The 57300-nt window shown below is 59.4% G+C and carries 49 protein-coding genes (2 of these 49 cut by a window edge); 31 read left to right on the top strand and 18 right to left on the bottom strand.

Going from position 1 to position 57300, the window contains the following annotated elements:
* The 7 genes from AC1Q6Y_RS16670 to AC1Q6Y_RS16640 all read right to left on the bottom strand — a co-directional run.
* Positions 1-23: the beginning of a UxaA family hydrolase gene (locus AC1Q6Y_RS16670; protein WP_020798281.1), read on the bottom strand. 1510 nt of this gene lie to the left of the window's left edge; 23 of the gene's 1533 nt are visible here — the first part of the coding sequence; its start codon is at positions 21-23; the stop codon falls past the left edge of the window.
* Between the two features lie 151 nt (positions 24-174).
* Complete coding sequence (locus tag AC1Q6Y_RS16665; protein WP_057715152.1) at positions 175-1260, bottom strand: mannonate dehydratase; 1086 nt, start codon at positions 1258-1260, stop codon at positions 175-177.
* Between the two features lie 47 nt (positions 1261-1307).
* Positions 1308-2711 (bottom strand): MFS transporter, encoded by a 1404-nt coding sequence (locus tag AC1Q6Y_RS16660; RefSeq protein ID WP_079246760.1) that lies wholly within the window; start codon positions 2709-2711, stop codon positions 1308-1310.
* Between the two features lie 74 nt (positions 2712-2785).
* Positions 2786-3097: a Dabb family protein gene (locus AC1Q6Y_RS16655; RefSeq protein ID WP_057715151.1), complete on the bottom strand. Its 312-nt coding sequence runs from the start codon at positions 3095-3097 to the stop codon at positions 2786-2788.
* On the bottom strand, positions 3094-4515 hold the full coding sequence (locus tag AC1Q6Y_RS16650; RefSeq protein ID WP_057715150.1) for an aldehyde dehydrogenase (NADP(+)): 1422 nt from the start codon (positions 4513-4515) through the stop codon (positions 3094-3096). The genes AC1Q6Y_RS16655 and AC1Q6Y_RS16650 overlap by 4 nt, the downstream gene beginning before the upstream one ends.
* Entirely contained in the window at positions 4512-4970 is a 459-nt protein-coding gene (locus AC1Q6Y_RS16645; protein ID WP_020798276.1) for a nuclear transport factor 2 family protein, read from the bottom strand. Before AC1Q6Y_RS16645 ends, AC1Q6Y_RS16650 begins: the two co-directional genes overlap by 4 nt.
* On the bottom strand, positions 4967-5779 hold the full coding sequence (locus AC1Q6Y_RS16640) for an RraA family protein (RefSeq protein WP_020798275.1): 813 nt from the start codon (positions 5777-5779) through the stop codon (positions 4967-4969). The genes AC1Q6Y_RS16645 and AC1Q6Y_RS16640 overlap by 4 nt, the downstream gene beginning before the upstream one ends.
* 183 nt (positions 5780-5962) lie before the next feature.
* On the opposite strand from AC1Q6Y_RS16640, the gene AC1Q6Y_RS16635 reads away from it, so the two are divergent.
* A complete protein-coding gene (locus AC1Q6Y_RS16635) occupies positions 5963-7570 on the top strand; it encodes an IclR family transcriptional regulator domain-containing protein (RefSeq protein ID WP_057715149.1) in 1608 nt (535 codons plus the stop codon).
* Positions 7571-7727: 157 nt separating this feature from the next.
* The gene (locus tag AC1Q6Y_RS16630; protein WP_057715148.1) at positions 7728-9380 is read left to right on the top strand and encodes a methyl-accepting chemotaxis protein; all 1653 of its coding nucleotides are present in this window, start codon (positions 7728-7730) and stop codon (positions 9378-9380) included.
* Here AC1Q6Y_RS16630 and AC1Q6Y_RS16625 read toward each other — a convergent pair.
* Genes AC1Q6Y_RS16625 through AC1Q6Y_RS16615 form a run of 3 tightly spaced genes read right to left on the bottom strand, consistent with a single transcriptional unit; the run spans position 9368 to position 12540 of the window.
* A complete protein-coding gene (locus AC1Q6Y_RS16625; protein ID WP_057715147.1) occupies positions 9368-10894 on the bottom strand; it encodes a DHA2 family efflux MFS transporter permease subunit in 1527 nt (508 codons plus the stop codon). The two genes, AC1Q6Y_RS16630 and AC1Q6Y_RS16625, sit on opposite strands and share 13 nt — an antisense overlap.
* Positions 10887-12068 carry an HlyD family secretion protein gene (locus AC1Q6Y_RS16620; RefSeq protein WP_057715146.1) on the bottom strand — a complete coding sequence of 394 codons (1182 nt, stop codon included), beginning with the start codon at positions 12066-12068 and terminating at the stop codon, positions 10887-10889. The genes AC1Q6Y_RS16625 and AC1Q6Y_RS16620 overlap by 8 nt, the downstream gene beginning before the upstream one ends.
* Complete coding sequence (locus AC1Q6Y_RS16615; protein ID WP_057715145.1) at positions 12061-12540, bottom strand: MarR family winged helix-turn-helix transcriptional regulator; 480 nt, start codon at positions 12538-12540, stop codon at positions 12061-12063. The genes AC1Q6Y_RS16620 and AC1Q6Y_RS16615 overlap by 8 nt, the downstream gene beginning before the upstream one ends.
* A gap of 321 nt (positions 12541-12861) precedes the next feature.
* Here AC1Q6Y_RS16615 and AC1Q6Y_RS16610 point away from each other — a divergent pair, with 321 nt between their 5' ends.
* From AC1Q6Y_RS16610 to AC1Q6Y_RS16600, 3 genes are read left to right on the top strand one after another with little or no spacing between them, the layout of a single operon-like run.
* The gene (locus AC1Q6Y_RS16610) at positions 12862-13803 is read left to right on the top strand and encodes a Rieske 2Fe-2S domain-containing protein (RefSeq protein ID WP_057715144.1); all 942 of its coding nucleotides are present in this window, start codon (positions 12862-12864) and stop codon (positions 13801-13803) included.
* Positions 13804-13820: 17 nt separating this feature from the next.
* On the top strand, positions 13821-14849 hold the full coding sequence (locus AC1Q6Y_RS16605) for an aromatic ring-hydroxylating oxygenase subunit alpha (protein WP_020798268.1): 1029 nt from the start codon (positions 13821-13823) through the stop codon (positions 14847-14849).
* A gap of 24 nt (positions 14850-14873) precedes the next feature.
* Entirely contained in the window at positions 14874-15653 is a 780-nt protein-coding gene (locus AC1Q6Y_RS16600; RefSeq protein WP_057715143.1) for an SDR family oxidoreductase, read from the top strand.
* On the opposite strand, the gene AC1Q6Y_RS16595 is transcribed toward AC1Q6Y_RS16600, so the two are convergent.
* On the bottom strand, positions 15650-16057 hold the full coding sequence (locus tag AC1Q6Y_RS16595) for a VOC family protein (protein WP_033043225.1): 408 nt from the start codon (positions 16055-16057) through the stop codon (positions 15650-15652). The genes AC1Q6Y_RS16600 and AC1Q6Y_RS16595 overlap by 4 nt on opposite strands.
* A 189-nt stretch (positions 16058-16246) precedes the next feature.
* Here AC1Q6Y_RS16595 and AC1Q6Y_RS16590 point away from each other — a divergent pair, with 189 nt between their 5' ends.
* The 5 genes from AC1Q6Y_RS16590 to AC1Q6Y_RS16570 are packed head-to-tail and all read left to right on the top strand — an operon-like array spanning position 16247 to position 22422.
* Positions 16247-18484 (top strand): CoA transferase, encoded by a 2238-nt coding sequence (locus tag AC1Q6Y_RS16590; RefSeq protein ID WP_057715142.1) that lies wholly within the window; start codon positions 16247-16249, stop codon positions 18482-18484.
* 50 nt (positions 18485-18534) lie between these two features.
* Complete coding sequence (locus AC1Q6Y_RS16585) at positions 18535-19272, top strand: SDR family NAD(P)-dependent oxidoreductase (RefSeq protein ID WP_057715141.1); 738 nt, start codon at positions 18535-18537, stop codon at positions 19270-19272.
* A 24-nt stretch (positions 19273-19296) separates the two neighbouring features.
* Positions 19297-20592: an acyl-CoA dehydrogenase family protein gene (locus AC1Q6Y_RS16580; RefSeq protein WP_057715140.1), complete on the top strand. Its 1296-nt coding sequence runs from the start codon at positions 19297-19299 to the stop codon at positions 20590-20592.
* Complete coding sequence (locus AC1Q6Y_RS16575; protein WP_057715139.1) at positions 20589-21641, top strand: phosphotransferase family protein; 1053 nt, start codon at positions 20589-20591, stop codon at positions 21639-21641. The genes AC1Q6Y_RS16580 and AC1Q6Y_RS16575 overlap by 4 nt, the downstream gene beginning before the upstream one ends.
* Before the next feature lie 25 nt (positions 21642-21666).
* Positions 21667-22422 carry an SDR family NAD(P)-dependent oxidoreductase gene (locus AC1Q6Y_RS16570; protein WP_057715138.1) on the top strand — a complete coding sequence of 252 codons (756 nt, stop codon included), beginning with the start codon at positions 21667-21669 and terminating at the stop codon, positions 22420-22422.
* Positions 22423-22461: 39 nt separating this feature from the next.
* Here AC1Q6Y_RS16570 and folE read toward each other — a convergent pair whose 3' ends face one another.
* Both folE and AC1Q6Y_RS16560 read right to left on the bottom strand, forming a co-directional pair.
* Positions 22462-23019, bottom strand: a complete 558-nt coding sequence (gene folE, locus AC1Q6Y_RS16565) for a GTP cyclohydrolase I FolE (protein ID WP_057715137.1) — start codon at positions 23017-23019, stop codon at positions 22462-22464.
* 61 nt (positions 23020-23080) lie between these two features.
* Positions 23081-26644: an indolepyruvate ferredoxin oxidoreductase family protein gene (locus AC1Q6Y_RS16560; protein ID WP_057715136.1), complete on the bottom strand. Its 3564-nt coding sequence runs from the start codon at positions 26642-26644 to the stop codon at positions 23081-23083.
* Positions 26645-26966: 322 nt separating this feature from the next.
* On the opposite strand from AC1Q6Y_RS16560, the gene AC1Q6Y_RS16555 reads away from it, so the two are divergent.
* From AC1Q6Y_RS16555 to AC1Q6Y_RS16520, 8 genes are all read left to right on the top strand, one after another.
* Positions 26967-28637 (top strand): DUF1302 domain-containing protein, encoded by a 1671-nt coding sequence (locus AC1Q6Y_RS16555; RefSeq protein ID WP_020798258.1) that lies wholly within the window; start codon positions 26967-26969, stop codon positions 28635-28637.
* A 66-nt stretch (positions 28638-28703) separates the two neighbouring features.
* A complete protein-coding gene (locus AC1Q6Y_RS16550) occupies positions 28704-30056 on the top strand; it encodes a DUF1329 domain-containing protein (RefSeq protein WP_057715135.1) in 1353 nt (450 codons plus the stop codon).
* Between the two features lie 66 nt (positions 30057-30122).
* Complete coding sequence (locus AC1Q6Y_RS16545) at positions 30123-30941, top strand: SDR family NAD(P)-dependent oxidoreductase (RefSeq protein WP_079246759.1); 819 nt, start codon at positions 30123-30125, stop codon at positions 30939-30941.
* A 33-nt stretch (positions 30942-30974) separates the two neighbouring features.
* Positions 30975-31424, top strand: coding sequence for a nuclear transport factor 2 family protein (locus tag AC1Q6Y_RS16540; protein ID WP_057715134.1), 450 nt, complete (start codon positions 30975-30977; stop codon positions 31422-31424).
* 37 nt (positions 31425-31461) lie between these two features.
* Complete coding sequence (locus AC1Q6Y_RS16535; protein WP_057715133.1) at positions 31462-32823, top strand: phosphotransferase family protein; 1362 nt, start codon at positions 31462-31464, stop codon at positions 32821-32823.
* Positions 32824-32882: 59 nt separating this feature from the next.
* Complete coding sequence (locus AC1Q6Y_RS16530) at positions 32883-33704, top strand: SDR family NAD(P)-dependent oxidoreductase (protein WP_057715132.1); 822 nt, start codon at positions 32883-32885, stop codon at positions 33702-33704.
* A gap of 11 nt (positions 33705-33715) precedes the next feature.
* Entirely contained in the window at positions 33716-34963 is a 1248-nt protein-coding gene (locus tag AC1Q6Y_RS16525) for an MFS transporter (protein ID WP_057715131.1), read from the top strand.
* A gap of 95 nt (positions 34964-35058) precedes the next feature.
* Positions 35059-35985: a quinone oxidoreductase family protein gene (locus tag AC1Q6Y_RS16520; protein WP_057715130.1), complete on the top strand. Its 927-nt coding sequence runs from the start codon at positions 35059-35061 to the stop codon at positions 35983-35985.
* 39 nt (positions 35986-36024) lie between these two features.
* On the opposite strand, the gene AC1Q6Y_RS16515 is transcribed toward AC1Q6Y_RS16520, so the two are convergent.
* Positions 36025-36930 (bottom strand): helix-turn-helix domain-containing protein, encoded by a 906-nt coding sequence (locus tag AC1Q6Y_RS16515; RefSeq protein WP_057715129.1) that lies wholly within the window; start codon positions 36928-36930, stop codon positions 36025-36027.
* A gap of 142 nt (positions 36931-37072) precedes the next feature.
* Between AC1Q6Y_RS16515 and AC1Q6Y_RS16510 the strand changes: the two genes are divergently transcribed.
* Positions 37073-37984, top strand: a complete 912-nt coding sequence (locus AC1Q6Y_RS16510) for a LysR family transcriptional regulator (RefSeq protein ID WP_057715128.1) — start codon at positions 37073-37075, stop codon at positions 37982-37984.
* A 167-nt stretch (positions 37985-38151) separates the two neighbouring features.
* On the opposite strand, the gene AC1Q6Y_RS16505 is transcribed toward AC1Q6Y_RS16510, so the two are convergent.
* Together AC1Q6Y_RS16505 and AC1Q6Y_RS16500 are read right to left on the bottom strand one after the other, a co-directional pair.
* Positions 38152-38601, bottom strand: a complete 450-nt coding sequence (locus AC1Q6Y_RS16505; RefSeq protein ID WP_020798247.1) for a hypothetical protein — start codon at positions 38599-38601, stop codon at positions 38152-38154.
* A 137-nt stretch (positions 38602-38738) separates the two neighbouring features.
* The gene (locus AC1Q6Y_RS16500) at positions 38739-39362 is read right to left on the bottom strand and encodes a TetR/AcrR family transcriptional regulator (protein ID WP_057715127.1); all 624 of its coding nucleotides are present in this window, start codon (positions 39360-39362) and stop codon (positions 38739-38741) included.
* A 241-nt stretch (positions 39363-39603) separates the two neighbouring features.
* Between AC1Q6Y_RS16500 and AC1Q6Y_RS16495 the strand changes: the two genes are divergently transcribed.
* The 9 genes from AC1Q6Y_RS16495 (at position 39604) to AC1Q6Y_RS16455 (ending at position 50793) form a co-directional block, all read left to right on the top strand.
* A complete protein-coding gene (locus AC1Q6Y_RS16495; protein WP_057715126.1) occupies positions 39604-40884 on the top strand; it encodes a cytochrome P450 in 1281 nt (426 codons plus the stop codon).
* Positions 40881-41090, top strand: a complete 210-nt coding sequence (locus AC1Q6Y_RS16490; RefSeq protein ID WP_057715125.1) for a ferredoxin — start codon at positions 40881-40883, stop codon at positions 41088-41090. The genes AC1Q6Y_RS16495 and AC1Q6Y_RS16490 overlap by 4 nt, the downstream gene beginning before the upstream one ends.
* Positions 41091-41150: 60 nt before the next feature.
* Positions 41151-42770, top strand: coding sequence for a GMC family oxidoreductase (locus AC1Q6Y_RS16485; protein WP_057715124.1), 1620 nt, complete (start codon positions 41151-41153; stop codon positions 42768-42770).
* Complete coding sequence (locus AC1Q6Y_RS16480) at positions 42767-44257, top strand: aldehyde dehydrogenase family protein (RefSeq protein WP_057715123.1); 1491 nt, start codon at positions 42767-42769, stop codon at positions 44255-44257. The genes AC1Q6Y_RS16485 and AC1Q6Y_RS16480 overlap by 4 nt, the downstream gene beginning before the upstream one ends.
* Before the next feature lie 64 nt (positions 44258-44321).
* Positions 44322-45989, top strand: coding sequence for a DUF1302 domain-containing protein (locus AC1Q6Y_RS16475; protein ID WP_057715122.1), 1668 nt, complete (start codon positions 44322-44324; stop codon positions 45987-45989).
* A gap of 27 nt (positions 45990-46016) precedes the next feature.
* The gene (locus AC1Q6Y_RS16470) at positions 46017-47378 is read left to right on the top strand and encodes a DUF1329 domain-containing protein (protein ID WP_057715121.1); all 1362 of its coding nucleotides are present in this window, start codon (positions 46017-46019) and stop codon (positions 47376-47378) included.
* Between the two features lie 393 nt (positions 47379-47771).
* Positions 47772-48809: an amidohydrolase family protein gene (locus tag AC1Q6Y_RS16465; RefSeq protein ID WP_057715120.1), complete on the top strand. Its 1038-nt coding sequence runs from the start codon at positions 47772-47774 to the stop codon at positions 48807-48809.
* Positions 48806-50005, top strand: a complete 1200-nt coding sequence (locus AC1Q6Y_RS16460) for a phosphotransferase (RefSeq protein ID WP_057715119.1) — start codon at positions 48806-48808, stop codon at positions 50003-50005. Before AC1Q6Y_RS16465 ends, AC1Q6Y_RS16460 begins: the two co-directional genes overlap by 4 nt.
* Positions 50006-50007: 2 nt before the next feature.
* A complete protein-coding gene (locus tag AC1Q6Y_RS16455; protein ID WP_057715118.1) occupies positions 50008-50793 on the top strand; it encodes a tyrosine-protein phosphatase in 786 nt (261 codons plus the stop codon).
* Here AC1Q6Y_RS16455 and AC1Q6Y_RS16450 read toward each other — a convergent pair.
* Positions 50790-51674 carry a DMT family transporter gene (locus tag AC1Q6Y_RS16450; RefSeq protein WP_057715117.1) on the bottom strand — a complete coding sequence of 295 codons (885 nt, stop codon included), beginning with the start codon at positions 51672-51674 and terminating at the stop codon, positions 50790-50792. The genes AC1Q6Y_RS16455 and AC1Q6Y_RS16450 overlap by 4 nt on opposite strands.
* Positions 51675-51764: 90 nt before the next feature.
* Positions 51765-52610, bottom strand: coding sequence for an SDR family oxidoreductase (locus AC1Q6Y_RS16445; RefSeq protein ID WP_057715116.1), 846 nt, complete (start codon positions 52608-52610; stop codon positions 51765-51767).
* A 421-nt stretch (positions 52611-53031) separates the two neighbouring features.
* Here AC1Q6Y_RS16445 and AC1Q6Y_RS16440 point away from each other — a divergent pair, with 421 nt between their 5' ends.
* The 3 genes from AC1Q6Y_RS16440 to AC1Q6Y_RS16430 all read left to right on the top strand — a co-directional run.
* Positions 53032-54693 (top strand): DUF1302 domain-containing protein, encoded by a 1662-nt coding sequence (locus AC1Q6Y_RS16440; protein WP_020798236.1) that lies wholly within the window; start codon positions 53032-53034, stop codon positions 54691-54693.
* A 30-nt stretch (positions 54694-54723) separates the two neighbouring features.
* On the top strand, positions 54724-56082 hold the full coding sequence (locus tag AC1Q6Y_RS16435; protein WP_057715115.1) for a DUF1329 domain-containing protein: 1359 nt from the start codon (positions 54724-54726) through the stop codon (positions 56080-56082).
* 95 nt (positions 56083-56177) lie between these two features.
* On the top strand, positions 56178-57300 hold the 5' portion of the coding sequence (locus AC1Q6Y_RS16430) for a WD40/YVTN/BNR-like repeat-containing protein (protein ID WP_057715114.1). The gene runs 8 nt beyond the window's last position; 1123 of the gene's 1131 nt are visible here — the first part of the coding sequence; it begins with the start codon at positions 56178-56180; its stop codon lies off the right edge, out of view.

The raw sequence follows: 57300 nt of genomic DNA, 5'->3' as shown, positions 1-57300 counted from the left end.
GGGCTGATTTCACGGGAGGTCATAATTAAGTCCTGCTTTTCTTATAAGGTCGATGCTGCTGACTTTGCCTGGCATGACCGAAGCGTCTAATTGCCGCGAGACAGTCCTCGCGTAAAGCACACATTCGACTGCGTACGCGGCAATAGATTGGCAGTGCTTCGGTGGAAGACTCGATCACGCTACTGCGGCGGGCCCTTGTTTTTGCAGCACTGCCTTGGTTTTTTCCTTGCCGATGCCTTCCCACAAACCCTGCAAGTACATGGTGCCCAGTGCACGATCGTACAAGCCGTATCCTGGTACGCCTGTCTCTCCCCAAATCATGCGGCCATGGTCTGGACGGGCGTAGCCGGTGAAGTTGGCGTCATGCAGGGCCTTCAGGATTTCCGCCATATCCAGCGAACCACATTGCGTCGGGTGGGCGCTTTCATAAAAGTCACCGTTGTCGAACACCTTGACGTTACGCAGGTGAACGTAATGCACACGCTGGCGAGCGGCGAATTCGTTGATGAACGACGGCACATCGTTGTTGAGGTCCGAGCCGATGGTGCCGCTGCATAACGTCAGGCCGTTCGCAGGCGAGTCAATGATGCTCAGTACGCGGCGATGATCCTCGATGTTTTTGATAATTCGAGGAAGGCCAAACACCGAACGAGGCGGATCGTCTGCGTGTAGGGCCAGTTTCAGGCCAAGCTGCTCGGCAACCGGCACCAACTTGCCCAGGAACCACTCAAGGTTTTTCCACATCTGTTCGGTGCTGACATCCTTGTATTCTTCAAGCAGTGCCTGGAGCTTCTCTGCAGGGTATTTTGTACCGATGCCGGGTAGGGGAATCACACCTTTAGATACGTCCAGTCGATCAACCAACGAGGCCTCGAAAGACAATGTATTGGAGCCATCGGGCAGTTGGTACTCCATCTGTGTACGAGTCCAGTCGAATACAGGCATGAAGTTGTAGCAGACGATCTTGATACCGCTGGCGGCAAGATTCTTCAGCGTTTCAATGTACTGCGGAATAAGCGCTTCACGATTGGGCTTTCCCAGTTTGATGTCTTCGTGCACGCGGAAGCTGTCGACGACGTCCATTTTCAAACCATAAGCCGCCGCTGCGTCTCGCAGACTGGTGATACGGTCCACCGGCCAGACTTCTCCAAGCGGGGTGTCGTAAAGTGATGAAACAATGCCGTACAACCCGGGAATCTGATTGATGTACTGCAAATTGATTGGATCTTTCGGACCGTGCCAACGAAAAATCATCTTCATTTTTGGTGCCTCGCATATCTTTAATTGGAGTCAGTTGGAAACCGAATTCAAGTTTTCGGATGAAGCTTGAAGCGTTGGATCTTGCCGACGATCAGCCAGTAACTGGCGACCGCTACCAATCCGTGAGCGCCGACGTAGAGCAGTGCGCCATCGAAGGAACCTGTGGTTTGAAGGATGTAGCCGATGACCACCGGGGTTACGATTCCAGCGGTGTTGCCGAAGGCATTAAATACGCCACCGGTAGTCCCGATAAGCTCTTTGGGCGCGGTGTCGGCGACCACTGTCCAGCCCATCGAGCCGAAACCCTTACCGAAGAACGCCAGGCTCATCAGCACAACGACCACGGCAGCGCTTTCGGCATAGTTACAGAGAATGATGCTGGCGCTGAGCAACAGGCCAATGGTGATCGGGGTTTTACGAGCAATGCTCAAAGAGCCCGTTTTCTTCAGGATCAGGTCGGAGATAAAACCGCTGGACACGCCGCCCACCAAGCCACACAACGCTGGAATTGCTGCGATAAACCCGGCCTGAAGGATGTCAAATCCACGTTCCTTGACCAGATAAATCGGAAACCAGGTCATGAAGAACCAGGTGATCGAAGTGATGCAGTATTGGGCCAGAAAAATCCCGACCAGCATGCGACTGCGAAACAACTGTCCGATCTCGCCGAGCTTCATGCCCTTGCCGGTATTTGCCGCTTTGGATTTCAAACTCTCCAGATCAACAAGGCCGTCGCCAGCGCGGATGTATTCCAGTTCCTCGCTGTTCATCTTCGGATGGTCAATGGGCAGGTAGTAGAATTTCCACCAGATGGCACCAATCACCAGGCCGATGGCGCCCATGATGATGAATACGTACTCCCAGCCGTAGGTGTAGCAGAGCCATCCCATGACTGGGGTGAAGACAGCCAGCGACAGGTATTGCGCGCTGTTGAAGATGGCGCCGGCAATACCGCGTTCGGAGGAGGGGAACCATGCGGCAATGATGCGGCCCGAGGCTGGTCCGACCGGAGACTCAGCAGCACCGAGCAAAAAGCGCAGGGCCAGTAGCAGTGGTACCACCATGCCAATGAAATGCACCATACCCATCATCACCGTGAAGCAAGACCAGATCACCACGGCCAGCATCATTGAAAGCTTCGAGCCGATACGGTCGGTCAGCCACCCGGAGGGGATCAGGAAGATTACGTACGCCCAGCTGAATGCCGAGAACAGGTATCCCATTTCCACAGAACTGATACCGAGCTCCTTGCTCATGTCGGTCCCTGCGACCGACAGTGCAGCACGATCCCCCGTACTCAGGGCGAGAACGATGGTGATCAACGCCAGAATCAGAAAGCGATAGCTGCTCTTTTTCGTGGTCGCCGCCGCGTCCTGGTGGCCCTTCGATTGGGCCGAGACCGCGGCAACTGGCGTGTTGCCTTCCAGCGCGTAGCGCTCGTTGTTGTTCATGTGTGCCTCGTCTAATTATTTTTGTAGAGTGCCCAGGCATTGGCGACCCTTGGGAGCCAATACCTGTACCGGGATCAAGCGGCCTGGGTGTCTGCCTCCGTGTAGTCCACAGCGACCCATTCGAAGTACTTTTTCAGTTCAGTGACCAGGGCAACGTGCGCCGGGTGAGGCAGGTAACGGTTGACCGCTTCAGCATCGTCGAACGTCGTCTCCAGCACGTAGTCCCAGCAGATCGGTCGGTCCAGTTCATTGGCCGACACCTTCCAGCTGCGGGCAAACTCAATGTCCTTGGCGAGGTCGCTCATCCACTGCACGAGATGGCTTTCCAGCTGTGGGTTTTTCTCCACCGCAGGCAGGCGCCGGAACATCACGATGTGTTTCATCATGGCTGGGCTCCTTGCTGGGCGAGTGCCCATGCAGGAGCATCCTGCAACGCCACCGGGCGCAGGTAGCGCTGCAGCGCGGCGTAGCCCACCGAAGTGCTTTGTGGTTGAGTCGACGCAGGCCAGGGGCCGCCATGTTGCTGTGCGTGCGTGACGGCAACGCCTGTTGGCACGCCCGAGAACAACACTCGACCGGCGATCTGGCGAGCGGCGCGAAGCAGCGCACGGGTGTCGTCGGTGGCGTCTTCGAAGCCCCAAAGCGTCGCCGTCAAGCTGCCTCCAATGGCGTGCAACACAGCGGTCGCCTGTTCGATGGACTCGACTGTCAGTACCACGGCGGCGGGGCCGAACATTTCTTCGCGAAGATTGGCGTCTTCAATAAAGGCCTTGGCGTCGACCTTGAACAGACGCGGAGCCGGGCCTTCGCTATCGGCCAGTGGCTCGAATACTTGGCTCGCTGCATCGGATGCCAGCAGATGGGCGACTCCTGCATCAAATCCGTTTCGCATACCGGGAGTCAGCATGCGATGGGTCTTGATCGGTTGCAGTGCCGCGCTCAATTGCGCGACAAAACGGTCACTGGCCGGATGGTCGAGTAAAACGATCACCCCCGGGCTGGTGCAGAATTGTCCGGTGCCTTGGGTGATCGAAGCAGCAAGGGTGTTCGCCAGGGCCTCGCTGTCACGCTCTAGAATACCGGGCAGGGCGATCAATGGATTGATGGAGCCCAACTCACCGAAAAACGGAACAGGGCGACGGCGTTCGTTAGCGGCTTTCCAAAGCGCGGTCCCGCCTTGATAGGAACCGGTAAATGCAACGGCGGCAATCTGCGGATGCGCTACCAGGTGCAGGCCCGCTGCGCGGGAGGCGCCATCGACCAGGCCAAGCAGCCCGCCAGGCAAGTTCATGCCGTCAAGTACGCCCTGAGCCACCTCATGTACTGCGCGCGACAGCCGTGGGTGCCCGGAATGAGTCTTGACTACCACAGGGCAACCGGCCGCCAATGCCGAAGCGGTGTCGCCGCCCAGGACCGAAAAAGCGAACGGGAAGTTGCTGGCTGAAAACATCGCCACCGGCCCCAGCGGTTCGTGGGTGCGTGTCAGGCGTGGGCGACCTACGGGCGGCGCGCCAGCCACGGCCTGATCGTCGATTGTCTGGTATGGCACACCGGCCTCTACCTCGTCGGCGAAACCACGCAGTTGAAAGGCCGTTCGCGCCACTTCACCGTTGAGTCGCCCGGCACCCAGGCCGGTTTCTTCGTCGGCCAGTGCCACAAGAGCGGCTTGGTGCTGTTCAAGACCGCTGGCCAGTCCACGTAGCAAGCCGCTGCGAACGGAGGGCGCGGAGGCCGCCCAGAACCCGGCGACGGCACCGGCAGCCTCGACAGCTGCATCGATCAATTGAAACTCGGTGGTGCTCATTGTTCACCTCCTGTGGCCGGTTCCAGGTGGTAACCACGACCCGCGTAATCGAAGTCGACGATTTCGTTGATGGCCACTTCCTTGTCGGCAGGTGAGGCGTAGTAAGCGCGGATCTCTTTGATCAGACCAGTATGCTCGTCAAAGATGTACCACTCGTCACCACGCAGCGCGGTACCCAGTTTACCCTTCCAGTGCGTCCACTCGATCACCGCTTCAGGGCTGTCATGGCTGACGAGAATCTTCTCGATGGTCCATTGCGAGCCGAGGTTCTCGACGCACCACACCCATTTGGACGCGATGGTCTCGGCAGTGCGCCAAGGAATTTCTGGCAATCCGGCTGGGAAGTAGTGCACGGCATCCGGAGTGAAGCACGACACCAATTCGGCGTGATCGCCCGCGTTGCAAGCAGCAAAGTAGCGACGGATCAGTGCGGCGTATTCGGCTTGTTTGCTCATTGTTCATCCCCCTTGTTGATGATGCTCGGGATGGCAGGACGACCTGAGGCTACCCATGCGTGGTAGTCAGAGATGGCGGTTGGACCTGGTGGATAGACGCCCCAGAGTGCTTCGCCGGCGGCGATGCGCATCGCCAGATAGCCTTCCAGGTCGTCCTGCACGGTGCAGTAATCGGCCAGCTCTTCTGCCAGATGCGCAGGAATCACCGTCAAACCGTCGCCGTCGCCGACGATGATGTCCCCTGGATACACCGCCACACCGGCACAGCCGATCGGTACCTGCAAGTCAGCCACGTGGTGATAGGAGATGCGCGTGGTTGCAGTGACTTCGCGGGCAAAGGCAGGCAGCGGCAAAGCGGCAATTTCACTGCCGTCGCGCAGGGCGCCGTCGGTAACGATAGCCCGGGCGCCACGGGCCAGCAGACGGGTCACCAGGATATTGCCCGCCGACGCCGCACGCGGGTCGTTCTGGCTGTCGATGACCAGCACGTCGCCCGGCTGGATCTGTTCCACACCCTGCCATTGCAGATTGTTGTGGTTGGGTTTGGTGGTCATGGTGCCGTAGGTGTCGATGTCCTCGCGGGCCGGTATGAAGCGCATGGTGAAAGCGCGGCCAGCGAACGGCTTGATGTCTTTGTTCATGGCGCGAAGGCCGACCAGGGCTGGCTGACGAAAACCCAATTTGAACAGTTGGGTGGTCAGCGAACCGCTGCTGCAACGGGCTAGGCGTGCCAGCACTTCATCGCTGACATGAACCTGGCGCTCGTCGGTTTCTTCCAGTGTGTCGGCGTATTGGTGGATCTGCGTCATTGTTGTTCTCCTGTGCTCTTACGCATGGCGTGTAGGTGCACCAAGTCATTGGTTATTCCCGTAATTTGGGACAAAGAATGTTTGTGATGACCTGATATCGTCAGATCCTAGAGGTTTGTTGACGTGTGCAATACCCGTCGTATGATCCAGTTCATTCGTTGTTCCATATGGTGGGAATAAGTCATGAAAGCAGGAGAGGGCACGGGTGCACTGGAGAAGGCGCTGGATGTGTTGGAGGCCGTTGGTTCCGCGCCTCGGGGCGTCAGTCAGGCCGAATTGGCAGGGCAGCTGGAGTTACCCAAAACCACGCTGTATCGAATCATCGCCAGCCTGGTGGAGCGCGGCATGATTCGCCGCGATCCGGTGCACAAGGTCTACCGGTTGGGGTTCCGTTATCTGGAACTGGTGCGCAATGCCTATCTGATGCCGGACCTGGTAGCGGCCGCGAGTTTCGAGTTGCGGGCCTTGCGCGATCTGACCGGCGAGACGTCCTATCTGGCGGTGCTCGATGGCAATCAAGTCAGATCTCTCGAGCGTTGCGACGGCGCGCACACCACGCGTTCGGCGGCGGCGCTTGGCCAGAGCAAGCCGGTGTATTGCACGGGTCAGGGCAAGGCAATTCTTGCGGCGATGGATGAAGCCGCTCGTGAGGCAATCATCAAGGGGCTGGTGCTGACACCGCTGACCGAACTGACCATCACCGATCGTCGACGCCTGCATACCGAGTTGCAGATCACCCGGGCCAGGGGCTATGCCATCGACGATGAGGAGATTGTGATGGGCGTGCGTTGCGTGGCTGCGGCGATCCGGGATAACGCGGGAAATGTGCGCGGCGCCTTGAGTGTGGCAGGGCCGGCTTATCGCTTGACCCTTGAGCGTCTGGAGCTGTTGGGCCCTGAGATAAGCGAAGCGGCAAGACGCGTGGGGGCTCAGTTGAGCGAGCCGCGCATTCAAATCGGCGACACCGACGTCAAACTGGTCGATAGTCCGTGGGCGTTCAATGGCGCTTTCCCGCGTTGGTCGAGCAAGCTTCGTTGCCTGTTTTGGGCGGATACCCTGGCGCCGGCCATTCGCATGCTGGATGGCGATGGCGAGCGTATTTTCGCCCGCCTCGAATCCCCGGTCGTGGCGATGGAGCTGCATAGCCAGGGATTGCTGGTCGCCCATACCCAGGGTTGGTCGCTGATTGACTTTGAAGGTTGCGAACATCCCTTGCCCGACTGGCCCGGCAAGAGCCTCTTGGGGCTTTGTAGTCGACCTGACGGCAGTGTCTGGGCGTGCCTGGCGAGCCACACCGGCTGCAAGGTGGGAGAGTTGAACCGGCATGGTGATCTGCGCTTGTCCTGGGAGTTTCAGGAAAACATCACGTCAATGTGCTGGGATGAGCGTGGGCAGGCGTTTTACGCAATCGGGCCGGAAACCGGGTCGGTCTACGTCGTGCAGGCAGGCAGTGTGAATGTTCGGCGCTTGGCCACGTTGCCCAAAGGGTCGGGGCGGCTGAGCGGACTGGCCCTTGATCGAGAGGGGGGTGTTTGGACCACATTGCGCGACGGTTGGAGCCTGGTTCGATTTGCCGAAGACGGCAGCATTGATCGAATGATTGGTTTGCCGATTCCAGGGCCGACGGACCTGGCTTTCGGTGGTGAAGACCGTGACACCTTGTACATCACCAGCGCACGTCACGACATTCCGATGGAAATGCTGAACAACGCTCCAGGATCAGGGCATTTGTTCAGTATCTACGTGGAGCACGGGGGAGCCTTGGCCAATATCACGGAGTGGACAGTTTGATGGTCCTGTATTGCTTTAGTTTATCCAACGTGAAGGTGCTGATAACCATTTGAGGTATCATCTAACATTCTGATAGTAGAATGAGATACCGTATAGAGAATATGATGGAGCTGATGTTGGCCTGTCATTTCCTATAAAAACAAAAACGGTAATCAGAATGTCATTTCTCAAAGGCTATTCAATCGGCGCCAAGCTCTTTGTGCTGCCCGCATTATTTGTTATCGCTTTATTGGTTGTTTCGGGCCTTGCCTATCATGGGCTGGCCAGGCAACAGGCGGTGATCGAGGAAATCGACCAGTTGCGTTTCCAGCAGTATCGCCAGGTACTGGAAACCGCGTCTGCGTCGCAGGCGGCAATGGTCGGGGCCTATGCCATAGGCGCACGCATCCTTGAATCCAATGGGCAGGCTTCTGCCGAGGAGCTGGAATCCTATCTGGAAGACATGCAGGCCAGTGTCGACGACATGCGAGCCGGGTTGGACAAGGTGGCTCGCGAGACGCGTCTGGGTGAGGAGGAGAAAGAACTCTACCGCGCCGTGCAAGAACAGGCCGCCGTGGTCGGCGAAGGCCTTGCCGATTTCAAGCGCGCGGCCTTGAGTGACCAAATACAGGCGGCATCGCTGCTGGGCAGGGTGCGCGCCGACAACAATGGTCTGCAAGGTCAATTCAATCGTTTGCTGGGACTGCAGGCGCAACTGACCTCTGGCGCCTTTGCCGAGGCCGGCACTATGCAACGCCAGGTGTCACGGATGTTGGTTGCGGTATTACTCGGCGCCAGCGTACTCGCCGTCATCGTCAGTCTTTTGTTGCGTGCCCAGATCCTCAGGCCCATCCGGGAAATCGAACAGGCATCGATCGAGTTGCGCGATGGCGACCTGACCCGACGCGTGCGGGTCATGGGCCGAGATGAGGTGGCCCACACGGCCCAGGCATTCAACGAACTCATTGATAGCTTTCAGCAGGCCATGCGCCAGGTTGCCGGTGTTGCGGCATCGGTCGGCGCGTCGGCGGAGGAACTGGTGGGTACTTCGGCGCGCGTGGCGCAAAGCTCCACGGCGCAGGCCGGTGCGGTGGGTGCGGTGTCGATGACCATCGAGCAGATGAGCGACGGCATTGCGGCAATCTCCAGTCATGCTGAAAGCCTGCGCAGCTGCGCCGAAGCAAGTTTGCGCGGTGCGCAAGACGGGCACCTGGCCTTGTCGCGACTGCTCGAGAAAATCGACAGCGTGCGCCATGCCTTCTCCGCCATCCGCGGCTCGGTGGGCGATTTTGTCGAAAGCACGACAGCGATCACCGCCAGCATCGGTCAGGTCAAGGACCTCTCCGCGCAGACCAGCATGCTGGCGCTCAATGCGGCCATCGAGGCGGCGCGTGCCGGAGAAAGCGGGCGCGGTTTCAGCGTGGTGGCCGACGAAGTGCGTAACTTGGCGCAACGCTCGGCGCTGGCTGCCAACTCGATCAACCAGTTGACGTTGAAGCTGGAGAACCAGTCCGGGATCGTCGACCAGGCATTGAGTGCGGGCACCGTGGCACTGGAGGACAGTGGCCGACTGCTGGGTGAGTTGGAAAGTACCCTGCAGCAGGCGACGGAACTGGTCGGAGACTCCACGCGCGGGGTGGACCGGATTGCCGATGCGGTGAGCGTGCAGAGCGAGGGTGGGCGGGGCATCGTGGCCAACGTCGAGCACATCGCGCGCATGGCCGGAGAGGGTGATGCGATCACCCATCAGGTATCCGGAGCCGTGGTGTCCTTGCGCGAACTGTCCGATGAGCTGAACGTAGCGGTGGGACGTTTTCGCTACGAGGCCTGATTGGCTTGAGACTTCGGTGTCCTGAATATCAGCAGCAGCGGTATGACGCCAATGGATAACCACATCAGCAGCTTGAAGTCATCCAGGTAAGCCACCCAGCTGGCTTGCACAGTGATCAAGCCATCCAGGGCTGCACGCCCGCTGGCGGTCAGTGGATTGAGCTGGTTGTTGACAGGCCAGGCATCGAACAGGCGGTTGAACGGCGTCACGTAGGCGCCGATTTCGGCATGATTGATCTGGGTGTTTTGCGCCAGCAGCACCGTAACGATCGAGATGCCAACGCTCGAACCGACATTGCGTGACAGGTTGTACAGACCCGTGGCTTCGCCCCGCAAATGCGGGGGCAGGGTGGTAAAGGCGATGGTGGTCAGCGGGACGAACAACAGGCCCAGGCTCGCGCCCTGGATAAAGCCAACGTAGACGATGGTGTGGATGGACACGGCCGGTGTCCAGCCGGTCATCATGTACATCGACCAGGCGGACAACACCAGGCCGCAAAACAGTATCCAGCGAATATCGACTTTGCCGATGATCTTCCCGGCAAGGAACATGCTCAGCATCGTCCCCAGGCCGCGCGGCCCCATGACCATGCCGGCGGTGAGAACCGGGTAGCCCATCAGGGTTTGCAGGTAGGGTGTCATCAGTGCCAGCGAGGCCAGGTAGGTGATGCCGATGATGAAGATAAACACCACCGCCACCGAGTAATTGCGATCCTTGAACAACTTCAGGCTGATAAAGGGCTTGTCGTGGGTGAAGGTGTGGACGATGAAAATGTACGAAGCGATGGCGGCCACCAGCGCTTCCAGGATGATTTCCCCAGAGTCGAACCAGCCCAGTTGTTCGCCGCGGTCGAGGAACAGTTGAATCGACATGATGGCCACGCTGAGGGAGCTAAAGCCCAGCCAGTCCAGGCGTGCGGTCCTGTCGGCCGGGGTTTCACGAATGAAGCGGGTCATGCCGATGAAGGCCAGCAACCCGATAGGCAGGTTGATGAAGAACACCCAGCGCCAACTGAGGTGTTCCGTCAGCCAGCCGCCGAGCATCGGCCCCAATACCGGGCCGACCATGACCGATACCCCGAACAGCGCCACTGCCGACCCTCGTTCTTTCTGCGGGTAAATATCCAGCAGGATGCCTTGCGATAATGGCACCAACGCCGCCCCGGCCACCCCTTGCAGCAGGCGAAACAGGATGATTTCTTCCAGGGAGCGGGCAATGCCACAGAGCACCGACGCCAATACAAAACCCAGGATCGACCACAGCAACACGCGTTTGCGACCGAAGCGCCGGGCCAGGAAAGCCGAGGGCGGCGTCATGATGGCGGTGGCGACGATGTACGAGGTCAGCACCCAGTTAATCTGATCGGCGCTGGCCGATACGCTGCCCTGCATATAGGGCAGGGCGACGTTGGCGATGGTGGTGTCCAGCGCCTGCATGACCACCGCCAGCACCACACACAAGGTGATCAGTACCCGCAACGGCGATGGCGGAAGTGGTCCGGATACTTCACTCATGATGGCGTGCGAACAGGTTTGCCAGCGGCTTCGGCAGGCCACGTGCCGTGCCGGTATCGATATCGACCACGGCGCTCATGCCATGGCGCAGCGCGGGTTTGCCGGCAGCATCGTCGATATGGATCCGCACCGGAATGCGCTGCACAACCTTCACCCAGTTGCCCGTGGTGTTCTGGGCCGGCAACAGGGAGAAGCTCGAACTGGATGCTGGGCTGATGCTTTCCACGGTGCCATGCCAGGTGACACCCGGATAAGTGTCTACCTCAATGGTTACGCCCTGGCCGATGTGAGCGTTGGTCAGCTCGGTCTCTTTCGGTGACGCAGCCACCCACAGCTGCTCGCTGGACACCAGGCTAAAGCCCGATTGGGGTGGTTGCAGATACGCACCCACTTGCAGCGAGTCAACGTTGGTGACGACGCCGTCGAATGGGGCGATGACCACGGAGTTTCGCAGGTTGCGTTCGGCTTCATTCAGTGCCGCCAGCGCTTGCAAGTAGGACGGATGCAACTCCAGAGGTCTGTCCAGACGCCCACCCAGTTGAGCCAGCGCCGCCGCGGCCTGGGCCTTGGCGACCGCCACCTGCTGACGGGTATTGTCGAGGTCCTGGTGGGCGTCGTCGTAGAGAGTCCTGGATACGGCGGCAACGCTGACCAGCTTTTCCAGCCGTTGCAGATTGGTCTGGTAAAAGGGCAATTTGGCTTCAGCCTGGGCGATCTCGGCCAGCGATTGGTTGTAGCTGGCCTTGAGGTAAAGGATCTGATTGCGCGCGTTTTCCAGTTGCGCCTTGGCACTGGCCACGGCGATTTCAAAGGGCTCGGGCTTGAGACGGAACAACACTTGGCCTTTGCTCACGCTTTGGTTGTCACTGACTTCAATAGCCGCGACGATTCCGGCGACATCGGTGGAAACCCCTACACGCTCGGCCTGGATATAAGCATTGTCGGTGCTTACGATCTGGCCACCCAACACATACCAGGCAGCACAGGCCACGACACTGATAGGTGCCAGCAAAAACAGGCCGATGCGCCAGCGTTGGCGTGCCGTGTCAGACGGTTCTTCAGCATGGCCATCAAGGGCCGAAGCCTCGGTCGCCTGCATCTGGGGTTTTTCAGCTGGCTCGAGCGGTCGGGCTTCAGCGTGCACGGCAGGGCGCTGCAATGTCGGCTCAGCCATGCTTCACCTCGCTTGCTGCACAGCCTGTGAGCTCATCCACGGGCTGGCCGCAGGCTGTCAGCAAGTGTTCACGCATACGTTCGAGGTACTGCAGCAATTGGTCGTGCTCCTGAATGGAGAAATCCGCCATGGTTTCTTGTCGGGTTTGTTCGCCGATGGTGCGCATGAACTGCAGTAGCGGATGGGCAGCCGGGGTGAGAAACAGCAAGGAGTATCGGCGGTCGGTGGGGTGGTTACGGCGTTCGATCAATCCGCGCTCCTGCATCTTGTCCAGCAAGCGCACCAGGGTGACCGACTCGATTTCCAACAGGTCTGCCAGGCCTTTCTGGTGGATGCCCTCATGAATCGACAGCTTGGCCAGGACTTGCCATTGCGAGCGCGTGAGACCGGCTGCGCGAGCCCATTGTTCAAAGCGCTTACGCATCAAGCGGGCAACGTCATGGAGGACAAAGCCGAGGGTGGATTGGGTCATCGTCAGCGCACCTTGGAGTCAATGAGCAAGCTAATGGTAATCAGGCTTATGGATTGCTCGCTAGCTATTTTTCATTAAAACATGATCAGATAAAGAAAAAATGTCCATTTGGAGGTCGCTTATCAAGCTGAAATGTGCTCTTTAAGCCGAAATGTTTCGGCTTGATGCCTGAATTTTGCCTTTTTATGCTGGGTTAAAAAAATATCGACAGAAAATAAAAAACTGTCGAATTATGTTTGCTCTATCCACCACTAAGCACTACCGTTAGCGCTGACTGCGTTCAACGCAATTGCCCAAGACCAATAACAAAGAGGCAGCCCGATGATGACCCCAGGCTGGTGGGCCATGGCGCTTTGCGAGGCCGTGAATGATCAAACGCCATTGGCCGTGGCCTTTGCCGGCGAGGAGTTGGTGCTGTTCCGAAACGCGGCCGGCCAAGCCTTTGCCTTGGAAGACCGTTGCCCACATCGGCGGGTGCCGCTGGCTCTGGGGCGAGTCGTCGAGTCCGGCCTGCAATGCGGTTATCACGGCTGGACCTTTGATGGCGCCAGTGGTGGCTGCACGCAGATCCCCAATCTGCATGCCGATGAGCGCGTACCTGCACGTTATGCCGCGCGTGCCTTTGCGGTGCGCGAGGAAAATGGTTTTGTCCATGTGTGGTTGGGTGAGGGGGCACCGCAAGGGGCATTGCCCAGCAGCGATTACCAACCCAGCGGACGCGAATTTACCGGTTCCACTATCGTCAACATGAGTCACGACCAGTACCTGGATGCGATGCTCGACGGTCCGGAATGCTTGCTCGGGTTTCCCCATGTGCGCCTTACCGATTTTTTCCTTGGCGATCTGCGCAGCGAGCAGGGGCGTGTGGTTCTGGAACGAGGTGCGGTATGGAGCACACAAATCCTGCCTTCGCAGTTTGTGGTGGATTACCCCTTGATTGTGCGCACCGCCGTCCCATTGAACGGCGGTACTGTTCGGGTGGATTTGCTGAGCGAAGATGAATTGCCGCTAGTGACGCTGATGATCGCGACCGGTGCCAATCGTCGTGGCACCACCAGCCTGTGTTGGCGTGGCTACGTGCATGAGCAGGTGCCGGCCAGGGCACCGTTGCGCTGGCGAGCAGCACGCCTGCGTAAACAAGCCCCATTCCAGGTGAAAAGCCTGATTGATGGCGCAGCCGTCGCGGCCTTGTTGCAAGCCTCATCCCGTGAACTGCGTGGGTTGCGCCAACCGCGCCTGATTCCCGTCAGCGCAGTCGTCTGAGCACAGGAGTTCCCACCATGCATGCCGTGCCTTCCTCCACCGATACGATCCCTGGCAAAGTGCGGGGTGACTGGACGCCGATCAACTACGACCTGCGTGACACCTGGTTCCCGGTGTCCCATAGCCGCGACCTGAGTGCGCGGCCCATTCGCCGGATCATTCATGCCCAGCCCTATTACCTGTGGCGGGACAACGGGCGCGCGGTGGCTGCCGAGTTTCATCCGCATTTCCCCCAGAAAGAGCTGATACTCACAGCGTTTACCGGGGGACGGGGCTTTTATCCGCTGGTTGAGCGTTACGGCTACATCTGGGTCTGGTACGGCAATCCGGACGCTGCCGACATGCAGTTGCTCCCGCATATTCCGTTTCTACCGCAGGACGGCAGTCTTCCCGGTTACACCCAGCGTACTGTGCGGTTTGATGCGACCTCGGCGCTGTCGGTGGAAAACCTGATTGACCTGACCCATGCCGATTTCCTGCATGCCAATACCATTGGCGACGGTATCAGTGAGTCGGACGTGGTGGAGGTGCAATGGACCTCCGAGACCGTGACCCGCACTCGTACCGTGGCGCAAAAGTCAGTGGCGCCCATCATGCGCTGGGTCGGCGGTGTGCGCGCCAAATACCAGGACTTTCGCGCCGTGCTGCACATTCACTTGCGCAGCAACGTGTGCATCTCCTATCCGCGCTTTCGCCCCGGGTATGACGTGCCCAACCTGCAACCGTTCCTGCCGGTGGGCAAGCATAGATCGCGGTGTGACGTCACCTTCAACACCACCGCTGCACCCGCGCCTTTTCGCTATGTGATGCCGCGCATCAACTACATCATCCAGCCCCAGGACAACTCGGTGGTGCGCCCGCAGAACCAACGTTATTTCGAGGTCGACGAACGTCGTGACTTGCACTCTCGCTTCGATACGCCGGGTACCCGTTATCGCTACCAGATGGAACAGTTGGTCGAACGTCAGCGTGCCGGCCAGTTCGCCTACGGCAGCGACGCTGAACCCGGGCGGGATATCACAGCCTTGCTCGGCATGAACGACTGACACCCACGCACGAGGAGTACTGCAATGGATCTGGGTATTGGTGGGCGTATTGCGGTGGTGTGTGCATCCTCTCGAGGGCTTGGCAAAGCCTGTGCGCTGGCATTGGCGCAGGAGGGCTGCGAGGTGCTGATCAATGGCCGCGATGCCGAGAGCCTGGCCCACACCGCGCAAGATATTTTACGCAGCACGGGTCGACTGCCACGCACCGTGGTGGCCAACCTGTCCACCGCAGCCGGTCGACAGGCGCTGCTGGCCGCGTGTCCGGTGGTGGATATACTGGTGACCAACAACGGAGGCCCGGAACCGGGCCGTCTGGAGGACTGGGACCATGCCGCCTGGTTGGCGGCCATTGAGGCCAATATGCTTTCAGGCATTCTGCTGATTCAGGCAGTGGTCGGCGGGATGCGCGAGCGGGGGTTTGGCCGCATCGTCAATATCACCTCGGCGATGGTCAAGTCGCCACGCTTGCCCCTGGGATTGTCCACGGCGGCGCGTGCAGGGCTCACGGCTTTCTGCAAAGCCCTGTCAGTCGAAGTCGCGCGCGACAACGTGACCATTAACAATCTGCTGCCCGAACGTATTGAAACCGAGCGCCTGCGCTTCATGACCGAGCAGTTGGCCAAGCATCGCCGACTCAGCGTCGAGCAGGCGCGGGTGGAAATGCTCAAGCCAATAGCCGCGCGCCGATTTGGCCAGCCGAGTGAATTTGCAGCGGCCTGTGCGTTTCTTTGTTCGGCTCAGGCCGGCTACATCACCGGGCAAAACCTACAGGTCGACGGCGGCAGTTACTCCGGGTTGATCTAGCCGGCCCGGCGTTCTTTCCAATCGGCTGGCGGCTCTTCGCTGGCGTCAAAGTCGAGTTCGACTTCAACCCCGTTGGGGTCCTGCATGAACAGCTGCCAGGTGCGTTGCGAGCCTGGCGCACGGATGATTTTGAAGCGCACGCCATGCTCGATTAGACGCGTGCACATCGTCTGCAAGCCACTGGCATGAAAGGCCATATGGTCGAGCACGCCACGTCGCGGTTCCGGCATTTGCGCTACGCCCACGACATGCAGCACTGGCTGGTTCCGGGTGTAAAGCCAGAACCCGGGAACCGGGAAGGGCGGGCGTGGCCCCTCAACCAAACCCAGCACCTCAACATAGAAATCCCGTGTCGCCTGCAGTTGGTCAGAGACAATAGTGAAGTGGTCCATGCGCAGGATCATGTCGAGGCCCTTGATTGTGTTATTGAACTGATTATTAACTATTGTTCATATCCGCGCTTATGATTCTATATTCGGAATACTAATCTATATATGAAATTAATTTTCGATGGCTTAGGGTGACGCCATGGATTCGTTCTGCAGCTTTGCTGCAGAACGCTTTGAGCAGAACAAGCCACTGAAAGGTGCTGTATGAGCCAGGCAATCCTTGAAGGCATTCGCGTCATCAGCCTGTGTTCCGGCATTGCCGGTTCAGCCGCGGGCCTGCAACTGTGTGAAGCAGGTGCCGAAGTGGTCATGGTTGAATCACCTGGCAACGCGGCTAGAGACCACCAGGTGCTGTTCGCGGTGCTCAATCGTGGCAAGCGCAGTGTCACCCTTGACCTGGAGAACCCTGCCGATCGCCAGCAGTTGCGGTTGCTACTGGCCAGCGCCGATGTGCTGCTGCACGATTTCACCCCGGCAGAGGCGCAGGCCCATGGTCTGGCAGACGCGCTGCTCGTCGCAGACTTCCCCCGATTGGTTGTCTCTGCGATCAGCGGCTGGCCGCAACGGCACGCGCTGGCGAATGCCATACCACGGGAAACACTGATCCTGGCGCGCCTGGGCCTGTTGGATGAGCAGCCCGCACATCGCCCCGGCCCGGTGTTTGTGCGCATGCCATTCGCCAACTGGCTGGCCTGCTGGCTGTGTGTGGTCGGGGTAATGGCGCGGTTGCTGGCGCGGGACCGTGACGGCTGTGGCGGCATCGCCCATACGAGTCTGGCACAGGCGGCCCTGGTGCCCATGACCATGCATTGGAACCGGGCGCAAACGCCAACCCCAGCCTTCGCCAAGGGCCTGGATAAATACATTCCGATTCCATTGCACCAGTGCGCCGATGGCCGCTGGCTGCATGTGCATTACTCGCCGGACAAATCGCCGTGGATGGCCGCAGCGCTCAGCGAACTGGGCGAAACCGAAGTGACTCGCCTGAATGCGTTATGGCCACCCAGCCATGTGGCGCCCAACTTCGGCGCCAACAAGGCGATTATCGCCACACGACCGGCGCAGGATTGGGTCGAGCATTTCTGGCAGCACGATGTGGCCGCGCAAATCGCCGGCGCCTTTGGCGATATCTACTTCGACGAGCAGGCGCGCCTCAATGGCTATGTGGTTGAAGTTGACGATGTACAACTGGGCAAGACCCTGCAACCGGGTCCGGCCTGGCAGGTGCAGCCACCTGCGCGAGTCGGCGGCAGTGCACCACTGGTTGGTGAAGGGAACGCAGTACTGCCGGGCGCTGATGCATTGCTCCCAGTGCAAGGGCACAAGTGGAGTCCCGCTCCATTGCCACCGCTGCATGGCTTGAAAGTCTTGGATCTGGGCGCCTACCTGGCCGGGCCGTTTGCCTGCATGCTGCTGGCGGACCTGGGCGCCGAGGTCATTAAAATCGAAGCCCCTAAGGGTGACGCCATGCGCCGTCTGGAGCGAATTTTCAGTGGTACCCAGCGGGGCAAATTGGGGGTCGCGCTGCAACTGGGTGATCCGCAAACCGAGCCCGTCGTCGAGACGCTGGCACGCTGGGCCGATGTGGTGCACCACAACATGCGGCTGCCGGCCGCACGCAAACTCAAGGTTGACTACGAGCGTCTCAAAGCACTTAACCCGCAGTTGGTCTATTGCCATGTCAGCGCCTACGGGCCGAACGGCCCGCGTGCGGATTGGCCAGGCTTTGACCAACTGATGCAGGCCTCCTGCGGCTGGGAGGTCGAGCAGGGCGGCGAAGGACAAGCGCCGATGTGGCTGCGTTTTGGCGTGGGTGATTTTTTTGCCGGTTTATCCTCGCTTTATGGCTTGCTACTGGGGTTGTACGAGCGCAACCGCAGCGGCGCCGGGCAAATGGTCAGTTCCTCATTGTTGGGCGCCACGTTGCTGTCGATGAGCGAAGCGGTGGTGCTGGAGGATGGCAGTCTCACGCCTGTCGCCCATATGGACGCGCAACAGACGGGGCTGAATGACGCACACCGTCTGTATCTGTGCAGCGATGCCTGGCTGGCGGTGGCAGCGCTGCAGCCTGATGAAATTCAGCGCTTCACCGCACTGGTGGGCAGTCGTCCCGAGGATTATTTCGCAGGCCTCACCCGGCAGGCGGCACTGGCAGCACTGACTGGCGTGCAGGTTCCTGCGCAGGCCGTGCTGGAGGCGCAGATGGATGCGTTTCTCGACAGCCCCGAACACGCTGCCGCGGGCCTGCATGCCCATTATCCCCATGCGGTGTACGGGGACCTGCAACAGATTGGCGCGTTCTGGGATTTCGGCAATTTGCCGTTGTCGCTGAATCGCCCGCCACCGGCCCTCGGCCAACATACCCGGCAAGTCATGGCAGAGCTCGGCTACACCCGCAGTGAAATTGAGCGCATGGCCTCGGCGGGTCTGGTGGCGCTGTAAAAGCGTGGCTATTGCTCGACAGCATTCATCGACAAGCACAAGGAACACCCATGTACGAGTTGGATTTCAGCGGTAAAACCGTGCTGGTGATCGGCGGTTCCAGTGGCATTGGCAATGGCATTGCACAGAACTTTCGCCAGCGCGGTGCCGAAGTGCATGTCTGGGGCACACGAGCCTCGGCAGCGGCCTATCGAGATTCACCCGACTCTAATCTCGAAGGCCTGCACTACGCCCAGGTCGACGTTGCGGACGCGGCGTTGATTGAAGTCGCCAGCGTGCCCTTCACCCGCCTGGATGTGCTGGTGCAAGCACAAGGCACGGTGCTCTACGACCGTCAGGAATTTCTGACCGAGGGTTTCAAGCGCGTACTCGACGTCAACCTCATCAGCCTGATGGTGTGCGCACAGAAGTTTCACCCGCTGTTGATGCAGGCCAAGGGCTCGATGATCACCGTCAGTTCCGCTGCCGCCTTCCACTCCACGCGTGGCAATCCGGCCTACAACGCTTCGAAAACCGGTGCTTTTGGACTCACTCGCACCCTGGCCGAAGCCTGGGCTCGTGACGGCATCCGGGTCAACGGCATTGCCCCCGGGCTGGTGGAAACCAAGCTGACACGGGTAACCACCAGCAACCCCAAGCGCCTCGAAGGCGCGTTGCGGGCCATTCCTCAAGGGCGCCTGGGCACGCCCCAGGACATGGCCAACGTGGCGCTGTTTCTTGCCTCGCCGCTGGCCAGCTATGTGCTCGGCCAAACCCTGTTGGTCGACGGCGGCATGCTGCTGGCCTGATCGTTATTTACTAGGAGACACACCATGGCCTGGGACTTTCAGACCGACCCCGAGATACAGGCGGAACTGGATTGGATCGAGCAGTTTGTACGTGAGGAAGTCGAGCCCCTCGATCATGTGCTGGGCAGCCCGTGGAATATCCACGATCCGTTGTTCAAGCAGCTGGTCAAGCCGCTGCAAGCGCAGGTGAAGGCACGCAAATTGTGGGCCTGTCACCTGGGACCGGAGCTGGGTGGGGCAGGGTATGGCCAGGTGCGCCTGGCGTTAATCAATGAAATTCTCGGTCGTTCGCTGTTTGGCCCGATTGTGTTTGGCTGCCAGGCCCCAGATTCCGGCAACGGGGAAATCCTCGCCCATTACGGCACCCCGGCGCAGAAGCAGCGCTACCTGCAACCGCTGCTCGATGGCGATATCGTGTCCTGCTTCGCCATGACCGAGCCGCAAGGTGGCGCGGATCCCGCCGTGTTCACCACCGAAGCGGTGCGCGATGGCGATGACTGGCTGCTGAGCGGCGAAAAATGGTTTGCCTCCAATGCCCGCTACGCAGCGTTCTATATCGTGATGGCGGTCACCGATAAAAGCGTATCGGTGTATGAAGGCATGTCTATGTTCATCGTCGCCGCTGACGCGCCCGGGGTTAGCATTATCCGTAACGTCGGTATCGCCGATGACCCAGCCGCCACCCATGCTTATCTGTCATTCGACAGGGTGCGAGTGCCCGCGGGCGACATGCTCGGTGCGCCCGGCCAGGCATTTGTCGTGGCTCAGGTTCGGCTCGGTGGTGGCCGCGTGCACCACGCCATGCGGGTGATTGGTCAGGCGCAAAAAGCCCTTGATGCACTCTGTGAGCGGTCCCTGTCGCGCAGTACCCAGGGCAGCCGTTTGGCGGATAAGCAAATGATCCAGGAAAAAATTGCCGATTCATGGATCGAGCTGGAGCAATTTCGCTTGCTGGTGATGCGCACGGCGTGGCGCATCGATCAGTACCAGGACTACAAGCGAGTGCGCCAGGACATCGCCGCAGTGAAGGCTGTTATGCCCAAGGTGTTGCATGACATCGCCGCCCGCGCCCTGCATGTGCATGGTTCGCTGGGCGTCAGTGAAGAAATGCCCTTTACCGGCTACATCGTGCGCTCCTTCCAGATGGGACTGGCCGATGGGCCAACCGAGGTGCACAAAGTCACGGTTGCCAAACAGCTGCTGCGCGACTATCAGCCCTGCGACGAATTGTTCCCCGATTACCATCGACCCACCGCCGAGGCCCGTGCCCGGGAAAAATACGCCGACGTATTGGCCAGCCTTGGCGAGCGCAATCCATGAACGACTGGCAGGATCTGGTCGACCTCGAGCGCCTGGCCGACTGGATGGATAGTCAAGGCCTGGAGCGCGGCCCCATCGAGGCCCCGATACGTTTGACCGGAGGCACGCAAAACCTGCTGCTGCGCTTTCGGCGCGGTTCGCGTGAATTCGTCCTGCGTCGGCCTTCCAGGGAACTGCGCGAAGTCGGCGGCAAGACGATTGCCCGTGAAGCGCGTTTGCTCAAGGCATTGGCGGGGTCGCAAGTGCCCCATGCCGGTTTGATTGCCGATTGTGCTGACCCAGGCGTTTTGGGCGCCAGTTTCTACTTGATGGAACCAATAGAGGGTTTCAATCCCAACTGCGCGACCGGTTTGCCGGCGCCTCATGCGCAGCAGTCTGAAATGCGCCGGCGCATGGGGCTGGCCATGGTCGATGCGCTGTTGCGCCTGGGCGAAATTGACTACCAGGCGGTGGGGCTGGCGGATTTTGGCCGGCCTGAGGGTTTTCACCAGCGTCAGGTCTCACGCTGGCTGGCGCAGATGGACAGTGTCAAAGACTATCCCGGTTGGCCCGGCGCCAAGGGTCTGCCGGGGCTCGAACGCTTGGCCCAATGGTTAAGCGAGCATTGTCCGCAGCAGTTCCAGGCCGGTATCCAGCACGGTGACTTTCACCTGTCCAATGTCATGTTCCGGCACGACGACGCAGAGCTCGCCGCGGTAGTCGATTGGGAGCTAGCCACCGTCGGTGATCCGTTGCTCGATCTCGCCTGGCTGGTGGTGACCTGGCCCGATGCCGAGGGTCGTGGCGCCGGCACCATCGAAGTGCATCCCTGGGATGGCTTTTGCAGCAGCGATGAATTGGTCGCCCATTACCGCGCCGGCAGCTCACGCTCGTTGGCGGACTTGACCTGGTACCTGGTGTTGGCTGGGTTCAAGCTCGGCATTTTTCTCGAAGTCAGCCACGCACGTGCCTGTGCAGGTAAAGCCTGCAGGGTCACCGGTGAAAAACACCACGCCTCGGCGCTGCGCCTGATCGCTACGGCGTTGCAACGTATCGAGCAACTATCCTGATATATCCAGACAAGAGGAACAGCCCATGCAACTGGCCGGTAAGCGGATCATCGTCACGGGGGGCGCCCGCGGCATTGGCGCGGCAGTGGTCAAGGCGTTTGTGGAAGAGGGTGCCCATGTCGTCAGTCTCGACCTGGGCGAGGCAGCCTCGATAACGGGTGACGGTGGTGGTTGGGCGCACTCGCGAGTCTGTGACATCGCTGACAGCCAATCGGTGGACGCGGCCTTTGCCTGGGCCAGCGAACAGCTCAACGGTCTGGATGTGCTGGTGCATGCCGCGGGCATCGCGCCGAATGCCAGCGCCGACAGCATCACGCTGGACGAGTGGGAAAAGGTCTTTGCGGTCAATACCCGTGGCACTTTCCTGACCAACCGAGCGGCCTATGAGCTGCTCAAGGGCAGCGGCGGGCGCATCATAAATTTCGCCTCTGCCGCAGGCGTACTCGGACAGCCGGGCAAAGCCCATTACGCCGCCAGTAAGGGCGCCGTACTGGCGTGGACGCGCACGGTGGCGCGGGAGTGGGGGCCCTTGGGCATTACCGTCAACGCGATTGCTCCGGCGATGTGGACGCCGATGTACGACGCCACCCGCGCGAGCATGAGCGCCGAGCAATTGCAGCAACACGATGCGTACATGGCCGGCCAAGTACCAATCGGCGGCAAGCTGGGCGAACCGGCCCGGGACCTGGCCCCTGTGCTGGTGTTTCTTGCCGGCGATGGCTCGCGGTTTGTCACCGGTCAGACGCTGGTGATTGACGGCGGGATGATGATGCTCAGTTGAGTGGCAAGCAGTGTGCCTGGGTGAGCCCGGCACACGTGCCTAGCGACCGCGGATCAGCTGCAAAAACTCCTGGCGGGTGTTGTACGACTCGCGGAAGGCGCCGAGCATCACCGAGGTGCTCATCACCGAGTTTTGTTTCTCAACACCGCGCATCATCATGCACATGTGTTTTGCCTCGATCACCACCGCCACCCCGGCGGCATCGGTCACCTGGGCAATGGCGTCGGCAATCTGGCGTGTCAGGTTTTCCTGAATCTGCAAACGCCGGGCGAACATGTCGACAATACGCGCGATTTTCGACAGCCCCAGCACCTTGCCTGTCGGTATATAGGCGACATGGGCTTTGCCAATAAACGGCAGTAAATGATGTTCGCACAGGGAGTAAAGTTCGACGTCCCGGACGATGACCATCTCATCGTTGTCCGATTCAAACAGTGCGCCATTGACGATTTGTTCGAGGCTTTGCTGGTAGCCATGACAGAGGTACTGCATGGCTTTTGCTGCGCGCTTTGGCGTGTCCAACAAGCCTTCACGTTCTGGATTTTCACCTACGCCGTGGAGAATCTCACGGTAATTTCTGGCCAGTTCTTCGTTCATGGTTTGACCTTGTTGAATGAACCAACATCCCGGGCTGCACAATGTTCAGCCCGGGCAAGGCTTACAGTTGAGTGACGGCGATTTTGCTGTTGCTCTGGCTGGCATCATGGAATTGGGCGGTGTTGCCATTGCGCCACTGCTCTAGCAATTGCGCCTGGCGTTGTTGCGCATGGCCGAGGAATCGCTCTTTGACCGGACCATAGCCGCGAACGCTTTCAGGCAATTCCACCAGATCCTGGGCCAGGCCCAGTTTTTGGGTGGTCAAGCCCGCCAGCACTTCGTCGAGGATCTGTTCGTAGTTGGCCAGCCAATTGCGTTCCACCTTGCGCTCATGGGTACGACCGAATGGATCAAGCCAGGTATTACGCAGGAACTTGAGCCTGGCCAGCAGTTTGAAGCCTTGCAGCATCCAGGGGCCGAAGCTGCGTTTTTTCGGTTCACGGCCGGAGCCGTTATCGTTCAGCAGCGGCGGAGCGAGGTGGAAGCGCAGGCGATAGTCGCCTTCGAAGCCAGCCTGGATTTTTTCCAGGAATTGGCCGTCGGTAAACAGACGGGCTACTTCATATTCATCCTTGATGGCCAGCACTTTGAAGTAGTAACGGGCGACGCTTGCCGACAGCTTGCCGGGTTGCCCGAGCAGTGCGGTTTCTGCCTTGATGAATTGCTCGACACGATAGCGGTAGCGTTGGGCATAGGCGTAGTTCTGGTACGCAGTGAGAAACTCCATGCGCCGTGCCAGCGTTTCTTCCAGGCTTTGCGACAGTAAGCGGTCCGGGCTTTGCACCTTGCCGGCTTCCAGTTTGCGTAATACCCGTGGCAGGTCATGGGCGCTGCGCCGACCCCAGTCAAAGGCCGAGAGATTAAAGGGCACCGCCGTGCCGTTCAGTTCGATGGCCTGTAGTAGCGCCGCTTTACCCACCGGCAACCAGCCCTTCTGGTAGGCATAGCCGAGCATGAACGTGTTGGTCGCAATCGAATCACCCATCAGGGCCGTGGCGATTTTGCTTGCGTCGATAAAATCCGCATGCTCAGTGCCCACCGCTTCGGCGATTTGCTCCGACATGTTGCCGGTCTGGAAGGTCGGGTCCGGGTGTTTCAGCAAATCACCAGTTTCCGCCTGCTGGGCGAAGGTACGCACAAAGGCGCTGGTGATGGTTTCTTCGCTGTTGATCAAGGCATGGGTCACGCCATGACGCAGTTTGGATAGGGTTTCGGTGTTGGCGCTGACCACCAGGTCGCAACCGAGTAGAAGGGCGGTTTCACCTTCGGCAATCCGCGGTGCAAACAACTGTTCCTGGTGCGCGGCAATGCGAATGTGCGACCACACCGCACCGCCTTTTTGTGCCATGCCGGCCATGTCCAGATTGAGCGTGCCTTTGCCTTCGATGAACGCCGCCATTCCCAGCAGGGCGCCGATGGTCACCACGCCCGTACCGCCCACGCCAGTGACCAGGATGCTATATGGTTCTTCCAGCGCTACGGTCGCGGGCGTCGGCAAATCCCACACGTCATTCTTCGCGGAGGCCAGGGCTTTGGGTTTGCGCAAGGTGCCACCTTCGACCGTGACAAAACTCGGGCAAAAGCCGTTGAGGCAGGTGAAGTCTTTGTTGCAGGAAGACTGGTCAATTTCACGCTTGCGGCCGTACTCGGTTTCCACCGCCACCACCGACATGCAGTTGGACTTGCTGCTGCAATCGCCACAGCCTTCACATACTGCTTCGTTGATCACGACTCGACGTGCAGGGTCCGGGAATTTGCCGCGTTTACGCCGCCGACGTTTTTCCGCGGCACAGGTCTGGTCATAGATGATTGCCGACACCCCCTGGAACTGGCGCAACTGTTCCTGCACTTCGTCCATTTTGTCGCGACGCAGCACCGGCACGCCGTCTGCCAGATCACGGATGTGCTGATATTTCTCGACATCGTCACTGACGACCACAATACGTTGCACGCCCTCGGCCGCGAGCTGTCGGCTGATCTGCGCAACGCTGAGGCTGCCGTCCACAGGCTGTCCGCCGGTCATGGCCACGGCATCGTTGTAGAGAATCTTGTAGGTGATTTGCACCTTGGCCGCGATGGCGGCCCGAATCGCGAGAATGCCGGAGTGGAAATAGGTGCCGTCGCCCAGGTTGGCGAAGACATGCCGGGTCTTGGTGAAAGGTGCCTGGCCGATCCATGCCACGCCTTCGCCGCCCATCTGGCTGAACGTCTGGGTCTGCGGGTAGATCCATGCCGCCATGTAGTGGCAACCGATACCGGCCAGCGCACGACTACCCTGCGGGACCTTGGTCGAGGTGTTGTGCGGGCAACCGGAACAGTAGTGGGGCACGCGTTCCATCAGGTTGCTGAACTGGCCTTTGCTGGCCAGTTGTGCGTCCAGTACCGCCAGGCTCACTTGCAGCGGACCATTCTGATGCAGGTGCAAAATACGCTTGGCCAACGCACGGGCGATCATTGCCGGGGTCAGGTCATTGGTCGCCGGCAGCAACCAGCCGGTGTGCGGCAGGCTCCATTCGCCTTTATCGTCAAACTTGCCGACGATGCGCGGGCGTACGTCTTCGCGCCAGTTGTAGAGTTCTTCCTTGAGCTGGTACTCGATCATGTGGCGTTTTTCTTCGACCACCACGATTTCTTCCAGGCCCTCGGCAAACTGGCGCACGCCTTCGGCTTCCAGCGGCCAGACCATACCGACCTTGTACACGCGCAGGCCGATCTGCTGTGCGAGGGTTTCATCGATACCAAGGATTTTCAGCGCCTGGCACACGTCGAGGTACGATTTTCCGGAAGTGATGATGCCGATGCGCGCTTTCGGTGAGTCCATCACGATACGGTCGAGACGGTTGACCCGGGCGTAGGCGAGGGCGGCATACAGCTTGTGTTCCAGCAGGCGTTGTTCCTGCGCCAGGGGCGGGTCAGGCCAACGGATATTCAAGCCGCCTTCGGGCAACGGGATATCCGGAATGATCGGTTGTACGCGATGAATGTCGATGTCGACCACGGCCGCGCTTTCCACGGTATCGGCCACCGCCTTGAGCGCAACCCAGCAACCGGAGTACCTCGACATGGCCCAGCCGTGCATGCCGTAGTCGAGGTATTCCTGCACGCCCGATGGCGCCAGCACCGGCATCATGACCGCTTTGAAAATGTGCTCGGTCTGATGCGGCAGGGAGGAGGAACGGGCGCCGTGGTCATCACCGGCAATCGCCAGCACACCGCCGAATTGTGAGGTGCCGGCAGCGTTGGCGTGACGGAACACATCGCCGCAGCGGTCCACGCCCGGGCCCTTGCCGTACCACATGCCGAACACGCCGTCGTAGGTCGCGCCTTCGAAGATATTGACCTGCTGGGTACCCCAGATCGAGGTGGCGGCGAGATCTTCGTTCATGCCCGGATGGAACACCGTGTGGTGTTCCTTGAGATAGTCGCGGGCCTTCCACAAAGCCTGATCAAAACCACCCAGCGGCGAGCCACGGTAGCCGGAAATAAACCCGGCGGTATTCAGACCATTGGCCAGATCGCGCTGGCGCTGCATCAGAGGCAGGCGCACCAGCGCCTGAATCCCGGTGAGTAAAACTTTTCCGCTGTGCTGGATGTATTTGTCATCCAGAGACGGGGACGCACTCATGCTCATCCTCCAGGCTTTATTGTCATGGCGGCGCCAGGAGAGCGGCGTTGCCTAGTTATTGGCCGGAGTCTAGGGAGGGGGGGTGTGGATCGTAAAATCACAAAAACAGCGGGGTGGTATTGGATATTTGAATACCGGAATGTTCTTTGGCATTTGATCAATATCAAATGCATTTCAGCAATGCTCCCAATCGTTGTGCCCAAACCTCCCTGTCCCGTTTACTTCAGCCATACCGAAGCCCTCAGGCCAGCGCTCTTCGGCGCGGTTGAAACGGCCCGGCACTTCGGCTGCCAATAACAAAAAGAATGGGAAGGGAGTGTTGATGATCGACGCAAAACCAAAGCCGTTAAGCCTGGCCATCTGGCTCAGTGTGATCGGGTGTGTCTTGTCCGTTGGCAACAGTCGGGCTGCCGAGTTCGATACCGGCAATCCGGACCTCACCGCGCGCTGGGACAACACCGTTCGCTACAACGTCGGCGTGCGAGCTGAGGGGCGTGACAATGCCTTGGCCAACAACGCCACCTACGACGAGTCTGATTCCAAGTTTGATAAAGGCGATGTGGTGACCAATCGCGTCGACCTGATGAGCGAAATGGAGGTGGCCTACAAGAAGTACAACGGCTTTCGCATCAGCGGCGCTGCCTGGTACGACCAGGCGTACGAAGACACCGATGTCGAAACCAGCGATGGCAACGTCTTCTACCCCGGCGCATTTCCGGGTAAGAGTACGCCGAGCTATACCAACGGCCATTACTCCAACTTTACCAAGCGCTACCACCGCGGACCCAGCGGCGAATTGCTGGACGCCTTTGCGTTTACCCGCTTCGACCTTGGCGACATCCCGGTCAGCGTGCGTGCCGGCCGGCACACCGTGTATTGGGGCAATGGCCTGTTGATTGCCGGGCATGCCATTTCCTACTCACAAGCACCGCTGGATGGGCGCAAGGCCGTGAGTAACCCCGGCACCGAGACGCGCGAAATCTTCCTGCCGTTGACGCAGATTTCCACCCAGGCGCAGGTCACCGACAAGTTGTCGCTGGCGGCGCAATATTTCTTCGAATGGGACACTACTCGTGCGCCTGAGGGCGGCACTTACCTGGCCTCCGCCGACATCGCACTGGAAGGCCCGGACCGCTTGCCGTTGTTCAGTGGTTTCACACGGCCATTGATCGATCCGCTCAAGCCCAAGGACGAGGGCAACTGGGGCGTGATGGGTACCTACAGCTTCGACTATCTGCACTCGGAAGTCAGCCTGTACTACCGCGAGTTCGATGATTACAACCCGTGGGGCCTGCAAGTGGCGCCGACTTTCGCCCGCTACGTTTACGCCAACAACGTCAAGCTTTATGGCCTGGGTTACTCCGCAGGACCGGTACTGGGTGGCGGCTCCGTGGGGGTAGACCTGTCGTATCGCCAGAACACTTCCCTGATCTCCAGCAACATCAGCACCGTCGACAACGAGGGCGCCCGAGGTGATACCTGGCACCTGGTGGTCAACAGCCTTTGGTTGCTGCCGCGTACCAATTACTTCGACACCGGCAGCCTGATCACCGAAATGGCGTTCAGTCACGTGGAAAAGGTGACAGAGCATGAAGAGCTGTTCAAGGGCGAAGGCTACCGCGGCTGCCCGGCGGGGCAGGACAAACACTTCGGCTGCGCCACCGACAACTATGTCGGCCTTGCCGTTAGCTTTGCGCCGCAGTGGCTGGGGGTGTTCCCCGGTTGGAATATTTCTACCCCGATGAGCGTGGATTACGGTGTCAGCGGCAATGCCGCCACAGGGGGAGGCAACGAAGGCAAATACACCTGGAAGGCCGGCGTGAAGGGCACCTACGACGAGCGCATGGACGTGACGCTGTCTTATATCGGCTACGGCAGCGAACGCCATTACGCCGATGTCAATGGCGTAGGAAAAACCGTCGTCGGCGGTTCCGGCGACGTTGGACTGTCCGACCGTAACTGGGTCTCCCTGACCGTCAGCACAGCGTTCTAAACCGCCCCTGAAATGCAATGCAGTGATCACCGGGCTCGGTGATCACCCATCTGAATGGAGAAGGTCATGAAGATTAATTCTTGTGCGATAGGCCTCGTAGCCATCGCTTTGGCGGGGTCGGCGGTGGCTGATGAGAGCTTTACCACAGCCGACCTGGGCGGCAAGCTCACGGCGTTTGGTTCGATTGTCGATGGCAACGCGGCGGGCACTATTCCGGCTTACGACGGTGGTCTGAAAGTCCCTGCCGGTATGGTGCCTGGCGATGGGACCTGGCCGAACCCGTTTGCCAATGAAAAGCCACGCTTGCGCATTACCGCAAGCAACGCGGACCAGTACGCTGAGCAGATGACGGCCGGGCAGATGAAGTTGCTCAAAAAGTACCCCGACACTTATTACCTTGAGGTGTACCCCACCCACCGGACCGCTACCTTTCCAGCAAACTTCCTGGCAGCTACCCAGCGCAACGCCACCCGCAAAGACTGCAAAACCGAGAACGATGGCCTGTCGATCAGCGAAGCGTGCCGTGGCGGCCTGCCTTTCCCGCTGCCGCGCGATGGCCGCGAGGTGATGTGGAACTACATCCTCAACTATCAGGGCGTGAATGGCTGGGACTGGAACCACAGTGCCTATGTGGTCAATGAGGGCCACATCACGCTGACCAACACCAACCGTTCCACCGGCGAAAAACCTTTCTATCAAATGGATGTGCCAGGGCGTGATCCGAAAATCGCCCAGCGTATCTGGTCGCACGTCGTCGCGCCGGCCCGTACGGCCGGGCAGGCATCCGGGTATTGGGATTACCTCGACCCGGTCACCGACTCCCGCTACGCCTGGAGCTACAGCACCGGCCAGCGGCGTGTACGCAAGGCTCCGGAGTTCAACTACGACACACCTAACTCGGCGTTCGGCGGGGTAGCGTTCTACGACGAAATCTTCCTGTTCTCCGGGAAGATGGACCGCTTTGACTGGAAGTTGGTGGGCAAGAAGGAAATGCTGATTCCCTACAGCAACTACACGCTGAAATGGGGTTGTGACATGGAGAAAAAACTCATGCCCAACCACATCAATCCGGCCTGTGAACGCTGGGAGCTGCACCGTGTCTGGGTGGTAGAAGCCACGCGCAAGGACGGCGTGCGCCACGCGCAGAAAAAACGCCGCTACTACATCGACGAAGACACCTTCGGCGCGGCTGTCTACGACGCCTGGGACGACAGTGGCGCGCTGTTCCGTACCGGCTCGCAGTACAACATCGAGGCCTACGGCATCCCCAACAATCCGCAACAGGACTCCTACTCGCTGTACGACTTTACCCGTGATCAGTACGGCATGTTCGGTAATGGCCCTACACGCTACCGCCAGGAGCCGGTCGCCGAGCGTGAAGCCAACCCGCAGACCATCGCTGGTGGTCAAACCCGCTGACATCGTGCGCCCTTTTCGGCGTTCACCTCGGACGCCGATTTTTTTCTTCGTTCCCGAGACCTGTTTATGAGCGAGATTCTGAAACGCCTGGACGGCAAAGTCTGCGTGATCACTGGCGCGGGCAGCGGCATTGGCCGCGCTTCGGCACTGCGTTTTGCCAGGGAAGGCGCCACCGTGGTGGTTACCGATCTTTTCGCCGAATCGGCGCAGGCCGTGGCGGCCGAGATCGGCGTCAATGCCCTGGTATTGCAAGTGGATGTCGGCCAGGAAGACGCCCTGCGGGAGATGGTTGAACAGACCGTCCGGACCTTCGGCCGTATCGACGTGCTGTTCAATAATGCGGTGTACCGCAACCCGGCCACCACCCGCGATATCGACTTCATCAACTTCAACACCGAGCTGTTCCACAACTGCATGCGGGTCAATGTGTTGGGCGGAGTGTTGGCGTGCAAATACGCCTTGCCGCACATGCTCGCCCAGGGCAGCGGCTCGATTCTGTTCACCTCGTCCACCAGCTCGATTGCTGGCGAAATCTCCCAGTTCAGCTACGGCGCCTCCAAGGCCGCGCTCAATTGGTACGTGCAAACCATTGCCGCGACCTTTGGTAAACGCGGCATTCGTTGCAACGGCATTTTGCCGGGGGTGATTCGCACACCGGCCATGGAAAGCTGGGCCAACGAGGCCATGAAAAGCGCTTTTCTCGACCTGCAAAACGTACCGCAGCTGGGCGAGCCGGAAGACATCGCCGCCATGGCCGCATTTCTTGCCAGCGACGACGCCGCCTATGTCAACGGCACTTTGATGCGCGTAGACGGCGGTATGAGTTGTGGTACGCCGATGGTGCCGGTGGTGCGCAATTTCCTGCTGCCCCAAGCCTCGATCTGATCCCGATCAATTCACTGCACTGGAGCCCGTTTCATGGCACTCGAACAGGAACGCTTCATCCTCGACATGCTGGCCGCCTGGGGCGATGGCAGCGACGGCAGGCGCCCGGATATCGAACGCATCATGGCCACTTTTGCCGACGACGCTGTCTGGCAACTTTGGGTCCCCGGTGGTCCGGTGATCCGTGGTCGTGACGCGCTGCGCAAGGAGATAGAGCGGCAGATGAGTTATGTCACGCATAACCACTGCAACACGCGCCACATCGTCTCTTCCGAGCGAGTGGTAATGACCGAACGTGAGGATTACTGCGTAAACAACGGTGTGCCCATGCCGCACTCGATGGTGGCGGTCTATGAGCTGGACGAGCATGGCCTTATCTGTGCCTGGCGCGAATATCTGGACACCGCCGACCTGGCGAAGAAAAAGGGCGTGCCGCTGGAGCTTGTGGGCGGGCCGAACGCTGGTGTTGTCAGCAGCCATTGATAGCAGCGCTGGACATCAGCGCCTGGAGGAGACACCTATGCCAACAACAAGTGCGACCTGTGATCCGGTCGAAGAAAAACTGCGGGCCTTTGTCGAAGGGCTGCTGGGTGGGAAGGTCACGGCCATGCAGCGTCTGCTGCGCTGGCGCCCGGCCTGGAACCTTGAGCTGCAACGCGATGGCGAAACCCTTCAGTTGCATATTCGGGGCGAGCGCGGTGGGGATGTCAGTCCATTCCCGGATCTGCGTCGGGAGGCGGATATTCTCTCCCTGCTCGGTCAGCAAGGCGTGCCCGTACCGCATATCTACGGCTTTTGCGAAGACCCGCAAGCCATCCTGATGCAGTTGGTGCCGGGTAGCCGTGACGTCAGTACGGCGAAGAGCGATGCCGAACGTCACGGGGTTGCACGCCAATGGGTCGATGCCATGGCGCGTATGCACCAATTGCCGTTGCAACCCTTTATCGATCAGGGTATCAGCCTGCCCAAAAGTGCCGAGGAAATTACACTGGCAGGTCTGGAAGCCTATTACCCGTTGTATGCGCGTAATAAAACCAAGCCTCAGCCTCTGGCCGAATTCGCCCTCGGTTGGCTGCGGCGCAATGTGCCACAGCACCGAACCCGTCCTGCTTTCGTTCAGTACGATTCGGGGCAGTTTCTGTTCGAGAACGGACAGGTACATGGCCTCTACGATTTTGAGTTCGCCATGATCGGTGATCCTCTGGCCGACCTGGCTTCGGCGCGCATGCGCGACAACTACGAACCGCTCGGAGACAGTTTTGCGGCCTTGTATCGCTACTATCAACAAGTGACCGGTGAACCGGCGGAGCCTGATGTGGTGCGTTACCACACCGCGCTCTTCGCCACGGTCAGCACCATGCAGTTCTCGGCGTCGGTGGCCACGCCACAACCGGGTGACCCGCATGACACCTACACCGAATTTGATATCGCCCTGCGCCGGGTGGTGGTGCATGCGCTGGCCGAGGCCATGGGTGTTCCCCTGCAAAAACCGAATCTGGACATTGTCGGCACAGGACCCAATGCACAGCTGCTGACCATGCTGACCGATGCCTTGGCCCAAGTTGAGGTTGGCAGCGATTTCCAGAAAACCAAACTGCGCGCAGTAAGCAAACTTGTGGAATACCTGGGCCGTGGCGATGCCATGGAGTTGCACTTGCGCAAGCTGGAGCAACAGGACGCGCAAGCGCTGCTGGACCGCACCTTCAGTGACTACAGCGAGATCGATGCAGCGCTGGAAGCCTTTGTCAAAAGCGCCGGGCCGGAATACGACGAACCCTTGCTGCACCTGTTCATGGCGCAAATCGAGCGGCGCGTCCTGGTCTATGGCAGCACCGCCATTGGCGCCTCCGCCAGCCACATCGACCTGCCGCCAGTCGCCTGATGCGATGAAGCCTTCTTCGCCCGGTGGCTGGCCGCCGGGCCTTTGTTCTCGGAGTGTTTATGTCTGTTGCTAATAACGCCTTCAAACATCGGTATGGCCCGTGGGCAGTGATCGCGGGTGCCTCGCATGGGGTGGGCGCCGCATTTGCCCATGCACTCGCCGAGCGTGGCCTTAACTGTGTGCTGGTGGCGCGCCGTGGCGAAGCCCTGGCGCTGTTGAAAAATGATCTGGAGCAACGTTACGACGTTGAGGTGTTGCTGCTCATCCAGGACCTGTCCCATCCCGATGCCTGTGAGCAATTGCTGGCGGCCGTTGGTAAGCGGCAAGTCGGCCTGTTTATCTACAACGCCGGGGGCGACCCCTACATCACGCGTTTTCTCGATACTTCGGTCGACGACTGGGGCGCCTTGCTGCGCCTCAACTGCCTGACTGTGATGCAATGCAGCCATGCCTTCGGTGCCGCAATGCTGGAACGCGGGCGAGGTGGATTGCTGCTGGTGGGGTCCCAAGCCGCGTTGGGCGGGATTCGAAAACTGGCGATGTACACCGCCACCAAAGGATTTGCGCTGAACCTCGGCGAGTCGTTATGGGCGGAGTGGAAAGATCGTGGTGTGGATGTGCTTAACCTGGTCATCGGTACCGTGGACACCCCAACCATGCGCGATGCCATGGTCAAACTGAACATCCCCGACGCCCTCACAATGACGCTGCCCAAGGCTGAAGACCTGGCGCTATTGGCGCTTCAGGAACTGGGCAATGGCCCGACGCTGATACACCCCGAAGACACCCGCGAACCGCTTGCCAATGCACCTGGCCCGGCACGCCGTGCACAGGTGTTGAGCCAGAGCACGCAAGCGGCTGTGTTTATCGGCAACGACTGAGGTCTAACACGATGAAAGGCTTTGATAACGCAGAATTCAAACGCGGTTGGAGGGTGCTGATTCTGGCACTTGTGGGTGTCGCCACCAGTTCCAGTTCGTTGCTGCTGTACAGCTTCAGCTCCCTGGTAATTCCCCTGGAACAGGCCATGGGCTGGGGCAGGGCGGAGTTACAAGCGGCGATCACCGCACTGTCTCTGGGCACCATTGTCGCGTCGCAATTGGCCGGCTGGCTCAATTTGCGATATGGCCTGCGCCTGATCACGTTGCTGTCACTGTTGGCGTTGTCCGTGAGCGTCTTCCTCCTGACCTGTATCGGTGGCTCGATCTGGACTCTCTACCTGGGTTTTTTCCTGGTGCCGCTGGCCGGGCTGGGTACGTTGCAGGTGACCTGGTCACACTTGGTCAACCTGTGGTTTGAGGAAAACCGAGGCCTGGCGTTGGCGATCATCCTCAGCGGCTCCGGGCTCGCGGCCATCATGCTGCCGCTGATCACCGCCTGGGCGATCGGCCGCTGGAATTGGCAGGCGGGTTTTATCGCATTGGGCGTGTTGCCGGTGCTGCTGGCATTGCCTTTGGCATTGCGCTGGTTAATGCCGACCGCTGTCGTCAGCCACAGCACAGCACCACTTGCGGTCACCGGCGAACGGTCCGGCGGGTTGCTGTTGCGCGAGGCGCTGCGTTCGTGGCGGTTCTGGGTGTGCAACCTGTCGATGACATTGGTGGTGTCCTGCGTGGTGGGCATGGTCACCAATATCGTGCCATTGTTGCAGGATCGAGGCCTGAGCGCCCTGCAGGCCAGCCAGGTTTTCAGCAGCTTTGGCGTATCTCTGATTCTCGGCCGGTTGCTGGTGGGATATCTGATTGACCGGTTGTGGGCCCCCGGTGTCGCCTCTTTGGCGCTGCTGATGCCGGCATTTGCCTGCGGCATTTTTGTATATGGCGACTCCAGCATTGCCCTGTACACCCTCGCCACATTGCTGGTGGGCGTTGGTGCGGGGGCCGAATTCGATATCGCGGCATTCCTGATCGCCCGCTACTTCGGCATGCGCGACTACGGTCGCTTGTTCGGTGCCCATCTGGGCCTGATTACCGCCGGTGCCGCGATCTCGCCATTGCTGTTTGCGGGGCTGTTCAAGCTGACCGGTGGCTACTCGGCCATGCTGTTGTTCAGTTTTATCTGCTTTGTCGTCGGCCCCTTGCTTCTCCTGACGCTGGGTGGGTATCCGCGTTATCAGGCCGAGTCATTGGCGACCCGCTAGCAGAATTTCAAGCTAAACATATGGACAAATAATTGAATTGTGTTCAACTACCGCTCTAAGTGCAGCCTTAAAATAAAACAGACAAGGAGAATGCCATGCGTGCAGCAATTATTTCCGAGCGCAATGCGCTGCCGGTCGTCGAGGAGTTTCGTGAGCCGAAGCCGCAAGACGGCGCGGTACTGATCGATGTCGATACCGCTGGCCTGGGGGGCTGGGATGTACTCGGCGCCTACCGTCTCGGTGTGGAATACCCCTGTGTCATTCGCGGCGAAGGCGTAGGCCGTGCGCCGGATGGCCGTCGGGTGTATTTCGGGGAACGCTCGGTGCTGCCATTTGGTGCCTGGGCAGAGCGCACCCTGGTGCCGCAAGCAGAAGTGTGGAATGTGCCGGACGATGTCGACGATAAAACCGCAATCAGCATGGGCATTGCGGCTACCGGTGCCATCGTTCCACTGGAAAAAGCCGAGATCCAGAAGGGTGAAAAAGTCCTGATTTTGGGCGCGACCGGGACGCTCGGCCAGATCGCCTTGCAACTGGCGCGCGGTATGGGGGCGGGCAAGGTGATCGGTGCTGCGCGCTCGGGCGAAGCATTGGGCCGTCTGAAGTCGCGGGGTCTTGCCGATGAGGTGGTGACACTAGGCGGTAGCGATGATGTCGCAGCACTCAAGGACGCGGCCGATGGTGGCTTTGACGTGGTGCTGGACCTGGTGTGCGGTCAACCCATGTTGACGTCTCTGAAAGCCACCAATTGGGGCGCCCGTATCGTGACCATTGGCACGGGGGCCGGGCGCCAGCTCAATCTGGATATTGCCGATCTATTGTTCCGCAACCTGTCGTGCATCGGCACCGGCCAGCGCCCGCCAGCAGACCGTGAGCAAATCTGGCTGCGTCTGCTGAAGATCGCCAAAGAGCAGCAGATCCAGGTGGATTACCTTGACTTCACCCTGGATCAGGCAGCTGAAGCCTGGGCCGCGCAGGTCGATGGGCCACACGCAAAAATCACTGCCACGATTCGTCGTTGAAACCCCTGTCGCTAAAAGGTGCCCTTGTCCGGGTGCCTTTTAGCGCTGGCGCTGATGGCGAAACTCTTCGGGTGTAAGGCCGAGTTCTTTGCGGAATGCGGCACTGAAGGCTGCGGCATTGTTGAAGCCGGCCTGATAGGCAACCTGTTTTATCAGTAACCGTGGGTCGGCCAACAGCGCCATGGCTTTTCGCAGGCGATGTTGCGCTGCGTATTGGCGCAAGGTCATGCCCGTCGTGTTTTTGCAGCGACTGGACAGCGTTCGCAACGGCAGCTCGCAGGCCTGTGCCAAGTGGCGTAGCGAGTGGCCTTCGTCGCTCGTGGTATCGAGCAGTTCACGCAGGATGTTGAATTGGCGAGGGCTGAGTTTTTCAGTGTCGGGTGAGGGAACGACGGCATCGACGGGAGCGTCGATAAACTCACGGCGCAGGTCCAGGGCAATGCTGGTTAGCAGGCACTCGGTTTGCAGTTCGCTGGCGAAACCGGGATTGCTCACCTCTTCGGCCAGGCGTTGCAGGGACGCGTGCAGGTAGCCGCTCTGCAGGTCAAGCATGGCTTCGCTGACGTTCTCCTTCCAGTTCCAGCGATAACTGCCCAGGGCGCCGAGGGCGGAGGGATCAAACAGGCACACCAGGGCCTTTTGCTTGCAGGCATCGTGGCGTAGATGGAATTCGGTGCCATGGGGAATGAACAGCAGTTTGCCCAAGGGCTGGAATTGACGCGCGCCGTGGCTGGGGAAACTGCCGCAGTTAGGCTTGCTCTGATCACTGGCAGGCAGCATCAGGCGTATCAGGCAACTGTTGCCGGTTTCAATCAGGGCCGTGCCGGAGCACGACCATTGCGCCTGTTCAACGCGCAGATCGAAGCCTTGTTTGGCCAGTGAAGCTTCGGTCAGAAAATTGCCTGACGCTTCACAGTCGTACTCGCTGTAGTGGATCGCGTTCATTTTTCAACCTTCAGCCATTTTTATTGTTGGTGCTGAAATTCGAAGGGTGGCGTTACGGCAAAGCAGCTACCCGGTCTCGAGTGTAGCGAGGCTGTGGACCTGGCTGTTTCATATATTCAGACCGTAGGTATCAGAAAATCAGATGACAAAGGGCAGAGATATTTCAATGCGCCAGCTGCGCTATTTTGTCGCCGCCGCGGACGCCGGACAGTTTTCCCAAGCGGCGCTGAAGGCACATGTATCGCAGTCGGCGATCACTGCGGCCGTGTTGCATCTGGAACAGTCCATGGGCGTCAGCCTGTTCGACCGCCTGCCCCATGGCGTGTCACTGACCGCTGAAGGCAACAAGTTTTCCCAGCATGCGCGGCACATCCTCGACACCCTGCAGGACGCTCTCAGTGAACCGCTGTTTCTAGGCCATGCCATGCAAGGCACCGTACGTGTGGGCGCCTCTTACACGGTGCTGGGCTATTTTTTGCCTGCGCTGCTGGCGCGCTTCAAACGTAGCTACCCTCAGGTTGAGATCGACCTGATCGACATGGACCGTCACAGCATTGAGGAAGCCCTGAGCAATGGCGATCTCGACCTGGGCCTGACGATAGTCTCCAACACACCAAACCTGCAGGGATTCGCTCACCAGGTGCTGATTCGTTCTCGCCGCCAACTCTGGTTGGCCAGTCAGCACCCTTTGATGTCCGCCACCTCGATCAATCTCGAAGACGTCGCCGAGCACCCCTATATCCTCGCCACGGTCGATGAGGGGGAGGCTTCGACTTCGCGCTACTGGGAATCCCGTGGACTGGCGCCCAAGGTGGCTTTTCGCACCTCATCCATGGAGGCATTGCGCGGGTTGGTGGGTCATGGTTTCGGCGTGACCATTCTCTCGGACATGGTCTACCGGGCCTGGTCCCTGGAGGGCAAGAAAATTGAGATCCGCCCGCTGGTAGACGTGATTCCCCCCATGGAGCTCGGACTTATCTGGCTGCCAGATACCCGTTTGTCAGCATCGGCCCAGGCATTCCGGCAGTTTTTGATCATGGCCTGCGCTTCGTAGCTTTGAAGCTGGCGCGCAGCGTTGACTGGCTATTTGCCGGAGTCGAGTGAGGAGGGGATCGTAAATCGCGAAAACTGTGCAGTGGTATTGGATATTCAGATACTGCAACACAGGTGGTTTTTTTTGCGTCTTCGCAGAGGACAGAATTCAGGGGTGGTATCGCAATTTCAATTCGCTGCTTGCTTGATATCTCCGCAGAAAATATCGACGTTGCCATCGGCCGGCGTGGTTGTCACAACCACTGAGTACCCGGTGGAAAACAGTTCTGACATGGCGACAGGCGCGCTTCGTGAATAGGTCCAGCCACCGATATCTGAAATACGGCTGGTGTTGATCCGGTCATTCATTGTGTAGGCAACGGGCCCGGGTTGTTTGCAGCTGCCTTTATGGATGGACGTATAGAGGTTCAAGGGACTGAGGGTTCCGCTTGGAACCCCGCCGATGATGAAGGTAAAGGCGGTCTCATTGCCTTGGTTGGCCAATGTCGTATTGGCAATCTCGCCGGTGTTCTGTGGCGTAGCAAGCAAAGGAATGGTCACTGTCTGGTTTGATGAATGCGTACAGCCGAGCATCATCACAGTGGCCATCAGAGCCGCCGATTGATTTCTCAAATTCATGATAAATCTCCTGTGCTCCGAAAAAGTAGTACGGGAGATTTTGGTATAGCTCATTGAGCACTGTCTTGTGCGGGATGCAGACAGGGGCGGTGCCATTTTGCCGGGTGTATTGGGGGGCGACCCGCATCGTGACGCCGCTACTGCCGAGCGTTGTTGGCCGGCGGCCAGGTACCGTTGTTCATCAGGCTGTCGAAGGTCTCGGTCATTTCTTGCGCCGAGTTCGGATAGTCGTGGCGTACCCACCACAGCCACAGCCCGATCAAGGCCCCCACGAAACAGCGTACCGCCGCTTCGCCACGCATGTGCTCCACCTGGTACAAACCCTGTTTTCGGTAGTGTTCCCGCACCTGGATGATCAGGATATTTTCCAGATGGGCAAGAATCACGCTCTGGCCGGGACCGCTGAAAAATGACGTCGTCAGTGCCGCATGACGTTCGGTAGCGCTGAACAGCCAGGCTGACACGTCCAGCAGGACACGACGGTCGCCACCTACCTCGGTGACCTTGGTTGAGGGCATGCCAATGGCTTCATACCCGGCAACGATCAGGTCTTCCTTGTCGCGAAAGTGCGCGTAGAAGGTGGAGCGGGCAACCCCCGTACTGTCCAGCAATTGCTGCACAGTGACCCCGTCATAGCCCTTTTCCAGGGCCAGGCGATACATGTGGTCCAGCAGCAATTCCCGGGTGCGTTGAGAACGCAACGCGTGGCGTTGTCCGGAGTGGCTTTTATCGACTGTTTGCACGCAAGCGAAGTGAGACATTCTGTACCTCGGCAGAGCTTTTTTTATTAGTGTCTTGGCGCCGGACGTGAGGTTGTCCGGCGGTGATCGGTCAACAGTGACAGAGGGTTTTTCATACCGGCAAGATGAGTTTTAGAACATTTTCATCGAAAGTGTTAATGAATTCCCTGTATGCCGAACAGATTCGCGGTTCTGTTCGTTGTGGCTTTTGCCCTCCGGCCTTACCGTTTCTCCAGTCCGTCAGAGACCCTGGAGAACAATAATGAACTACCCCGCTGAAGCGTCTACGCCGGTTCCCGCGCATATCCCCATGCACCTGGTACGTGACTTTGACCTGTGGGCGGAGCTCACCACCCAAGGCGAAAACGCCTATGCCTGGGCGGCCGCACTGCACCAGACGACCCCGCCGATTTTCTGGATTCCGCGCCTGGGCTTTTTGCCGGGAACCTGGGTACCTCGGCGCGCCGAGGACCTGCGACGCATTCTGCAAGACCCACAAACCTTCAGCAGCGTCGGCCTAACACCCTATGCGATGTTGCTCGGTGAAAGCTGGCGCCTGGCGCCACTGGAAATCGACCCACCCGAACACGTCAAGTACCGCGCACTGCTCAACCCGCTGTTCACGCCGAAAAAGGTCGAGGCGCTGGAGCAGGATATCCGCCTATTGGCCAATCAGTTGATTGACGAAGTGGTCGCCCAAGGCCGCTGCGATTTCAACGAAGCGTTCGCCAAACCTTTTCCCACCTTGATTTTCCTGACCCTCATGGGCTGGCCGCTGGATGACCGGCCGCTGTTCCAGCACTGGACCCAGACGCTGATCAAAAGCTTCGACATGCAAACGGTCACCGACAACGCGCGGGCCATTACCACCTGGATTCGCAACCACATCGCTGAGCGTCGCGCCAACCCCGGCGATGACTTCACCAGCTATTTGCTGACCAGCGAGATCGATGGCCGGCCGCTGACCGACGATGAAATGCTCGGCATCAACTTCCTGATCTTCATCGCCGGCCTGGACACCGTGACCTCCTGCCTGGGCCTGTTTTTCCGCCATTTGGCGCGCAGCCCAGAGCAACAGGCGCAACTGCGGGCCAATCCTGAATTGATCGGCGACGCGGTAGAAGAACTGCTGCGCTCGTACTCCATCGTCAACATGCGCCGCACGGTCACCTGCGACGTGCAGATCGGCGAAGTCATGATGAAGAAGGGCGACATGGTGTTGATCAGCACCGAACTGGCCAACCTTGATCCTGAAGTGTTCGACGAGGCCGACAAAGTCGACTTCCAGCGTAGCGCCGGTGCATCGCCGCACATGGCGTTTTCCTATGGCGTGCACCGTTGCGTCGGCTCGCACCTGGCACGCCGGGAATTGCGTATCGCCATGGAGCTGTGGCTGCAACGGCTGCCAGCTTTTCGTATCGCCGACAACAGCACGCCCAGGTTCAACGCCTTCGGCGTGTTCGGCATGGAAGACCTGCACTTGCAGTGGGACCTGCCTGCTGCAACGGCCAATACCTCGAACAAACAGGCGGCCAGCGCATGAAGGTGCTGATCAACAAACCCGGCTGCGTGGGTCATGCCCGCTGCAACAACGTTGCGCCCGCGCTCTATCCACTCGATGACAACGGATACATCGCCAGCACTGGCTTCAACGTGCCGGCAGGGCAGGAGAGCCTCGCTCAGCGGGGTGCCCGGGCTTGTCCGGAACGGAACATCGAGATCCGCGATACATCCGCCGAATCCCGGTAAAGGCTGCCTTGGGGCTGCGGCGTTCGAAGGTTTACAGCCACCAGTAAAAGAAGAACAACAATGAGCAAAACTTACGACTACATCATCATTGGTGCGGGGTCATCGGGCTGTGTGTTGGCCAATCGATTGTCGGCAGACTCGACCGTTTCAGTACTGCTGATCGAGAGCGGCCCGGATCACACCAGCGCATTGATCGCCATGCCCCGTGGCATCGGCAAACTGCTTAACCCCGGCAACCCCCATGTGTGGAGCTACAAGGCCAAGCGCGGCGAGGGCATGAGCGACGAGCAGTGGTTAAAGGGCAAGACAATTGGCGGCTCCAGCTCGGTTAACGGCATGGTCTATGTGCGGGGGGCGCCAGCCGACTACGACAACTGGGAAGCACAAGGCTGCACGGGTTGGGGCTGGAAAGACATGGGCCGGCAGTTCGTTGCCCTGGAAGACCACCAACTGGGCAAGAGCCAATGGCGCGGTGTCGGTGGCCCACTCAAGGTCACCGTACACCCCTCTGGCGATGCTCTGTGCGATGCGGTCATCAGCGCTGCCGGCAAGCTTGGCGTGGCGCGCGCAGAGGACACCAATCATGTCGACTCGGTCAGCCAGGGTGGCTTTGGCTACCAACCGCAAACCACCTGGAAGGGCCAGCGTTTCAGTGCAGCCAAAGCCTTCCTCGACCCGGTTCGCACACGACCGAACCTGACGGTAATGACCGGCACCGACGTGCAACGCATCGAGTTCAGCAAACGCCGCGCCTGTGCCGTGAACGTCAGTGGCCGTGCGGGCCTGGCCCGCTTCCAGGTGCGTCGCGAGGTGTTGTTGTGCGCCGGAGCTATCGAGTCGCCCAAGCTGTTGCAACTGTCCGGTATCGGTCCGGCCGGGCTGTTGAACGCTCTGGGCATCAAGGTATTGCAAGACGCACCCGAGGTGGGCCGCAACCTGCGTGAGCACGTGTACATGGCCATGCAGTATCGGGTCACCCGTGGCAGTTTCAACCATTGCTTCCATGGGGTGGGTTTGCTGGGCGCGGTGATGCAGTACTTTCTGCGCAAGAAAGGGCCGATGACCCATGCTGCCCATGAGGCCGGCGGCTTTATCAAGACCCGCCCGGAGCTGGATCGTCCGGATGCGCAAATCGGCGTCAGCCTTTACTCCATGGACGGCGATGGCAACAAGGTCGAAATCGACAAGCACCCCGGCCTGACCATTGGCGGCTATTTCCTGCGCCCACAGAGCCAGGGAGAGGTGCGTATTCAATCGACGGATGCGTCGGTACCGCCGCGGATCAACGCCAACTACTTGAGTGCCGAGATCGATCGCACCTCGGCGATTGCCTTGTTTCGCTGGTTCCGCCGTCTCGCCGCTCAGCCGGTCCTCAAGCCGTTCATCGTCGGTGAACTGACACCGGGGCCGCAGGTGGAAAGTGACGAGCAAATTCTTGCCGCGTTCCGCCGGTATGGCCAGACCGCCTTCCACGTCTCCGGCACCTGCCGCATGGGGGGCGATAGCGCCTCAGTACTCGACCCTCAACTGCGCGTACGTGGCGTCGAGGGCCTGCGAGTGGTCGACACCTCGGTGATGCCGTGCCTGGTTTCCGGCAACACCAACGCCCCGGCCATGGCCATTGCCATGCGCGCCGCTGAACTTATCACCGGTAAGATCTCAGGAGCTCCAGCACCATGAGTGTTCCCTTTACCCAGTTGGACAAGCTGTACATCGATGGCGCGTGGGTGGGTGTCGACGGCCCGCGCGAAGCCGTGCTCAACCCGGCCACTGAAGCTGTGATTGGTCATGCGCCGACAGGTGATCTGCACAGCGCCGATGCTGCCATTACCGCTGCACGTAACGCTTTTGACAACGGTCCCTGGCCGTGGCTGAGCATGACCGAGCGTGCCGGTTATCTGCGGCGCATGCATGCCGCGCTGGTGGCAAAGCGTGAGCAGATCGCTGCGTTGATCATCGCTGAGGTCGGTTGCTCGCAAGGCGTGACCTACGCCATGCAGGTGGATATGCCACTCGGTCATGTGCTGACCGCTATCGAACAGTCGCTGCACAGCGACAGCGTTCAGATTCCGGTGCAGGCCAATCCCAATCCATTCAACCCGACGGGGCCGATGATTCTCGGCAGCGGCACGGTAGAACGTGAGGCCATTGGCGTGGTGGCCGGTATCACGGGCTACAACTTTCCGTTTCTGCTGAACCTCGCCAAGGTATTTCCGGCCTTGCTGGCCGGCAACACCCTGGTTCTCAAACCTTCGCCATTTACCCCGTACTCGGCATTGCTGTTCGGTAAGATCGCCGAAGAGGTCGGCTTGCCCAAGGGCGTGCTCAACATTGTCACCGGCGGTATTGATGTCGGCAGCCTGTTGAGCAGCGATCCACGGGTGGACATGGTCACGTTCACAGGTTCCGAAGCGGTGGGGGTCAGCATCATGAGCCAGGCGGCGCCGACCCTGAAGCGCGTGCACCTTGAACTGGGCGGAAAGTCGGCCTTGATCGTGCGTGCCGACGCCGACATTCAGGCCACCGCCCTGGGTGCCGTCGCCGGTCTGGCGGTCAATGCGGGACAGGGTTGTGCGTTGCTGACGCGTTTTGTGGTGCACCACTCGGTACGCGAGCAATTTGTGCAGTGCGCCAAAGCCATTGCAGGGCAATGGAAAGTCGGCGACCCAGCGGACCCAAGCGTGATGATGGGGCCGCTGATTCGAGCGTCGCAGCGCGCCAAGGTCGAGCATTTCATTGCCAGTGGCCGCGATGCGGGGGCCACGCTGGTGTGTGGCGGTGGGCGACCTGCGCATCTGCGCCAAGGGTTCTTTAGCGACATCACCCTGTTTGATGACGTGCGCAACGACATGCTCATCGCCCAGGAGGAAATCTTCGGCCCGGTGGGGGTAGTCATCGGCTTCGACAGCGACGACGAGGCCGTGGCCATCGCCAACGATTCGCGCTTTGGCCTCAACGGCGCCGTGGCCTCGGCCGATGCCGCAACGGCCTACGCCCTAGCCCGGCGCATTCGTGCGGGCAGCGTGTACCTCAATGGCGGCAGCGGCAGCCTGCCTTATGCACCGATCGGAGGCTTCAAGCGATCAGGTCTGGGCCGCGAGTTCGGACCCAACTGGCTCAAAGAGTTCACCCAGGAAAAATCCATCATCTACCCCATCGGGCACTAGCCAGAGCGTCCTGCAACCGGGACGCAGACGGAACGACTGACAATAAAAACAAAAGGTGGTTTGCATGAAACACATGAGTAAAAAGGGGCGCATGCGAGCCCAGCGGGCGATGGTACTGCTGGCAGTGGGGGAATTGGCGTTCGGCTACGGTGGAACGGCGATGGCGGTGCCCATCGAACTGACCAACCCGGACTTTCATCTGCGTTGGGATAATACCGCGCGCTACACCCTGGGGATGCGTACGGAGGGGCAGGACCGGCGCATCATGAACAACCCCAACTACGATGAATCGGACGGTAAGTTCGACAAGAACGACATCGTCACCAACCGTCTCGACCTGCTGACTGAAGTCGACTTTTCCTACAAAAAGGATTGGGGCGCGCGACTCAGTGCCGCCGGCTGGTATGACCAGGCGTATCACAACGATGATGTGCACAGTAACGTCCCTGGCTTCCAGACCAGCTACTACAACGACCGCTACAGCTCGGAAGTGAAACGCTACGTCGAAGGTCCGTCGGGGGAAATACTCGACGCCTTTGTCTGGAAGAACCTGCGCCTGGGCGATGCCACAGTCAACGTCAAGGTCGGCCGCCATACCAACTATTGGGGGGAGGGCTTGCTGTTTGGTGCCCATGCGATTTCCTACTCGCAAGCGCCGCTCGATGGTGCCAAGGCGGTGACCAGTCCGGGTATCGAAACCAAGGAAGTGTTCTTGCCCATCGGGCAGATATCCGCCAAGGCCCAGGCTACCGACAACCTGACCCTGGCCGCGCAGTATTTCTATGAGTGGGACTACACGCGCATTCCCTACGGCGGTACCTACTTCGGCGCGGCGGACCCGTTTTTCGAGGGGCCGGATCGCTTGCCGGTAGCGCCAGGTTTCTCCCTGAACCGGGAGCGATCCAAATACGGCCGTGACTCGGCCAACTGGGGGGTAATGGCCAAGTACGATGTCGAGGCGATTCAATCGACGTTGGGTGCGTACTATCGCCAGTTCGATGATTACCAACCCTGGCTGGCGCCAGAAGTCTCGGCCGCCACCGCAAGTTATCGGCTGGTGTACCCACGGGGCGTCAAACTCGTCGGCCTGAGTCTTTCCACAGTGCTCGACACCGTGTCGGTAGGCAGCGAGATCTCTTATCGTCAGAACGGTGCGTTGAACGCGGTGGGTGTCGATCCCACTGACAACGAAGGGCCACGTGGCGATACCTACCACTTTGTCGTCAACGCCGTGTACGGCGTGCCGCGAAACTTTATCTCCAAGAACGCCACGCTGGTGGGCGAGTTCGCCTATAGCCATTTGCGCAAAGTGACCGAGCACGAAGAGCTTTACCTGGGTGAAAACAACAACAATTGCGTTGACCCACGCGTTGGCACACCCGGTTCAGGGGACAAGGAGGACGGCTGTTCGACACGCGATTACGCCGCCATTGCCGTCAACTACACGCCGCAATACCTGTCGATATTCCCGTCCTGGGACATGTCCGTACCGCTGACCGTCAATTATGGCTTGTCAGGGAACGCTGCCAGCGCCGGCGGTGGTAACGAAGGCGCACTGACCTGGTCTGCCGGTGTGCAAATGACTTATGCGCAGCGTTACGAATTCGGCCTGCGTTACTCCGACACCGATGCCCAGTCGAAAAACATTCCCGGTGACACCGTCGGTGGTAACGGCGCCGTGGGCGGAACTGACCGAGGCTGGCTGGCCTTTACCTTCAAAACCTCCATCTAAATACGCCAAGAATCGGAGTACCTGTTTATGAAAGGACAATTTGCATGGGCAGTGGCGCTGTTGAGCATCGCCACCTGCAGTCAGGCTGCGGCACCAGCCGACCAGGTTGCGCAAATCGGTAAAACCCTGACGCCGTTTGGCGCGATTATCGCGGGTAATGCTGATGGAAGCATTCCCCCATACACCGGTGGCCTGAGACAGAGCCCGCCCGACTTCAAGCCAGACAGCGGGTTCTGGGCCGACCCGTTCAAGGATGAAAAACCGCTGTTGCGTATCAACGCCAAAAACATGGAGCAATACGCCGACCGGTTGAGCGGCGGGCAAAAAATGCTGCTCAACAAATTCCCCGACTACTACCTGGATGTCTACCCGAGCCACCGCACCGCGGCGTACCCGCAAGCGATACTCGACGCCTCCACGCGCAACGCGAGCAATTGCCACACCACCAAGGACAGTCTGGCCGTCGACCCGGCATGCCGTGGTGGATTGCCGTTCCCGCTACCGCAGAACGGCAACGAGGTCATCTGGAACCAGGTACTGCGCTACAAGGGCACGGGGTACACCACCACTGCGTCGTCCAACAGTTGGGTGGTGGATTCCCGGGGTTCGGTGACCAAGACCGCGGAGTCCGCCACCATGGAGGAGGCCCCGTACTACCAGGTCCAACAGGCTGATCGAGATCCGCAGTTGTACTACCGCGCCTGGGCGGCGGACAGCTACCCGGCTCGTAGCGCCGGGCAACTGATCATCCTCGCCGACTACCTCGACCCGCAAGTCCAGCCGCGCCGCGCGTGGAGCTACACCCCAGGCATGCGCCGCATCAAGCTGGCACCGGAATTCTCCTATGACACGCCGGTACCCAACCAGGGCGGGGTGAATCTGTTCGACGAGTTGCAGATGTTCTCCGGAAGCCAGGACCGCTTCGATTACAAGCTGGTCGGCCGCAAGGAAATGTACATTCCCTACAACGCCTACAAGTTCTACTTCAGCTGCGGTCAGGAAGAGCAATTCCAGCCACACCACGCCAATCCGGCCTGCGAGCGCTGGGAGCTGCACAGGGTGTGGGTAGTGGAAGCGACACTGAAACCGGGCAAACGCCACGTCTACAGCAAGCGCACCTATTACCTTGACGAAGACACCTTTGGTGCCGGTTTGTATGACGCCTGGGACCAGGGCGGGGTGCTGTACCGCGCGCTGTTCCAGAGCGGCGTTCAGTTGTACGACAAAAACCTTCCGTACACAGTGAAAAACGTCAGTTATGACTTCAACAAGGGCATGTGGTCGTTGCTCAACGACGGCCTCAAGGGCGGCTACCGGGTACACGACGCACCGCTGTCGGAGCGCGACATGAAACCTGAATCGATTGTTTCCCAGGAAACGCAACGCTGATTGCATCGAATGGACACGCATTTGCGGCCTGAGAGGGCCGCTTTTTTTGCTGGATTCTTTTGGCGTACATATCCATTTGAGGCGGCCTGACAGCCGACCCCTGTAGGAGCGAGCCTGCTCGCGATGGACGTCAACGATAACGCGCCCTGTCTGGATGAACGCGTTGTCTGGGCCTCCATCGCGAGCATGTTCGCTCCTACAGGTTCTTCCAATCGGCAAAAGCCCGTTCCACACAAGGCACACCCCAAAAACCTTCTCTAACTTCAATAATAAATGAACACATATAGAAAAAGTGTCTATATTATTGGCGGTGTAGTTATCCCTCAAACCGGTCCGAACGCCCTGTCAAATGAGGCGTTCGACCTGCTGGCTTATTACAACAAGGAGAATGCCATGCTGATTGATGTCCACGCCCACTTGCTGACTGAGGGCATGCTGAACCGCCACGAGTTCTGGGGGCCGTTCATGAAGGTGCAGGGGCTGACCGTGGGGCATTTTTCCCTCGGTACCAAGCAACCGGCCAAAGCCGCTACTGACGCTGAGGCGCAGGCCAACCTCCTCGCGCGCATGACCCACGCCAGCCGGCGTAAGCTGATGGCCGAACGGGGTGTCGACAAGCTGGTGATGTCCACACCGTCCCACTGTTTCATGTATTGGGCAGGTGATTTCGCCAACGAATACGCGCGCCTGTGCAACGACGAACTGTCGGCATTTTGCCGGGCCGATCCCGACCACTTCGATTTCTGGTGCCACGCCAACCTGGCGGACCCACTGAACGCGGCCAAAGAAATCGAACGCGCCGTGACTCAGTTAGGGGCCAGGGGCGTGTGCGTAGGCGGGGCCAATTTCAATGGCCTGGAAGCTCACGATGAGCGCCTGTTCCCTGTTTGGGAAAAGCTCGTACAGCTGGATGTGCCGATCATGGTGCACGGCTTCAACCAGTCGATCTACTGGGGCGAAAAACACACTGACGACAAGTTCGAAACCACCTCGATCGTGGGCGATTGCGTCGATGAAACGTTGTTCTTCTGGTACCTGATCTGCGGCGGCGCGCTGGATGTTTTCCCGACCCTGAAAACCTACATCACCCATGCCGGTGGCATGGCGGTTTTCCAGTTGGGGCGCTTGAGCGAGCTCAATCGGGCGATGGCACCTGACTCGCGCAACCAGCGACCGTTGATGGATTACATGCAGAATTTCTATTTCGACCTCGACGTGCATGCGCCCGGCTTGCGTCGTGGTGTCGCCGAGGTGGTTGGGGCGGAGCGTCTGTTGTACGGCACCAACTTTGGTGGCGCCTATGACCATGGCGACTTGACCGAGGGACTGGGTTTGTCCGCTCAAGACCGTGAACGGATTCGTAGCGGTAACGCGATCGAACTCCTCAAGCTGAAGGTTGCGACCAACGCTGGCCGGGTACTGACGCCGTGACGGACAGCCTGTTGGACATGGCCGTCGGGCGGCCATACCCGCAGCGCAGCGGGCGATTGCCTCGGCAACTGAGTGAGATCAGCGCAGCCTGGCTCACGCAGCTATTGCAGCCGCGTTATCCAGGCAGCGAGGTCCTGGCGTTGACGGCGTTGGAGGTCCGTAACGGGCACACCACCAAATTGCGCGCCAGGCTTGAGTTGAACGAGGTCGGACAGCGCGCGGGTATTCCTGCGCATGTGTGCCTGAAGTCGAATTGGTCCGAAGGTTTCGAGAGCGGCGACATCTGTGAGTTGGAAGCGCGCCTGTATCATCTGGCGCGCGGCTGGACCGATGCGCCATTGCCAAGCACCTTTTTCACCGACTGGGACGCCGATGGTGGCGGTCGAGGCGTGGTTATGATGGAAGACCTCGGTCTGGCTGCCGGGCAATTTGGTCATAGCACCGATCACCTTGGCGTGGACGGTGTTGCTCAGGGGCTCGAGTCACTGGCGACGGTGCATGCTGCTACCTGGAACAGTCCGCAGTTGCAGGAGCAGCGCTGGTTGCCGGTGTCGATGGCCAACCCGGTGGACAGTGACGGTCTGCTGCGCATGTACAACTACATCAAGGTCAATCTGCGTAAACCCGAGTACCAGCAGCTGCTGCCGAAATGGATGTACGAGTCACCGGAGTTGTTTAGCCATGCCTTCGATGAATTGGCAGCTTTTGAACTGGAGCAGACTTCACCCTGTTGTTTGATCCATGGTGACTCCCATCAGGGTAATAGTTTCTTGCGCAGTGACGGTCAACGTATCTGGCTGGATTGGCAACTGGCCCGACGTGGCCGGCCATGGCGCGATGTCGCCTATTTCATGCTCGGCGCGTTGACCGTGGAGGAGCGCCGCGCCGAAGCGCTGCGTTTGCTGCGTGTTTACCGTGAAAAACTGATTAGCCTGGGAGCCGAAGGCGTGCTGGGTCAGGAGGCGGCCTGGGAACAAGTACGGCGTTGGCCGGTCTGGGGGATGCAGACCTGGATGTCGAACATGGATGATTGGGGGCAGGCCGGACTGCCAATGGTGGAGCGGTTTTTCGCCGCCGCAGAAGATTTTGATACTGTGCGCTTGTTAACCCACGGCCGTAAGCCACGCCGCACACCGATATTGGGACAGGGCGCAAGGCCGTTGACGCAAGCGTATCAACATTTATTGGAGAGTTGAGCGTGGTCAATCAGGAAGATTTGCGTCTGCAAGGCGCGGATAACTTTCGCAGCTTGAAAGGCATTCCCTCCCATTGTGGTCGCCGCATTGGCGGCGATATTCTTTTGCGCGCAGACCAGTTGCATGGGCTGACTGCTGAAGACTGGCAGACACTTCAGCGCCTGGGGTTGCAGACCGTCTGCGATTTACGCAGCGCGGGTGAGCGTGAACGTTACCCGAACCGCTTGCCCGATAGCGCAATCCGGGAGTTGCACCTGGAGGTCATAGGCGATGTCCGGGCGGATCCACGCCTTGCCCTCATGCTGGCGAATAATCCGGTGGCGGAGGGTGCACGGGGCATGATGCTGGAAGTTTATCGGCGGCTACCGGGAATGTTGGCGCCCCGGTTGCCGGCACTGTTCGAGTTGTTTTCTGCAGGCAAGGGCGCGGTGCTGATTCACTGCACGGCGGGCAAGGACCGCACCGGCGTGGCGGTCATGCTGCTGTTGCACGCCCTCGGCGTCGCGCCGGAACACATCATGACTGACTATTTGCGTTCGGCGCGGCGTTTCAGTCAGTTGAGTGCAGAGCGTCAGCAGGCGATGAGTCATGCGGTGACCCGTATGGTTGGCCAGCCGGTCAGCGAAGCGGCGTTCGATGCGGTAGTGGATGCCCGGCCTGAATATCTGAATGCCGCTTATGCGGTGATCGAGGCCGAGTATGGCGGGCTGGATCGCTATCTGCAGCGTTTCAGTGGCTTGAGCACCGCACGCTTGCAGACGTTGCGAGATACCTTGCTGGTCGCCTAGGTCGCAGCCCGGGCCAACACCCGGGCGGGTTTCCATTGTGCCAATCCAATCCCCAGCAAAATCAACCCGCCACCCACCGCGTGGTACAGGTGCAATGTTTCCCCTAACAGCACAATCGCCAACACCGCGGTAAACAAAGGCACCAGGTTCATCAGCACGGCGGTTTTTTCTGCGCCGAGGGTTTGCAGGCCGCGCATCCATAATCCGGGTGCCAGCGCTGAGGCGAACAGGCCAGCGAATAACACCAGTGGGATGTTCTTTGCCGTCAGGGCTATCGACGGTGCCAGCACGAAAGGCGGCACCAGCAGCAGGGTGCCGCAGATAATTTGCACGTACAGGCTTTCCCAGGTCGGCAGGGGAATCTGCCAGCGCTTCACCAACACGCAATACAGCGCGTACGACAGCGACGCCGCCAACATCATCAACTCACCTTGCCCAACCCCGTGCTGCCAGAGTGAAGACAAGTCGCCTGCTGCCAGCAACCAGGCCAGTCCGGCAAATGAAACTAGGGCGCCGACCAGTAATGTCGTGGTCGGCCGGGTATTGAGCACCGGGAAGGCCAGCAGCACGGTGAGCAGCGGCATGGTCGCCAGAATCAGGCCCATGGAGGTGGCGCTGACGGTGTGTGCCGCGAAATACGCCAGCGACTGGTACAGCGACATGCCGAGCAATCCCAGCAGCCACAGCTTGGCCAAATAAGGGCGAATCTGACGGCGCAAGCGCCATACCCTGGGCAACAACACCGGTGACAACACCAGCAACGCCGTCAGCCAGCGATAGAAGGAAATGGCTGCGGGGTCGATCACCCCGACCGACAGACGGTTGACCACCGTACTGGCGGCCCAGATCAGCGTGGCAAGGACGGGTAGCAGCAGATTCATCAGGGTGCGCCAACGTTGAGGGTGCGCCGGGCGCACCGGGACCAAGGCCGCTGTCGCGGCTATCTGTGAATGCCGGACTGCGTGTACGCGTTATTCGCTGGCAGCGTTACGAGCGGCAATGGCAGCGGCAAAGTCGCGCTTGAGCGTCGGGAAGTAAGCAATCTGGCCGCCCATGCCACCGGCTATGTCGATCGAGGCAGCGCTGATGAAGCTGGCATATTCGCTGGCCAGGAACAGCGCCATGCCGGCAACGTCTTCAGGCTTGCCGTAGCGTCCGAGCGGCACGACTTTCATCACCATGGCGTCGAACTCCTCGCGACTCACGCCCGGCCCCATCTCTTTGTAATGACGGTCCCATTGGCCGGTATCGATCCAGCCCATGTTCAGGCTGTTGACCAGGATATTGTCCTTGGGCAGGGACATGCCCAGCGAGCGGGAGAGGGCGATGCACGACGCGCGGTTGATCACCGAAGGAATGCCGTCTGGCGTCGGAATTGCGCCGGCCAGGGCGTTGATTTCGATGATTCGCCCCCAACGCTGTTCACGCATGAACGGCACCACGGCCTGGACGAAACGAAAATGTCCCATCTGCAGGATGTTGGCATGTTCGAGAATGGCCTCCGGCGTCAGGGTATCGAGATTACCGCCGCGTCCTTGACCCGCATTGTTGACCAGCACATCGACACCGCCCCAGGCGTGTGCAACTTCGGCGACGAAAGCCTTGACTCCCTCACTGTCGGTCACGTCAACCGCTCGGGCAATGACCGCCTGAGCGTGTTCCGCGAGCTGCGCACCGACCTCGCGGACGGCTGCCTCACTGCGGGCACAAATCGCTACCCGTGCCCCTTCAGCCGCGAAAGCCCGGGCGATGGCCAGGCCGATGCCCCGGGATGCACCCGTGATAATCACGCGCTTTGCACTCAAATCAATGTTCATGCTGGCTCCTGTTGTTTTTTTTCTGCCGGTTCATTTGCGGGTTTTCCTGCCGAACGCCCCGTATTCAGGGGGTGTGCCCGGGCTATTGAAAGCCCAAAGAGGTCAATCGTCAAAGATTATTTGAACGTTTATGTGTTTTGTGTGCAGTATTGTCCTTGACGACGCCGTTGGCTGAAACAGGTAGGCAAGGAATCGAGGTTGAAATTCTGAATAGAGAACTGAAATCTTTATGTGGAATTTTACATTGCGATCCGTTACGGTGGCTTTCAGCTGAAGAGGAACGTGGTCCTGGATGCGTGCCAGGCCTCTCGAGCGGACTGTCCAGGCGGGACATGCATCGATCCTGTGGGGTTTCGCAGATCGCTGGAATGACTGTTTGAACGCACTTAACGTCAGAAAATAAAAATAAAAGGTAGTGTGTATGAAAGAGAAGACCAAACAGGGTCGGCGAGTGCTGACTCAAGGTGCTCTGACACTGTTGATGGTTGGCAGTGCACAGGGTTTGATGGCGGCCTCGTTCGACATGTCGAACCCAGACTACCGCGTGCGTTGGGACAATACGGTCCGTTACAACCTGGGGATGCGGACCGACAGTCAAGACAGCCACATCATGAATACGCCGAACTACGACGAGTCGGACGGCAAGTTCGATAGAAACGAGATCGTGACAAATCGTCTCGATCTGTTTAGTGAGTTCGATTTTTCCTATCTCAACGATTGGGGTGCTCGTCTCAGTGCTGCCGGCTGGTATGACCAGGCCTACGATGACGACAAAGTCCATAGCAACATTCCAGGGTTCGCGACCAGCTACCACAACAACAAGTACAGCGGTGAAGTGGACCGCTACATGAACGGTCCTTCGGGCGAAATTCTCGATGCGTTCCTCTGGAAAAACTTCAACGTCGGCGAAATACCGGTCAACGTGAAAGCCGGTCGCCACACCAACTACTGGGGTGAGGGCCTGCTCATCGGCGCGCATGCCGTGTCTTATTCCCAGGCGCCAAGTGATGGCGTGAAAGCCTCGACCAGTCCTGGTATTGAAACCAAGGAAGTGTTCCTGCCAGTCGGGCAAATATCAGCCAAGGCGCAACTCACCGACCATCTCTCTGTTGCCGCTCAGTATTTCTACGAATGGGAACCCACTCGCATCCCTTACGGGGGCACGTACTTTGGTGGTGCCGACCCATTGTTCGAAGGCCCGGACCAGCTACCGTTGGCCGCCAACGGCTCGACCCTGCAACGTCAGGATTCGAAATTCGGGCGTGATGGCAAGAACTGGGGCGTGATGGGCAAGCTCAACGTCGAAGAGATCGAATCGACCTTCGGCGCCTACTACCGTCAGTTCGACGATTACCAGCCTTGGCTGGCCCCGGAAATCAAAGCAGCAGCGGGTTCCTATCGGGTGATTTACCCACGTGGCGTGAAGCTCGCGGGACTCAGCTTCGCCCGGGTCTTCAACACTGTGGCGGTCGGTACCGAATTGTCCTATCGGATGAACGGCGCATTGAATGCCACCGGCGTCAGTGCCCTGGACGATGAAGGTCCTCGCGGTGACACCATCCACTTTATTGCCAACGCTGTTTACGGCGTGCCGCGTAACTTTATTTCGAACAACGGCACGCTGGTTGGTGAATTCGCCTACAGCCATCTGGATCGGGTGACCGAGCACGAAGAGTTGTACAAAGGGGTTGGCGAGAATGCTTGTACCGATGCCAGAAACCCTCGCAGCCCCGGCTCTGGCGATGAGTCCGATGGTTGCTCGTCGAAGAACTACTACGCAGTTGCCGTCAACTACACGCCACAGTACATTCAGGTCCTGCCTTCCTGGGACCTGGATGTCCCAATGACTGTCAACTACGGCCTGCATGGCAACGCCCCGACTGCCGGTGGCGGTAACGAAGGCGCGCTGTCCTACTCAGTCGGCCTGAAGGCCACTTATGCCCAACTCTATGAGTTCGGCTTGCGTTACGCAGACACCAAGGCCCAACCCAAGCATCTGGCCAACGGCACTGTAGCCGGTAACGGTCCGGTCGGTGGTACCGACCGCGGCTGGCTGGCATTTACCTTCAAGACCTCCTTCTGATAAATCCAACAAGAATCGGAGAATGTGTTCATGAAACGACAACTTGCCTTATCCATTGCCCTGATGAGCATGGCGACCTACACCCTGGCGGCAGGCGGTGACGCTTCCGAACTGGGCAAAAGCCTCACCCCGTTCGGGGCGATCAAGGCGGGTAACGCCGAGGGCACCATCCCTGCCTATGACGGTGGCCTGACCAAGGCGCCGGCCGGCTTCGTACCCGACAGCGGATTCTGGGTCGATCCGTTCAAGGATGAAAAGCCACTGTTTCGCATCGATGCCAAAAACGTCGACCAGTACGCGGACAAGCTCAGTGAAGGGCAAAAGACCCTGATCAAGAAGTACCCGACGTATTACATCGACATTTATCCAAGCCACCGTACGACCGCCTATCCCCAGGCCGTGCTCGATTCCACCGTGCGCAACGCTACCAGTTGCACGATTCAGAAGGACGGTCTGGCGGTCGATCCATCCTGCCGTGGCGGCTTGCCGTTCCCGATTCCAAAGAACGGCAACGAAGTGATGTGGAACCAGCAGGTGCGCTACAAGATCGGCACCGGCTACTCGACGACCTCGTCTTCGAACAGTTGGGTTGTCGATGCCAATGGTTCGATCACCAAGACCGCCGAACAGGCGACCTTCGAAGAAACGCCGTACTACCAGGTCACCCAGGCGGACCGTGATCCGCTGATGTATGCCAGGGTGTTCTCGCGCAATGACTATCCGGCGCGGCGCTCCGGTGAAGTCGTGGTGCTGAACGACTTCCTCGATCCACTGGCCAAGGCACGTCGCTCCTTCAGCTACTCCCCAGGTCAGCGTCGGGTCAAGCTGGCTCCAGAGTTTGCCTTTGATACACCCGTGGCCAGTCAGGGCGGAGTGACCCTGTTCGACGAACTGCAAATGTTCTCCGGCAGCCAGGACCGGTTCGACTACAAACTGGTCGGCAAAAAGGAGATGTACATCCCGTACAACGCCTACAAGTTCTACTTCGGTACCAAGCAGGAAGATCAGTTCATGCCGCACCACGCCAACCCGGCCAACGAGCGTTGGGAGCTGCATCGGGTGTGGGTCGTGGAGGCAACGTTGAAGCCGGGCATGCGCCATGTCTACAACAAACGCACCTATTACCTGGATGAAGACACCTTTGGCGTTGGCCTGTATGACGCCTGGGACAAGAGCGGCGCGTTGTATCGCTCGATCTTCCTCAGTGGCGTGCAGCTTTACGACAAGAACATTCCCTACAACGTGAAAAACGTCGTTTATGACTTCAACAAAGGCATGTACGCGTTGCTCAACGATGGGCTCAAAGGTGGTTACAAGTTCTATGACAAACCGCTCAGCGAGCGCGACATGAACCCTGAAGCCATCGTAGCCCGGGTCACTCAACGCTGATATGAGTCGCCTGTCCTGCCCGTCGGTTTGCGCATCAAGCCTGACGGGCAGAGCAGGAGAGTTTTGCCATGCGGGATGGTCAAGGAATAAAAATAATGATTAGCCTTTGCCCTGCTTCTCTTCTTCTCGCCAGGTCGCGCCTGCTGCTGGCTGTCGCGTTGATCGTTGGCACGAGTTCGTTGTTGACCGTGCCTGCCTATAGCGCGGCCACGACGTCCACCGACTCGCTGGACGTGCCGGCGCAACGGGTGGACGAGCGTTTGCCCGCACCCTTGTTGTCGGTCGCCAGGGCTGGCGATGCGATGATCAGTGTCGGCCTCCACGGATTGATCCAGCGTTCCACCGACGCGGGACGAACCTGGCAGCAGGTCGACAGTCCGGTGTCAAGCGATCTGGTGCAAGTACGGTTTCGCGACGAGCGTAATGGCTGGATTGTCGGCCACGATGCCCTGGTGCTGCACACCACTGATGGCGGCCACAGCTGGCAAGTACAACTCGACGGGCGCCGCCTGTTGACGTTGCTCAATGCTTACTACGGTCCGCGGGCCGAAAAAGGCGACGAGTCCGCAGCCGCGGTGGTCAAGGAAGTTGCAATGTCCGCCGGTACCTCGGCGACCCCAGGCGTACTGGCTGCACCTTTTCTGGATGTGATGTTCGATGAACAAGGCAACGGCTTTGCCGTGGGTGCCTTTGGGCTGTTGTTGCACAGCACTGACAACGGCCAGAACTGGGAGCCGTGGATCGAGCGCAGTGACAATGAGCGGCGCATGCACCTGTATGGCCTGGCTCAGAACGCGGACACTTTCTATATCAGCGGCGAACAGGGGCTGTTGATGCGCCTGGATCGTCAGCAACAACGTTTCGTGAAAATCGACACGCCCTATACCGGCACCTACTTCGGCGTCCGCGCCTACGATCATTTGCTGCTGGCTTACGGGCTGCGCGGCAACCTGTTTGCCAGCCGCGATGACGGACAGCAATGGCAGGCCGTGGAAACCAACCTCAATAGCAGCCTGGTTAGCATTGTCGAGCAGGGCAACGCCTTGATCGTCGTGAGCCAGGGCGGGCAACTGATCAGCGTTGATCGACAGAGTTTGCAAGTCACGCCCCTGGCGGATGCGCGAATGGGCGAGGTGTATGCAGCCAGTGCCACCAGTCAGGCTGGGAGCCTGGTTGTCACGCGCTTTAGCGGCGCCAAGGTCATCGATATCGCCCAGG

It is taken from the genome of Pseudomonas sp. GW823-FHT06E10 (genome assembly GCF_058794995.1).
Note: the sequence above shows the minus strand (reverse complement) of the source record. Positions and strands in the feature narration are given on the sequence as shown.

Bases quoted from the DNA above. Each gene is read 5' to 3' on its own strand.
- AC1Q6Y_RS16625 (WP_057715147.1), bottom strand. From the start codon at position 10,894: ATGAGTGAAGTATCCGGACCACTTCCGCCATCGCCGTTGCGGGTACTG.
- AC1Q6Y_RS16525 (WP_057715131.1), top strand. From the start codon at position 33,716: ATGAAAGGCTTTGATAACGCAGAATTCAAACGCGGTTGGAGGGTGCTG.
- AC1Q6Y_RS16480 (WP_057715123.1), top strand. From the start codon at position 42,767: ATGAGTGTTCCCTTTACCCAGTTGGACAAGCTGTACATCGATGGCGCG.
- AC1Q6Y_RS16440 (WP_020798236.1), top strand. From the start codon at position 53,032: ATGAAAGAGAAGACCAAACAGGGTCGGCGAGTGCTGACTCAAGGTGCT.
- AC1Q6Y_RS16490 (WP_057715125.1), top strand. From the start codon at position 40,881: ATGAAGGTGCTGATCAACAAACCCGGCTGCGTGGGTCATGCCCGCTGC.
- AC1Q6Y_RS16575 (WP_057715139.1), top strand. From the start codon at position 20,589: ATGAACGACTGGCAGGATCTGGTCGACCTCGAGCGCCTGGCCGACTGG.
- AC1Q6Y_RS16435 (WP_057715115.1), top strand. From the start codon at position 54,724: ATGAAACGACAACTTGCCTTATCCATTGCCCTGATGAGCATGGCGACC.
- AC1Q6Y_RS16640 (WP_020798275.1), bottom strand. From the start codon at position 5,779: ATGACGCAGATCCACCAATACGCCGACACACTGGAAGAAACCGACGAG.
- AC1Q6Y_RS16505 (WP_020798247.1), bottom strand. From the start codon at position 38,601: ATGAATTTGAGAAATCAATCGGCGGCTCTGATGGCCACTGTGATGATG.
- AC1Q6Y_RS16580 (WP_057715140.1), top strand. From the start codon at position 19,297: ATGGCCTGGGACTTTCAGACCGACCCCGAGATACAGGCGGAACTGGAT.
- AC1Q6Y_RS16450 (WP_057715117.1), bottom strand. From the start codon at position 51,674: ATGAATCTGCTGCTACCCGTCCTTGCCACGCTGATCTGGGCCGCCAGT.
- AC1Q6Y_RS16605 (WP_020798268.1), top strand. From the start codon at position 13,821: ATGCATGCCGTGCCTTCCTCCACCGATACGATCCCTGGCAAAGTGCGG.
- AC1Q6Y_RS16665 (WP_057715152.1), bottom strand. From the start codon at position 1,260: ATGAAGATGATTTTTCGTTGGCACGGTCCGAAAGATCCAATCAATTTG.
- AC1Q6Y_RS16655 (WP_057715151.1), bottom strand. From the start codon at position 3,097: ATGATGAAACACATCGTGATGTTCCGGCGCCTGCCTGCGGTGGAGAAA.
- AC1Q6Y_RS16660 (WP_079246760.1), bottom strand. From the start codon at position 2,711: ATGAACAACAACGAGCGCTACGCGCTGGAAGGCAACACGCCAGTTGCC.
- AC1Q6Y_RS16620 (WP_057715146.1), bottom strand. From the start codon at position 12,068: ATGGCTGAGCCGACATTGCAGCGCCCTGCCGTGCACGCTGAAGCCCGA.
- AC1Q6Y_RS16615 (WP_057715145.1), bottom strand. From the start codon at position 12,540: ATGACCCAATCCACCCTCGGCTTTGTCCTCCATGACGTTGCCCGCTTG.
- AC1Q6Y_RS16635 (WP_057715149.1), top strand. From the start codon at position 5,963: ATGAAAGCAGGAGAGGGCACGGGTGCACTGGAGAAGGCGCTGGATGTG.
- AC1Q6Y_RS16560 (WP_057715136.1), bottom strand. From the start codon at position 26,644: ATGAGTGCGTCCCCGTCTCTGGATGACAAATACATCCAGCACAGCGGA.
- AC1Q6Y_RS16540 (WP_057715134.1), top strand. From the start codon at position 30,975: ATGGCACTCGAACAGGAACGCTTCATCCTCGACATGCTGGCCGCCTGG.
- AC1Q6Y_RS16530 (WP_057715132.1), top strand. From the start codon at position 32,883: ATGTCTGTTGCTAATAACGCCTTCAAACATCGGTATGGCCCGTGGGCA.
- AC1Q6Y_RS16465 (WP_057715120.1), top strand. From the start codon at position 47,772: ATGCTGATTGATGTCCACGCCCACTTGCTGACTGAGGGCATGCTGAAC.
- AC1Q6Y_RS16585 (WP_057715141.1), top strand. From the start codon at position 18,535: ATGTACGAGTTGGATTTCAGCGGTAAAACCGTGCTGGTGATCGGCGGT.
- AC1Q6Y_RS16650 (WP_057715150.1), bottom strand. From the start codon at position 4,515: ATGAGCACCACCGAGTTTCAATTGATCGATGCAGCTGTCGAGGCTGCC.
- AC1Q6Y_RS16475 (WP_057715122.1), top strand. From the start codon at position 44,322: ATGAAACACATGAGTAAAAAGGGGCGCATGCGAGCCCAGCGGGCGATG.
- AC1Q6Y_RS16555 (WP_020798258.1), top strand. From the start codon at position 26,967: ATGATCGACGCAAAACCAAAGCCGTTAAGCCTGGCCATCTGGCTCAGT.
- AC1Q6Y_RS16445 (WP_057715116.1), bottom strand. From the start codon at position 52,610: ATGAACATTGATTTGAGTGCAAAGCGCGTGATTATCACGGGTGCATCC.
- AC1Q6Y_RS16610 (WP_057715144.1), top strand. From the start codon at position 12,862: ATGATGACCCCAGGCTGGTGGGCCATGGCGCTTTGCGAGGCCGTGAAT.
- AC1Q6Y_RS16495 (WP_057715126.1), top strand. From the start codon at position 39,604: ATGAACTACCCCGCTGAAGCGTCTACGCCGGTTCCCGCGCATATCCCC.
- AC1Q6Y_RS16520 (WP_057715130.1), top strand. From the start codon at position 35,059: ATGCGTGCAGCAATTATTTCCGAGCGCAATGCGCTGCCGGTCGTCGAG.
- AC1Q6Y_RS16550 (WP_057715135.1), top strand. From the start codon at position 28,704: ATGAAGATTAATTCTTGTGCGATAGGCCTCGTAGCCATCGCTTTGGCG.
- AC1Q6Y_RS16595 (WP_033043225.1), bottom strand. From the start codon at position 16,057: ATGATCCTGCGCATGGACCACTTCACTATTGTCTCTGACCAACTGCAG.
- folE (WP_057715137.1), bottom strand. From the start codon at position 23,019: ATGAACGAAGAACTGGCCAGAAATTACCGTGAGATTCTCCACGGCGTA.
- AC1Q6Y_RS16590 (WP_057715142.1), top strand. From the start codon at position 16,247: ATGAGCCAGGCAATCCTTGAAGGCATTCGCGTCATCAGCCTGTGTTCC.
- AC1Q6Y_RS16500 (WP_057715127.1), bottom strand. From the start codon at position 39,362: ATGTCTCACTTCGCTTGCGTGCAAACAGTCGATAAAAGCCACTCCGGA.
- AC1Q6Y_RS16645 (WP_020798276.1), bottom strand. From the start codon at position 4,970: ATGAGCAAACAAGCCGAATACGCCGCACTGATCCGTCGCTACTTTGCT.
- AC1Q6Y_RS16470 (WP_057715121.1), top strand. From the start codon at position 46,017: ATGAAAGGACAATTTGCATGGGCAGTGGCGCTGTTGAGCATCGCCACC.
- AC1Q6Y_RS16630 (WP_057715148.1), top strand. From the start codon at position 7,728: ATGTCATTTCTCAAAGGCTATTCAATCGGCGCCAAGCTCTTTGTGCTG.
- AC1Q6Y_RS16485 (WP_057715124.1), top strand. From the start codon at position 41,151: ATGAGCAAAACTTACGACTACATCATCATTGGTGCGGGGTCATCGGGC.
- AC1Q6Y_RS16545 (WP_079246759.1), top strand. From the start codon at position 30,123: ATGAGCGAGATTCTGAAACGCCTGGACGGCAAAGTCTGCGTGATCACT.
- AC1Q6Y_RS16535 (WP_057715133.1), top strand. From the start codon at position 31,462: ATGCCAACAACAAGTGCGACCTGTGATCCGGTCGAAGAAAAACTGCGG.
- AC1Q6Y_RS16600 (WP_057715143.1), top strand. From the start codon at position 14,874: ATGGATCTGGGTATTGGTGGGCGTATTGCGGTGGTGTGTGCATCCTCT.
- AC1Q6Y_RS16570 (WP_057715138.1), top strand. From the start codon at position 21,667: ATGCAACTGGCCGGTAAGCGGATCATCGTCACGGGGGGCGCCCGCGGC.
- AC1Q6Y_RS16510 (WP_057715128.1), top strand. From the start codon at position 37,073: ATGACAAAGGGCAGAGATATTTCAATGCGCCAGCTGCGCTATTTTGTC.
- AC1Q6Y_RS16515 (WP_057715129.1), bottom strand. From the start codon at position 36,930: ATGAACGCGATCCACTACAGCGAGTACGACTGTGAAGCGTCAGGCAAT.